This window comes from Polaromonas sp. (genome assembly GCF_029945685.1).
Taxonomy (GTDB): domain Bacteria; phylum Pseudomonadota; class Gammaproteobacteria; order Burkholderiales; family Burkholderiaceae_C; genus Polaromonas.
Genome location: NZ_JAQSDA010000008.1, coordinates 233,654 through 275,381, shown reverse-complemented (window position 1 = coordinate 275,381; position 41,728 = coordinate 233,654). Strand labels below are relative to the sequence as shown.

Below are 41,728 nucleotides of genomic sequence, written 5' to 3'. Positions count from 1 at the left end.
GCTCCCCGCCATCGCCCAGCGGGGCGAGGGAGGGGCGGGGGGAGGGAGTGGGGAGGGAGTGGGGAGGGAGTGGGGAGTTGAAACTACTGTCCCACGCCAGCTACTGCCGCAGCGTGGCGCCGTAATTCAGAGGTCACCCCTTTTGCTGCATTTTCTCAATCCGCTCGCCCATGCGCGACAGCAGGTACCACCACTCGCTGTCGTCGTCGCGGTAGGTGCGCACCGCACCGGCGCGGACCAGGATCTTGCGCAGTTCGTCGTCGTCGAACCCGCCCAGGTGTTTTTTCAGCACCTCGAAGGACCGGTCGGTGAAGCTTTTGTGGCTCAGGAAATGGCGTGCGGTTTCCTCGGCCATGAACTCGGTCCGGTACTGCTGCTGCAGTGCCTGGATCTGGTGCTTGAACTGCTGCCGGTTCACGGCAAAAGTGACCAGGCCGCCTACCAGCGTGCCGAGCAGGGTGAACAGGGGGGTCAGGAGGGTGGGGTCCATGGTGGGCTCGGGATGGGTTGATCAGCGGGCTGGCCGGATTTTGGCAGTCCGCATTATTGCGGTGAATCAAGGCACCGGCAGGTTTCAACCCGTGCGCGGCCTGCGGCTTTCGGATGGGACTAAACTGATCTCGGGCTCACGCGACGCCTGATTTTTTCCACCGTACTTGGGAGCATGCCATGGACACCACCAGCAAAGACAAACTGATCACCGACATGAAAGTGGTCCTCACCGACGTGGAGGACCTGCTCAAGGCCGCCACCGCCGCCACCGGCGAGACGGCGGCAGCGCTGCGTGAAAAAGCTGCGGGCAAGCTCAAGCTTGCCACCGAAAAACTGACCGACCTGCAGGAAACGGCGCTGCTCAAGGGCAAGGAGGCGGCCAAGGTCACGGACGAGTATGTCCATGCCAACCCGTGGAAGGCGGTCGGCATCGCCGCCGCGGCCGGTTTCCTGATCGGCCTGCTGGTCAACCGCAGGTCATGATCGCCATGACGGGATGCGCCGGCGTGCCGGCGACCCTGTTGTTGCCATGAATACCCCCTTTTCCGAACGCCCTGGCAGCGGCCAGCCGCCGCGCCTCTTCGCATCGCTGCGCCAGCTGGGCCTGACCGCGCTGTCCATGGCGCATACGCGCGTGGCGCTGGCCGGCGTCGAGCTCGAGGAAGAGTTGCAGCGGCTGATCGGCCTGTTGCTGAGCCTGCTGGGGCTGCTTGTTTTCGGCCTGGTTGGCGTCCTGGTCTTCACCTTGATGGTGGTGCTGGCCGTGGATCCTGCGCAGCGCGTCGCGGCGCTGGCGCTTTTTGCGGCTTTGTACCTGGGGTTGGCGGGCTGGTTCTGGTGGCGCGTGCAGCGCACGCTGGCCACGCGGCCGCCTTTCCTGCAGGCCACCTTGGCCGAAATGGCGCAGGACCGCGATGCCCTGCAAGCCGCCTCTGCCGGCGCCACGCCGCGGGATGGAGACCCTCATGGCTGACGCCAGCAGCGAGAGCCAGCGGACGTTGAGAAAACAGTTGCTGTTGATGCGCTCGGCGACAGAGCGTGCCGAACTGGTCCAGGCGCTCGGCGCGGCGCGGCAGTCGGTGACGGTGCTCAAAGGCGGTGTGCCGGGGCTGGCCCTGGTCAAAGGCTTGCCGCTGGCGCTGGGCCTGCTCAGGCGTGCGCCCTTGATCACACCGGTGTTGTCGCTGGTGCTGGCCGGCGCGCGCCGGCCTTTGCTGCGGTACGCCGTGCTCGGTGCGGGTTCGGCCCTGCTGGTGTGGAAGGGCTACGAGTGGTTGGCGGAAAAACGTCGACCGGCGACCGACCCGGCGGATGAACGTGATCCGCCAGCTGCCGCCTGATCTTGCGGCTGCGCGGCAGAGTGCACGTTCACATGGTTTCCGAGTGCTCCTGAATAAATAGCTGCTGGCGCACGTGCATATTGGGCTGGAAGCCATTTTTCTTTCAAGAACCGCAGGCTGACCTCAGATCTCCAGGTTGTCGATCAGGCGCGTGGTCCCCAGCCTGGCCGCGCCCAGCACCACCAGCGGCTCCGCTGCCCCGGTGGTTCCGGGCGGCAGCAGGTCGGCGCGGCGGCGCACGGTCAGGTAGTCGGGGGTCCAGCCGCGGGCGCTCAGGACCTGCATGGCCTGGGCTTCCAGGGCTTCGAGTTTGTCCAGGCCCTGTGCCCTGGCGGCCTCACCCAGCGCCTTCAATGCCCTGGACAGCTGCACCGCTTCAGCGCGTTCCAGGGCATGGAGGTAGCCGTTGCGCGAAGACAGCGCCAGGCCGTCCGCAGCGCGCAGGGTTTCACCGGGGACGATGTCAATCGGCAGGGCAAACTGCTGCACCATGCGCCGGATGATCATGACCTGCTGGTAGTCCTTCTTGCCGAACATGGCGGCGCCGGAGGGCTTGCCGGCGAACACGCAGGAAAACAGCTTCATCACGACCGTGCTGACACCGGTAAAAAAGCCGGGACGGAAATGCCCTTCAAGGATATCTGCCAGTTCGGCCGGTGGATGCACCTTGTAGGTCTGCGGCTCGGGGTAGAGATCGGTTTCTCGCGGCGCAAACAGCACATCACAGCCGGCGGCCTGCAGCCGCTCGCAATCGGCCTCCCAGGTGCGGGGGTAGGTGTCGAAGTCTTCGTGCGGCGCGAACTGCAGACGGTTCACAAAAATGCTGGCCACCATCACGTCGCCCAGCGGTTTGGCCTGGTTCACAAGCGCAATGTGGCCGTCGTGCAGGTTGCCCATGGTGGCCACGAAGGCGGGGCGCTGGAACGGCGCGAGCTGGTCGCGCAGGTCGGTGATGGTGTGAACAATTTTCATGCGTGCCATGTGGGATTGCAGTTCAAAAGAGGCGAACTATACAAGCGTGGGGGTTCCGAATTCAGACCAACCGGGGCCGCGGAACCGGCTTCGCCGGGCCGCAGGCGCAGCGGCCCCCTCGGGGGGCAGCGTAGTACACGGAGTGACAAGCGTGGGGGCCATATCTTCACCAGGCATGCAGCGCATCGACCGGGAAGCGGCCTTCCTTGACGGCGCGCACATAGGCCTGCATCGCGCCCTGCACGCTGTGCGCTTCAGCCATGAAGTTGTGCACGAATTTCGGCATCCTGCCCAGGTTCATGCCCAGCATGTCGTGCAACACCAGCACCTGGCCGGCGGTGCCCGCGCCGGCGCCTATGCCTATGGTCGGGCAGTGTGTCAGCTCTTTCGTCAGTGCCGCCGACAGCGCGGCCGGCACCATTTCGAGCACCAGCATGGATGCGCCGGCGTCTTGCAGCGCGTGGGCCTGGCTCGTCAGGGCGGCGGCGGCTTCATCGCCCCGGCCCTGCACGCGGTAACCGCCCAGGGCATGCACGGTTTGCGGCGTCAGGCCCAGATGGGCGCAGACCGGGATGCCGCGTTCGACCAGGAAGCGCACGGTGTCGGTGGTCCAGCCACCGCCTTCGAGCTTGACCATGTGGGCGCCCGCCTGCATCAGCACCACGGCGCTGCGCAGCGCCTGCTCTTTCGACTCGTGGTAGCTGCCAAAGGGCAGGTCGCCAATCAGCCAGGCGGTGGCCTGGGCGCGGCGCAGGCCACGCGCCACACAATCGGTGTGGTGGCGCATGCTCTCCAGCGTCACACCCACCGTGCTGGACAGACCCTGGCAGACCATGCCCAGCGAATCACCGACCAGGATGCACTCGACTCGGGCGGCGTCGGCCACGGCGGCAAAAGTGGCGTCGTAGGCGGTCAGCATGGTGATTTTTTCGCCTTGGGCATGCATCTCGCGCAGGCGCGGCAGGCTGAGGGGCTTGCGCACGGCCGGGCGCGGCGCGGCGGGCGCATGGTCAGGGGCGTGGGTCATGGCAGGGCCTTTGCAAAAGGTCAGGTGGGCAACAGCGTGGGCTGGGGCAGCAACGGTGCCGTCAGGTGCGGCTGGCTGCGACCACGCTGCACGGCCTGCTGCAGCTGCACGATGGCTGCCTCCGGCGAAACTGCCGCGGTGATGGCACTGATCACCGCCACACCCGCGGCGCCGGCCTGCGCAGCCTGTTCACTCCGCACCGCGTCCATGCCGGCAATGCCGACGACAGGCAGGGGCAACAGCGTGCACCAGTAGGCCAGGTTGTTGTTGCCCTGCGGGATCCAGGGCATGGCCTTGGCTTGGGTGGGATGGATGGGCCCGCAGGCGATGTAGCTGGGTCGCAGTGCCCAGGCGCGGCAGACCTCCCAGTAGGCGTGCGTGCTGATGCCCAGCCGCAGGCCGGCGCGAGCGATCGCTGCGAGGTCGGCGACGTGCAGGTCGTCCTGCCCTAGGTGCACGCCGTACGCGCCTTCTTCGATGGCAAGCTGCCAGTGGTCGTTGATGAACAGTTGGGCACCGGCCGTCGCGGCTACGCGGACGCTCTCGCGGATCTGTTCGCGCACCATCGCGCGCTGGTGCTCACCTTCCGCATTCTTGATCCGTAGTTGCACGGTGCGCACACCGGCAGTCACCACGCGCGCCACCCAGTCGGCGCTATCGACCACCGCGTACAGGCCCAGGTCGGCATCCAGGAGCGAGGCGAAGCCGCTCACGTCTGTCGCCTGCGGCAGGCTGAAATGCGGCAAATTGGCAATCCGCTGTGCGAAATCGGGACGCGCTTGCAGCGGTCCGCCGCCGTGTTGGCTCACGGCATCGCTTCTGGCCATCCAGGCCATAACGATGGCTTCCATGGCGACAAAACCGCGCGCGAGCGCCTGCGCGGCAGCGTCGGCGAAGACCGCGCCTGTATCCGGGTGGCTCTGGGTCTGTCCGGGCGTGGCAGAAGGGCTCAGCCAGCCGCTGGCCTGCGGCGTGTCGGCATAGTCGGCCTCGTCGCCGGTGATCACAACCGCTTCGCAAACGGCGGCGCGCAAACGGGCTGCGGCCTGTGCCACGGCTTCGAGGCTGTCCAGCGCGGCCGTGCCGAGCAAGGTGGCTGCTTCGCGGCGGTTCAGGCAGAGCAGGGCGGCACGCGGCAGGTCCTGCGCGCTGCCGGTCAACAGCCTTTGTATGTCCTTGGCGTTGCCGGCAAAGGTCCAGACCGATGGGGTGTTGGCGGGCGCTGTCATAGGATGAAAGGCCGTCCGGTGACCGGGGTCGAGGCGACGGCCATGTCCTGCTGGGCCATGATGCCGGCTTCGTAAGCGAGGCGTCCGGACTCGATGCCGAGCCTGAAGGCGCGTGCCATCCGCACCGGGTCGCGCGCATGGGCCACGGCCGAGTTGAGCAGCACCGCGTCGTAACCGAGTTCCATGGCCTGGACCGCGTCGGCCGGTGAGCCGATGCCGGCATCCACGATCAGCGGCACACCGGGCAGGCGAGCACGCAAGGTGCGCAGCGCGTAGGGGTTGACCAGTCCCTGGCCCGAGCCGATGGGCGCACCCCAGGGCATCAGGATGCGGCAGCCAGCGTCCAGCAGTCGCTGGCAGCTGACCAGGTCGTCCGTGCAGTAGGGAAACACTTCAAAGCCGTCGCGCGCCAGTTCGGCTGCCGCCGTGATCAGTTCAAAAGGGTCCGGCTGCAGCGTGTGTTCGTCGCCGACCACTTCCAGCTTGATCCAGTGGGTGCCGAACAATTCACGCGCCATCTGCGACAGGGTGACGGCTTCGCGCGCGCTGCGGCAGCCGGCGGTGTTGGGCAGCAGGCGGGCGCCGCTGCTCCGGATCATCCTGTAAAAGTCGTTCTGGGTGCCAGCGCCGCCGGCCGCCATCTGGCGCTTGAGCCCGACGGTGACCACTTCGGCGCCGGAGGCGGCAATCGCGTCCTGCAACACCTGCGGTGACGGATAGCTGGCGGTGCCCAGGAAAAAGCGGCTACCCAGTTCAACACCGGCGATAGGAAAAGTCGACGAATTCGGGGGGGTGGTCATGGGTCTAGCCTCCTGTGATGGCCTGGAAGGTGAAAACGGCATCGCCTTCCACGAGCAGGGTTTGCGCGCGCGCATCGCGTGCCACAAACTCGCCGTTGACCGCACTGGCAAACGAGGCGGGCGGCTGCCCGCTGGTCTCCAGCAGGTCGGCCAGTGTGCTGCCGCCCGGCGCCTGCCGGGCTTCGCCGTTGAGGGTGATGGTGATGGTGATGGTTGTCATGTCAGATGTTGCAGCGTTTGCTCGACCAGCGCCGGCGCAATCAGCCAGCCGTGGCGGAACAAGCCGTTGATGCGGACCAGCCGGGGGCCTTGTTCGACGCGCGGCAGATTATCGGGCAGGGCAGGGCGCAGGTTTGTTTCGGTATGAACAATACGCGCTTCGGACAGTTCCGGAATGATGCTGTGCGCCGCGGCCAGCAGTTCGACCGTGCTGCGCAGCGAGATCGGTGAACGGTCCTCGCTTTCAATCTCGCTGGCGCCGACCACGATGTGATCCCCTTCACGCGGCACCAGGTAGACGCGGTGCCGCGGGTGCAGCAGGCGCACCGGCCGCTGCAGCGCCACGCCGGGCGCATGCAGCCAGATGATTTCACCGCGCACGCCACGCACTTCTGGCGTGAAGCCTTCATCCTTTCGGGGGGCGGAGTTTTCCGGTCGCGCGCCGGTGCCGCGCACATCGAACACACAGTCGTATTTCTTCACGTCCTGCGTGAGATGGATTTCACCGGCCTGCAGGCGCTGCACCGCAGAGTTCCAGTGAAAGCGTGCCCCGGCAGAAGCGGCGGCATGGGCCAGCGCCTGCATGGCCTGTACGGTATGGATCTGGCCCTCGTGCGGCAGCAGCCAGGCGTGCGCCACGCCATGGACTTCGGGCTCAAGGTCGCGCAGGGCCGGTGCGTCGAGCCGCTGCGGTGCGTGACCGGCTGGTGCCTTGTGCTGCAGCAGGTCCACCACGCGGTGAGCCGCGCCTTCGTCGCCGCGGTGTGCCAGCAGCAGGCTGCCACGCCTGTGCAGTTCTACCGGCTGGTCCAGCGCAGCGACGATGGCTGGCCAGAGGTCCATTGAACGCAGGCCCAGCGCAAACACCTGTTCATCGGCCGACTCCAGCTCGGCCGTGGGGCTGAGCATGCCGGCGGCCGTCCAGCCGGCGGCGTAGCTGCCAGCGGCCGGGGCCTGCGGCCCGGGTGCCGGGTCAAAAACCTCGACCGAATGGCCGGTCCGGGCCAGCTCGAAAGCCAGCAGCCGCCCCAGCAAGCCTGCGCCTGCGATACCGATGTGCATGGATGTGTCCGCCCTTGTCAGCGTGGTTCAGAGTTTCTGGATGGGGATGTAAATTTCGCTGCCGCCGTCACGGAACTCGGCCGATTTTGCCTGCATTCCCTGCGTCAGTGCCGCAGCCTCGTCAAGACCTTGTTGCGCCGCAAACTCGCGTACTTCGTGGCTGATTTTCATCGAACAGAATTTCGGCCCGCACATGGAGCAGAAATGCGCGACCTTGCTGACTTCCTTGGGCAGAGTTTCGTCGTGGAATTCGCGCGCGGTGTCCGGGTCCAGCGACAGGTTGAACTGGTCGTGCCAGCGGAATTCGAAACGTGCCTTCGACAGCGCCTCGTCGCGTGCACGCGAAGCCGGGTGGCCCTTGGCCACGTCGGCTGCATGCGCGGCAATCTTGTAGGCAATGATGCCCTGCTTCACATCGTTGCGGTCGGGCAGGCCCAGGTGCTCCTTGGGTGTGACGTAACACAGCATGGCGGTGCCGAACCAGCCGATCATGGCCGCGCCTATCGCGCTCGAGATGTGGTCGTAGCCCGGCGCGATGTCGATGGTCAGCGGGCCCAGGGTGTAGAACGGCGCCTCGTGGCAATGCTTGAGCTGCTCGTCCATGTTGGCCTGGATCATGTGCATGGGCACATGGCCGGGTCCTTCGATCATGGTCTGCACATCGTGCTTCCAGGCGATTTTTGTCAGCTCGCCCAGCGTGCGCAGCTCGGCAAACTGCGCTTCGTCGTTGGCGTCGGCGCCCGAGCCGGGGCGCAGGCCGTCGCCCAGAGAGAAACTCACGTCGTAGGCCTTCATGATCTCGCAGATCTCTTCGAAGTGCGTGTACAGGAAGTTTTCCTTGTGATGCGACATGCACCACTTGGCCAGGATGGAGCCACCGCGCGAGACGATGCCGGTGCGGCGATTGGCCGTCATCGGGATGAAGGGCAGGCGCACGCCGGCGTGGATGGTGAAGTAGTCCACACCCTGCTCGGCCTGCTCGATCAGCGTGTCGCGGTAGATCTCCCAGCTCAGGTCTTCGGCGATGCCACCGACTTTTTCCAGCGCTTGGTAAATCGGAACCGTGCCGATCGGCACCGGCGAGTTGCGGATGATCCAGTCGCGCGTGGTGTGGATGTTTTTGCCGGTGGACAAATCCATCACGTTGTCGGCACCCCAGCGGATGGCCCAGACCAGTTTTTCGACTTCTTCCTCGATGCTCGAGGTGACCGCCGAGTTGCCGATGTTGGCGTTGATCTTCACCAGGAAGTTGCGGCCGATGATCATGGGCTCGACTTCCGGGTGGTTGATGTTGGCGGGAATGATGGCGCGACCGCGCGCCACCTCGTCACGCACGAACTCGGGCGTGACGAAGGCGGGGAGCTGCGCACCCATGGGGTTGCCGCGCACGCGGGCCGCGCGTTCGGCATCGCCCAGGTACTCGGCCATCCATTCGCGTTTGGTGTTTTCGCGCAGCGCGATGTACTCCATCTCCGGCGTGATGATGCCGCGGCGCGCATAGTGCATCTGGGTGACGTTGGCGCCGGCCCTGGCGCGGCGCGGTGTGCGCTGCAGGCCGGACGCCTGGGTGCGCAGGGCGGTGACGCGCTTGACTTCCGGGTCCGAGGCATCCGTGCGATCCTCCCGCCGGGTGCCATCGTCCACGGCTTGCGCGGCCCGGCCTGTGTAGCTCTCGGTGTCGCCGCGTGCCTCGATCCAGGGCGTGCGCAGCGCCTCCAGTCCGCGGCGCACGTCGATGTTGGCCGCTGGGTCGGTATAGGGACCGGAGGTGTCGTAGAGCGTGGCGGATTCGCCGTTGCTCAGGCTGACTTCGCGCATCGGCACGCGAAGGCCGGCGTGGAGCTGGCCGGGTACGTAAATTTTGCGCGAGGCAGGAAAAGGCTCGCGGGTGAGGGACAGCAGTTGGGCGAACTTGTCGGGAGCGTTCATCGGGGCATTCCTTGACGTGCGTTGCGGCACAAAATGCTCCGAAGGTGTGGCCAACACCAGCACTGTGGGATTGGTCGTTGACTGGGCAACCGGGGACCGGAGGCAGTCAGCTCTTCTTACGTCGGTACGAACCGATTCAAGTTCACGGGTTTGGATTGGCCATCTCAGCGACCCGACCACCATGGTCGGGCTGCACCCCGGAGCGAATCCATTCTAGCGCAGTGGCATGGGGTTCCCGAGCTTGGCGACATGCAGGGTGGCGGTGATCCGCCCAAGGGGCTATCTCCGGATGGCAGCGGACAAATCCGTCGTGCTGGTGGCCTGTTGCCCGGCCACCTGCAGGGCGCGTTCCTGGACATCGTAGGAGCCGAAGACTTCACGGGCTGAGCGGGTCTCCGGAAGGATGTAGACGACCCCGTTTGTTCCTGTAAAGGCCGGACTAACCAGCTTGTCGTAGAACTTCACCGGCACATTGATGCAGCCGTAGGAAACCCGGTTGTCGTCGGATGTCAGGCTGTCCAGTCGCTGTGCCCGCGCTTCGCCGGGCGTGCCCTTGACGACCCGATGCAGCGCGATGGCCGTTTCGTAGTCCACCCAGAGGACTTCCTGGCCATGGACATCACGAGCGAGGGATGAGACAAAACGTCCGGCAGGCGTGGTCCGCTCCTCGGGAAGAATGGTGGAAAGCTTGCGCTCGCCAATGCCGGGCACCGAGTCGTCACCACGTGCCAGACCGAGCAACGCTGACGCCGCGCCCTGCAAGCGGCCGGCGGCATCGAACATCAGCACCCTGGCGTGAACTTTGTCCACAATCATGAAAGGCATGCCCTGGCTGTCGCCCGAGTCGACGACCCAGTCGGCGATGTGGGAGGCCTCGGGGGAAGCTCTTTCCCGGCCGAACTGGGCGCGTCTGGGATGACCGGTCGCCGGGTCACGCGCGGAGGAACTGGCCATGGCGGGGGCTGATGGTTTGGCGGCACTCGCGGAAACACCGTGCTGCTGCCCGGTGTCGCCGCCCGCAAAAGCCGCAGGACAGGCAAGGCCAGCCGCCAGCAAAGCCAGGCAGAGTCCGGCCCGCTTCAGGCCGGAGCGTTGGTGTGCTTTCGTCAGCGGCATCGGCAGGCCGGGAACCGTTGTTTCACAGGAGATCCGCCGGGTCGGTGGCGATCAGTTACGCGCAGGTCGGGGCGCATAACGTGGCGCGATATAAGGAGGAGGTGGGGTGAAAGGAATCACCGTCGGTGCTGCCACCTCTTCTTCCTTGGTGACGAAAAACACATCGCCCGCGTCGGACAGGTAGGTTGGCATCAGCCCCGACCGATACGCTGCCAACGTTGCGAGTGCCGGCATGGCCAGTTCGATGTAGGGCAGATCGAAACTGCCATCCGGGCTAAAACCCCTGACGGTGGTCGTCGCCGGGAGAATCGCTGGCCTGATGGTTCCGGTTGTTTTCTGGACAATGGTTCCACAGCAATTGGTCGCGAGGGCGAATTGGCTGGCATTGGCACCGCCGAGGGTATAGCCGGTAAAGGTGACGGTCTTGTTCGTTCCTGCGGTCGAATTGTCGAAATTGGCAGTGGCGCCGGGGCCCGCAATCAGGTTCACGCCGGCTGGGTTGCCTTTGAGTGTGGTGAGGACCGCCGCGATGGTGCCGTCGAAGTTTTTGATGACTTCGGGAAAGACCAGCATGCGCTGGGTCAGCGCGCTGTCAACCAGGATGAAGCTCGGCAAGTAATCCGTAGGCGCCGCGTACGAGACCGGGTTGTAGTTGATGGTGACCGGTGCATTGGGTCCCGTGATGCTCGGGCGGTTGGCGCCAGTGACGTTCATGTTCACGGTGCCGCCGGCAACGCCCGGTCCGGTTCCGTCCGTATCGGCGGTCAGGGTCAGGCCGAGTGGCAGGCCCAGGCTTCGCGCGGGAATGCTGGTGCCCCGGGTCAGGGTGATCTTGGAGTTGACGTTCACATCATTTGCGGCACACATCATGAGGTTGCCGTCGGTGACCGTGATGGCCGCGCTCTGGTTCACGTTGCGACCTGCGGCCAACAAAACGCTTCCGCGCGTCGTTGAGATGGCTGCGTTTACATTGATATCGCGGCCGCAACACACGACAAAGTTGCCATCAATGGCCGTCACGGCCGCATTGATGTGCACATCCCGATCGGCGTTCAGGGTCAGGGTTGTCGGGGTTCCGCTGGCTGTCCAGCTGACCGCTTCGTTGACGAAAATATCGCCATTGCCAGGGCCGGGTGCCGTGGTGATGGTGACGTTGTTGGTGACCAGCTGGCCCGACAGCGTGGCGCCGGAAATGTTGCCGCCCGCGCCGATGATGAAGTCCTGCGGGTCGATCAGCCAGGTGCCCATCAGGCCCGATGGCGCGGCAGTGGTGACACGCACGTCGTCGCGGATTCTGACGTTGGCCGCCGAGGTTTCAATAAAACCGCCGTTGCCGCCGTTCGGTGCGCTGGCATCCAGCGTACCGCCCACGCTCATGGTGCCGCTTTGCATGTCGCCCAGCAGCAGGATGGTGCCGTTGCGGTTTCCAATGGTCTGCGCCTGAATCACGCCGCTGTTGTTGACCACGGTGTGCAGCAGGTCGCCGGCAGCCTGGGCCGTCAGCAGCACGCGGCCGCCATCGGCGCGGATCAGCCCACCGTTTTCAACCAGCGCATTGACAGCACCTTGTGCCACCGACATGTTGAGCAGACCGTCGCCGGCCACGTCCATGGTGACGGCATTGCCGGCGGCAAGTGCCACCGAACCCAGCCGCGCTGAAATCACGCCCTGGTTGCTGACGGTTTTGCCCATCAGTGCCACGTAACCGCCGTCGGCCGCGGTGATGTTGCCCTGGTTGACGACCGAGCCGCTTCCTGCACCGGTGAATGCATAAGTGCCGGCCATGAAGTTGGCATCGCTCAAACTCATGGTGGACGCCACCAGCCCGCCGACGTTGACCGATGCGCCGCTGCCGAACAGCACGCCGTTCGGGTTGAGCAGAAAGACCCGGCCGTTGGCCGAGAGGTTGCCCATGATGCTGGATGGATCAGCGCCCAGGACCCGGTTCAGGGCCACCGATGTGCTGCCGGGTTGCACGAACTGCACCGTCTGGCCAGCGGCGATACCGAAGCTCTGCCAGTTGATCGCCGCGTTGGCAGTGGACTGCGTGATGGTGGTGGTGGAGGCGCTGCTGCTGATGCTGGCGCCGCCGGCCGCCACCACACCGCCTGTGGGCAAGGCGTAAGCAGAGGCACCCAGGCCCAGCATGAGGCAGGCTGACAGGGCTTTGATGGTGAAGCTTGCTGCGCCGGGGCGTCCCGTCGTGGAGGATGATTTGGTCTTGCCTGCGCCACCGGCGGCTTCAGACACGGCGACGAAGGTGCCGGAGCTGTCGCTCCAGACGGATTGGTGAATGCGGTTCATGGGTGAGTCCTTGTGTGCTGTCGTGTTGGCGCGGAGGCTGGCAAATGTCAGAAATACTTGATGGCCTGGATCCAGAACCGGCCTGACTTGTCGGGGGCCGAGATCGCCGCTTCGTTGCCGAGCTTGCGGGCGTAATACGTCCTCACCAGGAAGTTGCCGGGTTCGCCCCAACTGGCGCCCACGCCGTAAGCGCCCAGGTTTCTGTGGTTGTTCCCAGTGAACCAGGGGTTTTTGTGAATGGTGACGCTGCCGGCGTCAACGAAGGCGATCAGGTGCACCTGGCCCGGTACGCGTTCCGACAACTTGCCCAGCAGCAGCCGGGCTTCGAGGTTGACCAGGTAACCTTCGTCGCCGGAGGCTTCACCCTGGGGATAGGCGCGTACGCCGGTCATGCCGCCCAGGTCCATCTTCTCCGAGGAATCGAGGTTTTTCGAGGCGACCTGCCCGCTGATGGACCCATAAACCGACACGAGGTCGGTGACGCGCTGCAGTCGCGTGGCCGTGAAGGCGAGCTTGTTGTAGGAACCGTTGGTGCGGGCGCTTGCCGCGTCGGCGGCCAGCGCCGACGGTGTTTGAATGTCGAGGTTGCCGATCGACCAGGTCAGCGAATAGGCGCTGATGCCGCCGCCGCCCAGGTTGTCCCTGTGGTCGCCATAAAGACTGGCCAGCAAGACGTCCGCTTTCCGGTCGGTGACCGATCTCGGGACGGTGCTGTCAATCCTGTCCTGGAAAGTCCGGGCTTCGTAGGTGAGCTGGCCGTACAGGTTGTTGTTGCGCGCACGGATCAGCGGACGGATGGCGTAGATGCTGGCGATCTCCGCCGTGCCGTTGGCCTGCAGGGGCGCGAACTCCTTGCCCAGTTCGTACTCCAGCCGGCTGTAAGCGACGCCTACGGTTGTTTTGCCGAAGGGCACCTGGTAAGACGCACGGCCGTAGTTGAGTCCCGAGCCGGAAGTCACGGCGCGCACGCTGGCCTGGTCGCCCAGCCCCAGCGGATTGTTGAGGTTGACGGTCGCGCCGACACGGTACTCGCCGGTGTAGCGGTTGCCGGCGTTGTCGGCATCAATGCTGCCGCTCACGCTTTTGCCCGGCGTGAGGTCCACAATCAGATCGGACGTACCCGGCGTGGCGCCCGGGACCAGTGTTGATTTGACATTCACGCCCGGCGTGTCCGACAGCAGCAGCAGGCGGCTCTCCAGCGGGTCATTGGTGATGGGGTCGCCGCTGTTCAGGCCGCCGAGTAGTCGATAGGCCTGGTCGTCAGAAAGCCTGGTCTGGTTGCGCAGGATGATCTTGCCGTATTGACCTTCGCTGACCTCGATGGTGACGGTGTTGTCGGTTATTTGCTGCGCGGGCAGGAAGGCGCGGGCCACAAAGTAGCCGTTTTTTGCATAGTGCGTCGTGATTTTTGACGCCATCGCGCGCAGGTCGGTGAGTGTCAGCTCGGTTCCGGGGATGAAGCCGGTGATCGCGAGCAGCTCGGCTTCTGTATAAGCCCTGGCACCGGTGACATGCAGGCTGCGCACCAGGATTTTTGCTTCGTCCGCTGAGGAGGCGACGGGCGCGGCCCCTCGTTCAATGCGGATTTCGGGCGGCGCTTTCTGTGGCGTAGGCGCCGCCGGGAGTTGCTGCAGCTGGCTGCCCGCCGTCGGAGGCTGTTGGGCCAGCACGCCCTGGCTGAGTGCCAGCAAGGCCATGGGAAGTAGTTTTTTCTGCAGCATGAAATTTCCTCGTTATTGATCGGGTTCTGGCACCCGTTTTCTATTTCTGCGCCTATTTCAAGGCTCTTGTGCATTGGGCTCGTGACAGACGCAAGTAGATGTAGGACAAGGGCTCGAAACAGGAAGCCTGGGGTAGCGCACTTGATCTAGGTCAAAGGTGTCAGGGCGTCGGAAACCGGGGCTGGGCTGGCGCGGCGGGCGTGGTTTTTCGCCCCCGCTGGCGTGGCCAGCCCGAAGCGCGCCAAGGGAGCTGCGGAAATAGGGGTGGTTCGCTGCTTTCCGCGCGGCGTCTGCGCAGGCGGAGGCGAACCTGCCCGAGCCGTGCAGGGCAAGGCAAGGCAAGGCAAGGCAAGGCGAAGCGCACCGCCGGCGGCCGCGAAAGAGCGCCGTTCCCGGCGACTTGTGACAAGTGTTACGGCAGGTGTTGAGGCCAGGCCACCAAGGCCATCGCCGTGTTCCCCATCGGAGGCGGGAAGCCCTGGGGTCAGGCCGGCGTGTAGGCCAGGCGCACGTAGATCGGCGCGTAGGCCTCGGCCTGGGTCACGTCAATCAGGCCTTCCTTGGAGAGTTCCAGCAGCGCGATGAAGGTGACCACCAGCACCGGCATGCCGCGGGCCGTTTCAAACAGGTGTTCGAACTCGACGAACTTCTGGCCTTGCAGCTTGCGCAGCACGATGCTCATGTGTTCGCGCACCGACAGCTCCTCGCGGGAGATCACATGGTGCTGCACCAGCCTGGCGCGTTTGACGATGTCGCGCCAGGCCTCCTGAAGGTCGACCACGCTGACATCGGGAAAACGCGGCTGCAGCGCCTGCTCCACATAGACCTGGGCGCGCAGGAAGTCGCGGCCAAACTGGGGTATCTCGTTGAGCTTGTGGGCGGCCAGCTTGATCTGTTCGTATTCCAGCAGCCGGCGCACCAGCTCGGCGCGCGGGTCTTCCGGCTCCTGGCCGTCAGCGACCTTTTTCGGCGGCAGCAGCATGCGCGACTTGATCTCGATCAGCATCGCGGCCATCAGCAGGTACTCGGCGGCCAGCTCCAGGTTGGTGGCGCGGATTTCGTCGACATACACCAGGTACTGGCGCGTCACGGCCGCCATCGGGATGTCGAGGATGTTGAAGTTCTGCTTGCGGATCAGGTACAGCAACAGGTCCAGCGGGCCCTCGAAGGCTTCCAGGAACACCTGCAGCGCATCGGGCGGGATGTACAGGTCCTGCGGCATCGCGAACAAGGGCTCGCCGTACAGGCGGGCCAGCGCGACCTGGTCGATCACCGCGGGCATGCCGGCCAGCGCCAGCGCGTCGGGGGGCGATCCCGGCTCGGAAGGTGAGGGCGGCAGTTCGGTGATCGTGGACATGGGGTGGGGTCCTTGCGTCAGTAGCTACTAAAAAAATAGCTGCCGGCGCTTATCCAGCAAGGGCTGGAGGCCTTTTCGACGTTCTATCTCAGACTTGTTCGCTGTTCGGATGGCCGCTGGTGCCATAGACATAGGGCTGCTGCGGCACGCGTGCATCCTGGTAGTCGGCCTGCTCGGAACGGTCCAGCTTCTTGTCCCACCAGATCGCACGCCCGGCGCGCTGTTCGGCTTCCAGGGTGGGTTTTTTCGCCTTGAGTTCCTCAATGAAGAGGGTCACTTCCGAGGTGTAGTGGGGGCGGGCGAAGATGGACATGGGACTAAACTGCCTGAAATAGTGAATTGGCTGATTTTACCGGGGACCACCATGCGCCTGACTTTTTTCGTTTTCAGGGCAGCCCGCGCAGCGGTTGGCCGGCCGCACACAAGGACCTGGGCTCTCATGGGACTGCTGTCAGTATTGCTGGGGATGGTGGGTTGCGACCCGCAACGCATCGCCGAACTCGAGGAGGGTGTGTCCACCGAAGCCGATGTCCGCGCCCGCTTCGGTGAGCCCGAAAAAATCTGGGAAGCCGCCGACCTGGCCGGCAACCCCTTTCCCGGGGTGGCTGCCCAGCCCGGTGCGCGCACGCTGGAGTACAACCGCCAGCCCGAAGGCCAGGTCAACTACATGATCACCCTAGGCGCTGACGGAAAGATGAGCGCGCTGCGCCAGGTCCTCACGCCGCAGAACTTCGCGCTGGTCCTGCCGGGCATGCCCATGGAGCAGGTGCGCAAGATGCTGGGCAAACCGATGCGGGTCACGCCGTATGCGCTGCAGCGGGAAACCCATTACGACTGGCGTTACCTGTCGGCGCCAAGCACGCCAAGAATTTTCACCGTGGTGTTTGACCGCGATCTGCGCGTCGTGCGCACCGCCTCGGTGGACGCCGAGGTGACCGGGCCGAGCGGCCCCAGCCGCTGAATTTATGTGTCAATTTTGGCGCTAGCCCTTGTGCCATAAGCGTGGGCAGCTATTGATTTCATAGCTCGTTCACCTTCGCCAGAAATCCCGCACGCGCCATGACCGCGCGCGGCTGGGCGTTCAGGCCCGAGATCACCAGCCGGCCGCCGCGCAGCACGACAGCCTTGTGCAGTTGCACCAGCACGTCCAGACCGGAGGCGTCAAGCGACTGCAGCGACTGGGCATCCAGGCGCACCAGCAGAGCCCCGGGCGCGCTTTCAACCACCGACAGCACCGGGTCGATTTTGGCGACCGCGCCGAAAAACAGCGAGCCATAGAGCTGGAAGTGGACCGAATCGGCGGTGCGCTCCGTCTCCACCACCTGGAACAGACTGCTCATGCGCCGTACAAACAGCACGCAGGCCAGCAGCAGGCCGACCTGCAGGGCCACCGTCAGGTCAAATACCACGGTCAGCAGGAAGGTGCCCAGCATCAGCAGGCGGTAGTGGCTGCTGTACTGGCGCAGGCGCGCAAACTCGCGCCACTCGCCCATGTTCCAGGCCACATGCACCAGAAAGCCGGCCAGCACGGCCAGCGGCACATGCATGGCCAGCGGCGCGGCGACCAGCACCACCAGCATCAGCGTCAGGGCATGGGTCAGGCCGGCCACCGGCGAGGTAGCGCCCGCGCGCAGGTTGGTCACGGTGCGGGCCATGGTGCCGGTGGCCGGCATCCCGCCGAAAAAAGGCACGACGAAATTGGCGATGCCCTGCGCCATCAGCTCCTGGTTGGGGTCGTGTTTGGGCAGGCCGGAGAGCTGGTCGGCGACACGCGCGCACAGCAGTGACTCGACTGCGCCCAGCATGGCAATGGTCAGCGTGGGCGGCAGCAGCAGGCGCACGGTGTCCCAGGAAAAAGCCGGCAGCGCAAAGTGGGGCAGGGCCTGTGGAATGCCGCCAAAACGCGAGCCTATGGTGTCCACCGGCAGGTGCAGCAGCCAGGCAAACACCGTCAGCGTGATCAGCGCCACGATGGGGCCGGGCACGCGGGACACGGCACGGGTCGCACGCAGCAGTTGCACACCCTCGACCGCCTGCATCCGGCTGATCAGACGGGCGGTGAAGCCGTTGGTGCCCAGGGAGCGGCTCACAAACAGTTTGGGCCAGAGCACCAGGCCCAGAAAACAGGCCGCGCCCAGGCCCAGGGCACTCGCGTTGAAGGAGTCCATGTGGGCCGCCAGCGCCTTGATCTGCGAAAAAAAATCGGCCGGCATTCTGGCAATCTGCAGGCCCAGCAGGTCCTTGAGCTGCGACAGCGCGATCAGCACCGCAATGCCATTGGTGAAACCGACCACGATGCTGACCGGGACGTAACGCACCAGGGTGCCCATTTTGAGAAACCCGAGCAGGAACAGCAGCACGCCGGCGCAGGCGGTGGAAATAAGGAGGTTGGGCAGGCCGTATTGCTCGACGATGCCGTAGACGATCACGATGAAGGCGCCCGCCGGCCCGCCGATCTGCACGGCCGAACCGCCCAGCAGCGCGATCAGCCCGCCGGCAATGATGGCCGTCCAGATGCCGGCCTGCGGCGACAGCCCCGAGGCGATGGCAAAGGCCATGGCCAGCGGCAGGGCCACCATGCCGACGGTCATGCCGGCCCCCAGGTCCTTGGCGAAGCGCTCGCGCGTGTAGCCGCCCAGCGCTGAAAAGATGCGGGGGCGAAAGGGTGCGAGGTAGGCGGGCAGGTTCATCAGAAGACTCCAGGGTGACATGCCGCCGGGTTCATCCTCCAACTGTGGGATGGTCAGACCGCGAGTCCCTTGCTAAAGTCGGACCGGTCTTTTTTCCTTCATTTTCTGTTTCAAAGACACGCGGTTGCTTATCTTAAGCCGCTCACGCACGCTCCATGTCACTTTTCCCCAGCCCTTGTTGTTTGTCATTCCCTCCCACGCGGTGCTCCGGCCGGGCCGTGCTCGCTTTCGTCGCCCTTTCACTGGTGGCCTGCTGGCTGGCGGCCAGCCCGCCGGTGCTGGCGCAGACCGGCGCCGCCCCGGCCTCCGGATGGCTGGGCCGCCAGGGCGAGGCCCTGGTCCTGGTGGACCCGTCGGGTGAGCAGACGCTAGCGCAGGTCCAGCAGCGTTTTGCCAGCGGCGAGGCGACACCGGCCAGTGCCGACCGCATCATGCCGGCCGGCGGCGCTGCTGCCCTGTGGTACCAGCTGGCCCTGCCCGCCGTCAGTGTGCCGACCCCGCTGGTGCTGGCGCTGCCGCACCCCGGCATGAACCGTGTGGACCTGTACCGGCCCGCTGCCGACGGCGGCTGGCTTGTCCTGCGCTCGGGCGATTCGATCCCGGTGGCCCAGTGGCCCCTGCCTTACCTGCATCCGGCTTTCGAGCTGGTGCAGCAGCCGCAGGAGGCCGGGCCCAGCTACCTGCGGGTGCAGCACAGCCATCCCATCAGCGTGCGCTGGACCGTGTGGCCTGCCCGCGATTTTCAGGAATCGAGCAGGCGCTGGCATTTCCTGCTGGGCGTTTATGCCGGGTTCGTGGCTCTGGTGCTTGTGATCTGCACCGTCAACGCCTATTTCTGGCGCGACTCCATCCATTTTTATTATGCGGCCTATGTGTTGGTGATCGCTCTGGGCCAGCTTTCTCTCACGGGGCTGGCCGGCGAGTATTTCTGGCCCGACAACCCCTGGTGGAATGACGTGGCGTCCAACGTGCTTCCGGTGACAGGCGCGGCGCTGGGCCACTTTTTCATGCGCGAACTGGTGGTCGGGCGCGGCGCCCGCTGGGTCACGCACCTGATGCTGGCGATGGGAGGCCTGGGCGCCGTGCTGGCTGCGTGTTTCCTGTTTGTCGGACGCAACCCGTTTTTTGCAATCACCGGCCCCTACTACCTGGCCAGTTTTGTGGTTTATCTCGGTGTGGCGCTGTGGTACGCCTGGCGCACGCCGCGCGTCGGCTTGTGGGTGCTGGCCGGCGTGCTGGCGGTGCTTGCCGGCGCCGTGTTTCCCGTGCTGCGCAACATGCAGCTGCTGCCGGTGTCCTTCATGACGCAATACGGTGCCCAACTGGGCGTGGCGCTGGAGATTCCGCTGCTGCTGGTGGCCCTGTACCTGCGCACTCAGGAACGGCGCGACAACCGGGCCCGCGTCGAGGCCATCGCCCGGGTTGACCCGCTGACCGGTGCGGTCAACCACCGGGTGATGCTGGAGCGTCTGCAGCGCTTGCTCATTGCCCAGTTGCGCGAACCCGCGTCGGGGGCGGTGCTGCGCGTGCGCATCGGCAACCTCCAGGCGATCCGCGACGAGTACGGCCTGCAGGTGGCGCAGATGGCGCTGGTCCATGCCGGCGCCTGCATCACCCAGGTGGCCCGGGAGGGCGACACCGTGGCGCGCCACCGCGACGGCGATTTTGTGCTGATCCTCAAGGGCCGTGTCACGCGCGACCAGATCTCGGACATGGGGCAGCGCCTGATTGCGCGCGGACTGGCGCCGAGTGAACTGCTGCCGCCCGGCGCGGTGCTGCAGCTCAAGGTGGCCATCGCTGCGGCGCCGTTTCAGGCGGCGGGGGTGGCCCTGTTGCTGCAGGCGCTGGATGCGGCGGTCACCGAGATGGCGGCCCGTCCGGGCAAGGCCCTGCGATTTGTTGCCTGAACGTCCGCCTTGACGGTCGTCCTACCGGACGCGCATGCCGGGCTGCGCGCCGGGCAGCGGTTCCAGCACAAAGATGCCGGGCTGGGCTTTTTCATTGGCGTGGCTGGCGGCCAGCACCATGCCTTCGCTGATGCCGAACTTCATCTTGCGCGGCGCCAGGTTGGCCACCATCACCGTGTGTTTGCCGATCAGGTCTTCGGGCTTGTAGGCGCTGGCGATGCCGCTGAAGACGTTGCGCAGGGTGGCCTCGCCCACGTCGAGGGTCAGGCGTAGCAATTTGGTCGAGCCTTCGACGGCTTCGCAGTTGACGATTTTTGCGACGCGCAGGTCGATCTTGCTGAAGTCGTCGATGGTGATGACCGGTGCCACCTCCTCGCCGCCGGGTGCTATGGATTCAATAGCTGTCGGCGCTTGTTCCGCCTGGGCTGGAGGCTCAAACAGTGCATCAAGTTGCTTGATGTCGACACGTTGCATCAAATGGGCGTAGTCACCGATCAGGTGCCCGTTGCCCAGCAGGACAGCGGCATCGGCAAAGCCGAGCGGTGCGGTTTTCAGGAAGTTCTCGACTTGCGCGCCCAGCGCCGGCAGCACCGGCTTGAGGTAAATCGTCAGCAGGCGGAACGCCTCGATACAGACCGTGCAGACGTCCTGCAGTCGGCTGTCCATGCCCTCTTTTTTGGCCAGTTCCCAGGGTTTGTTCTGGTCCACATAGGCATTGACGCGGTCGGCCAGCAGCATGACTTCTCGCAGGGCCTTGGCGAATTCACGGAATTCATACAGCTGCGTGATGGTGTCGCTCTGGGCGCGCAGCACCGACAGCAACGCATCGCCGTCGGCCGAGACCTCCCCCAGCCGGCCGGCGAAGCGTTTGGCAATGAAGCCGGCCGCGCGGCTGGCGATGTTGATGTATTTGCCCACCAGGTCGCTGTTGACCCGCGCCATGAAATCGTCGGCGTTGAAGTCAATGTCTTCATTGCGCGCATTGAGCTTGGCGGCCAGGTAATAACGCAGCCACTCGGGGTTCATGCCCAGGCTCAGGTACTTGAGCGGGTCCAGCCCGGTGCCGCGGCTCTTGCTCATCTTCTCGCCGTTGTTGACGGTCAGAAAACCATGCACAAACACGTTGTCCGGTGTCTTGCGGCCGCTGAAATGCAGCATGGCCGGCCAGAACAGGGTGTGGAAGGTGACGATGTCCTTGCCGATGAAGTGGTACTGCTCCAGCGCAGGGTCGGCCATGTAGGCCGCGTAGTCCTCGCCCCGCTTGTCCAGCAGGTTTTTCAGCGACGCGAGGTAACCGACGGGCGCATCCAGCCAGACATAGAAATACTTGCCCGGAGCGTCCGGGATCTCGATCCCGAAGTAGGGCGCGTCGCGCGAGATGTCCCAGTCGCCCAGGCCTTCGCTCTGGGTGCCATCGGCGTTGTCACGCACCGAGAACCACTCCTTCACCTTGTTGGCGACTTCGGGCTGCAGTTTTCCGTCCTGCGTCCACTGCTCGAGGAATTCGACGCAGCGCGGGTCGGACAGCCGGAAGAAAAAGTGCTCGGAGCTTTTGAGCACCGGCGTGGCGCCCGACAGGGCTGAATAAGGGTTGATCAGGTCGGTCGGCGCGTACACGGCGCCGCAGACCTCGCAGTTGTCCCCGTACTGGTCTTTCGCACCGCACCTGGGGCACTGGCCCTTGATGAAGCGGTCGGGCAGGAACATGTTCTTTTCGGCGTCGAAGAACTGCTCGATGGTTTTGGTCGAAATCAGACCGGCCTTCTTGAGGTCCCGGTAGATCTGCTGGGCGAGCTGGTGGTTTTCCGGTGCGTCGGTGGAGTGCCAGTTGTCAAAGCTGATGTGAAAACCGTCGAGGTAGGGCTTGCGCCCCGCGGCGATGTCGGCCACAAATTGCTGCGGCGTCTTGCCGGCTTTTTCGGCCGCAATCATGATGGGTGCGCCATGCGCGTCGTCAGCGCCGACAAAATTCACCGCATGGCCCTGCATCCTCTGGAAGCGCACCCAGATGTCGGCCTGGATGTACTCCATGATGTGGCCGATGTGGAAGTTCCCGTTGGCGTAGGGCAGGGCGGTGGTGACGAAAAGGCGGCGCTGGGACATAAAGAGGGCTTTGTGGCTTTGAAGAGGCTGACCGGCGATTTTAAGGCGCGTCCGCGCCTGGGCCCCGGCGCCAATCCCTCACGGCACGCCGGTTTGTTTTGCGGCGTTAGACTTGGCAGCAATTCCGGCGGCCCAGGCTGCCCTGTCAGATTTACCCGGAGACCTATCCCGATGGCTGTAGAACAACAGGCAATTTTGAACGCCCTGCAAGGCGTGCTTGACCCCAATACCGGCAAGGATTTTGTCAGTACCAAGGCCCTGAAAAACCTGCAGATCGCCGGCGGTGACGTGTCCTTTGATGTGGAGCTGGGTTACCCGGCCAAAAGCCAGCTGGCCGGTATCCGCAAGCTGCTGATTGCCGCTGCCAAGGGCGTGGCGGGCGTGACCAACGTATCGGTCAATGTGAGTTTCAAGATTGCCAGCCACAGCGTGCAGCGCGGGGTGCAGCTGCTGCCCAACGTCAAGAACATCGTGGCTGTGGCCTCCGGCAAGGGTGGCGTGGGCAAAAGCACCACCGCCGTCAACCTCGCGCTGGCCCTGGCTGCTGAAGGCGCCAGCGTCGGCCTGCTCGACGCCGACATCTATGGCCCCAGCCAGCCCATGATGATGGGCATCGAGGGCCGGCCCGAAAGCGTGGACGGCAAGAACATGGAGCCGATGGAGAACTACGGCATCCAGGTCATGTCGATTGGTTTCCTGGTCGCGCAGGACGAAGCCATGATCTGGCGCGGCCCGATGGCGACCCAGGCGCTGGAGCAGCTGCTGCGCCAGACCAACTGGAAAGAGCTGGACTACCTGATCGTCGACATGCCGCCCGGCACCGGCGACATCCAGCTCACGCTGAGCCAGCGCGTGCCCATGACGGGAGCGGTGATCGTCACCACGCCGCAGGACATCGCGCTGCTCGACGCCAAAAAAGGCATCAAGATGTTCGAGAAGGTGGGCGTGCCCATTCTGGGCATTGTCGAAAACATGGCGGTGCATATCTGCAGCAAGTGCGGCCATAGCGAGCACATCTTTGGCCAGGACGGCGGCAAGAAGATGGCGGCCGACTACGGCATGAGTTACCTCGGTGCGTTGCCGCTGGACATGCAGATCCGCCTGCAGGCCGACAACGGCCGGCCCACGGTGGTGGCCGACCCGGACGGTGAAGTTGCCGGTATCTACAAGGCCGTGGCTCGCCAGGTGGCCATCACGATTGCCGCCAAGGCGAAAGACTTTTCCGCCAAGTTCCCGACGATCACGGTCTCCAAAAATACCTGAACCCATGAATCTGCTCGCCTCGCTGCGCTACCTGGCTGCATTGGACGAGCACAAGCACTTCGGCCGTGCAGCCCAGGCCTGCCACATCACTCAGCCTGCATTGTCGAACGCGCTGAGAGCGCTGGAGCGGGAATTTGGCACGGTCATTGTCAGGCGCGGACGTAATTTTGAGGGCTTCACGCCGGAGGGCGCACGCGTGCTGCTCAGTGCGCAGCGCATGTTGCAGGAACGCGAGACGCTGCAGCAGGAACTGGACAGCGGCATAGGCAAACCGCAGGGTAATCTTCATATCGGCGCGGTCCCCACGGCCATGCCGATTGCCGCGCGCTTTTGCGCACTGTTGCAGGCGCGTTATCCCGGCATCACCCCAACCGTGCGCTCCATGAGTTCGAACGAGCTCGAGACGGGGCTCGAAAGCCTGTCCCTGGACATGGGGCTGGGCTACATCGACAGGCTGCGGGACAACGGCCCCGGCCTGCGCCAGATCAAGCAGTACACCGAGCATTATTTTTTTGTCCGGCGTGCCGCAAAAGTAAAAAAGGGCGTGCTGCAGCTGGGTCCCAAAATAACCTGGTCCGAGGCAGCGAAACACCCGCTGTGCCTGCTTACGCGCGAGATGCACAACCGCACGATTGTTGAAAACGCATTTCAGGAAGCGGGCGTGATGAGTCAGCCCCGCATTGAGACCAACTCCATCCTCACACTGGCGCTGGCGGTCGTGGAGGGCAGTGTCTGCACCGTGATGCCAGGCGCGCTGGTGGGTGCGTTGCGCGGCTACCAGGAACTGGAGGCGCTACCCCTGGTCAGCCCCGATGTGCGCACGACGATAGGCTTCATGGCGCAGGGCGGCGACCGGCCTTCGCGGACGCTGGAAGCGGCACTTGCATTGGCGCAGGATGCCGGCTGGCTGCGCCACGCCGCCGCGCACAGTGGCTTGCTTTCCGTCTAGCCCAGCTGATCCAGAACCCCGCACAGCGCGGGCTCCACCAACCAGCAGGGGCCGCGGAACCGGCCAGGCCAGGCCGCAGGCGCTGCGGCGCCTCCGGGGGCAGGGCGCTACATGCAGCGAGCAACCATGGGGGCCCTGTTTGATTTAGTTTCTGAATCGGTGCATGTTTCGATTCAATTTGACCGGGTCCCTGATGGCCTCGAAACTCCGTGCACCCAAAGAGGGTGACCACAACAAATAACACGGAGACAACAAGCATGTCAGGAATTCTCGACAAGGAACGCATCATCGCAGGCCCCGGGTTCAATCGCTGGCTGGTACCGCCGGCAGCGCTGGCCATCCATTTGTGTATCGGCATGGCCTACGGCTTCTCGGTGTTCTGGCTGCCCTTGTCAAAGGCGCTGGGCATCAAGGATGCCATCAAGTGCGGGCCCGACGTCGGCTTTTTTGCCGAGCTGTTCACCACCAGCTGTGACTGGAAAATTTCCACGCTGGGATGGATGTACACCCTGTTTTTTGTGTTGCTCGGTACGTCGGCTGCGACCTGGGGCGGCTGGCTGGAACGCGCCGGGCCGCGCAAGGCCGGTGTGGTGTCGGCGGTCTGCTGGTGCGGCGGCATGTTGATCTCGGCGCTTGGCATTTACCTGCACCAGTTCTGGCTGATGATTCTTGGCTCTGGCGTGATTGGCGGCATTGGCCTGGGGCTGGGTTACATCTCGCCAGTCTCGACCCTGATCAAGTGGTTTCCGGACAGACGCGGCATGGCGACCGGCATGGCCATCATGGGCTTTGGCGGCGGCGCCATGATAGGTTCGCCGCTGGCGGCCGACCTCATGAAGTATTTCGCCACGCCGACCAGCGTCGGCGTGATGCAGACCTTCGTCGTGATGGCGCTGGTCTATTTTGTCTTCATGATGGCCGGCGCCTTTGGCTACCGGGTGCCAGAGACCGGCTGGAAGCCTGAAGGCTGGACGCCGCCGCCTGTGCAGGCAGGCAACGGCATGATCACGCAGCGCCACGTGCATGTAAAAAGGGTCTGGGGCATTCCCCAGTTCTGGCTCATCTGGATGGTGCTGACCATGAACGTGAGCGCCGGCATTGGCGTCATTGGCATGGCTTCGCCCATGCTGCAGGAAGTGTTTGGCGGTTCGCTGATTGGCGTGGCAAAGAAGTTTGGCGAGCTCGACAAGACCCAGCTGGCTGCGATTGCCGCGGTGGCCGCAGGCTTTACTGCGTTGCTCAGCCTGTTCAATATCGGCGGCCGTTTTTTCTGGGCCAGCCTGTCCGACAAGCTGGGCCGCAAGGTGACCTATGTGGTTTTCTTCGTGCTCGGCGGCATCCTTTATGCAAGTATTCCTGGCAGCGCAGCGGCCGGCAGCATCGTGCTGTTCGTGGGCGCCTTCTGCGTGATCCTGAGCATGTACGGTGGCGGCTTTGCGACGGTGCCGGCCTACCTGGCCGACATCTTCGGCACGCAGATGGTGGGCGCCATCCACGGCCGCCTGCTGACCGCCTGGGCGACCGCCGGCATCCTGGGGCCAGTTGTTGTCAACTACATGCGGGAATACCAGCTCGGTCTTGGCATTCCGCGCGAGCAGGTCTATAACCAGACCATGTACATCCTGACGGGCATGCTGGTCGTCGGCCTGGTCTGCAACCTGCTGGTGCGGCCGCTCAATCCCAAGTGGTTCATGACGGATGCCGAGCTGGCCGAGGAAAAACGCCTGGCGCACGAAAAGATGGCCGCATCGGAAGTGCATCGCACCAACGGCGGCGCCGATACGGTGAATCCGGCCATGGTGGTGCTGGCGTGGCTGGCGGTCGGCATTCCCCTGGCATGGGGCATTTACCGTACGCTGCAGAGCGTGGCGAAGTTTTTCGCCTGAACTTTCAGTCAGTTATTTTCAAGCAATCCGGCCGTGCATTCCAGAAAATGAACGGCCACAGGTCAAAGCCAACATGAATCATCCGGGTCAGCTGTCTGAAGTCAAGGTTGTGGCGCTTGCCACGGCAGACGACATGCGCGAGCGCATTCGCCGCAAGAGCAAGCTCAAGGGGCGGCAGGCTGACGATGTCTCGATGGAGGAAGTCCGCGCGCTGATTGGCGCCAGGCCCGCAGCCGGCCATCGCCGGGATTTGCTGATCGAACATCTGCACCAACTCAACGATGTTCACCGCTGCCTGCATGACCGCCATCTGGTGGCGCTGGCCAGAGAGATGAATATTCCGATGGCGGAAGTCTATGAAGTCGCCACTTTCTACCACCACTTTGAAGTGATCAGGGGCGACGAAAAAGCCCCGGGCCTGACGGTGCGTGTGTGCGATGGCCTGGCCTGCGAACTGGCCGGTGCGCAGGACTTGCTGGCGCGCCTGCCGGGTTTACTGGGCAGCGACCATGTGCGCATCATCCCTGCGCCCTGCATAGGCCGGTGCGAGCAGGCGCCGGCCGCGGTCGTCCACCAGCGCGCTGTACCCTTTGCCACTCTGGATGCTGTGAAAGCCGCGATTCATGAACAAAATGGGCTTGTGGCCCTTGTCCCGCGAGCGCAACCAGCTATCAATTTTGCAGTGGCCGAGTATGCCGAAAAATCCCTCCCGGTCCTGACCAGCGGCGATGTACCGGCCTACACCGACTACGACACCTACCGCGCCCATGGCGGTTACGCGCTGGCGGCTGCTGTCGTCAATGGCGAGGAAGACGCGGAAGCCATCATCCAGGCGATGGAAGGTTCCGGCCTGCGGGGACTGGGCGGTGCGGGTTTTCCGGCCGGGCGCAAGTGGCGCATTGTGCGCGGCCAGCCGGCGCCGCGCGTCATGGCGGTCAACATCGACGAAGGCGAGCCCGGTACTTTCAAGGACCGCACCTACCTCGAGCGCGATCCGCATCGCTTCCTCGAGGGTCTGCTGGTGGCGGCCCAGGTGGTGGGCATCGGGGCCTGCTACATCTACCTGCGCGACGAGTACCACGATTGCCGCGCCATGCTGCAGAGGGAACTGGCCAGACTGCAGGCGAATCCGCCGTGCCCGCTGCCGCTGATCGAGCTGCGACGCGGTGCAGGTGCGTATATCTGCGGCGAAGAGTCGGCCATGATTGAAAGCATAGAAGGCAAGCGCGGGGAGCCGCGCATGCGGCCGCCGTACATCGCCGAAGTGGGCCTGTTCGGACGGCCCACGCTGGAGCACAACTTTGAAACCCTGTACTGGGTACGCGACATTGTTGAAAGAGGTCCGCAGTGGTTTGGCAGTTTCGGCCGCCATGGCCGCAAGGGCCTGCGATCTTTCAGCGTCAGCGGGCGCGTGAAGCAGCCCGGGGTCAAGCTGGCACCGGCCGGCATCACGGTGCAGGAGCTGATTGATGAATATTGCGGCGGCATGGCCGACGGGCACCAGCTGTACGCCTATCTGCCGGGCGGCGCCTCAGGCGGCATCCTGCCCGCCAGCATGAACAACATCCCGCTTGACTTTGACACGCTGCAGCCTCACGGCTGTTTTATCGGCTCTGCCGCAGTGATGGTGCTGGGTCAGCATGACCGCGCCCGCGATGCGGCGCTCAATGTCATGCGCTTCTTTGAGCATGAAAGCTGCGGCCAGTGCACGCCTTGCCGCGTCGGCACGGCCAAGGCCGCGAAGCTGATGCAGGAACCGGTGTGGGACTCGCAGACGCTGGAAGATCTGGCGCAGGTGATGGGCGACGCGTCCATCTGCGGCCTGGGCCAGGCGGCGCCGAATCCGATACGCAGCATCCAGAAATATTTTTCTGCTGAAGTCGGTGAACCGCCGTGGCAGGGCAAGTTGCCCTCGCCCGGTGAATCCGTGGGTACCGAGCACCGCATCAATGGAGAGACCCCATGAACGCACCCGCCAAACTGGTCGAAGTGCTGCCGCAGACCGTCGAGTTCAAGCTGGACGGCAATACCATCCGCGCCTGGGAGGGCGAGACCATTTTCAAGGCCGCCAAACGCCATGGCGTGGAGATTCCCCATCTTTGCTACAAGGACGGCTATCGGCCCGACGGCAATTGCCGCGCCTGCGTCGTCGAGGTCAAGGGCGAGCGCACGCTGGCGCCCAGCTGCTGCCGCAATGCAACAGCTGGTATGGAAGTGCAGGCCAACAGCGAACGCGCTGTCAAAAGCCGGAAGATGGTGCTGGAGATGCTGCTTTCCGACATGCCTGACACCGGCTACAAGTGGAATGAAAAAGACGAGTCGCAGCAGCACGGCGAGCTGAGCGACTGGGCGGCCCGCATGGACGTCACGGTGCGTCCGGAGCTGAAAGCACTGCGTCGCGAGCAGCCCAAAGCCGACGTGTCGCACCCCGCCATGGCCGTCAACCTCGATGCCTGCATTCAGTGCAAGCGCTGCGTGACCGCCTGCCGTGAGGAGCAGGTCAACGACGTGATCGGCTACGCCATGCGTGGTTCGCACAGCGAGATCGTGTTTGACCTGGACGACCCCATGGGCGACAGCACCTGCGTGGCTTGCGGCGAATGTGTGCAGGCCTGCCCCACCGGGGCACTCATGCCCAAAACCCGGATCGGAAGCCAGATCGTCGATAAAAAGGTTGATTCGGTTTGTCCGTTTTGCGGTGTGGGCTGCCTGATCACCTACAACGTCAGGGACAACGTCATCCTCAGTGTCGATGGCCGCGATGGCCCGGCCAACCACAGCCGCCTGTGCGTGAAGGGGCGTTTCGGGTTTGACTACGCGCACAGCCCGCAGCGCCTGACCAGGCCCCTGATTCGCAAGGCGGGGGTTGGCAAAGACCCGCAAGCATTGGAAAAACTCAATCGCAATACGGCGGACTGGTCCGAAGTGTTCCGCGAAGCGACGTGGGAAGAGGCCTTGGCGTTGAGCGGAGACAGCCTCCGGTCCTTGCGCGACACCCATGGCAAAAAGGCGCTGGCCGGCTTCGGCTCGGCCAAAGGCAGCAACGAGGAGGCCTACCTGTTCCAGAAGCTGGTGAGGACGGGCTTTGGCAGCAACAACGTGGACCACTGCACACGCCTGTGCCACGCGTCCAGTGTGGCGGCTCTGCTCGAAGGGGTGGGCTCGGGCGCGGTGAGCAACCAGGTCAACGACGTTGAGCACGCCGGCATGATTTTTGTGATCGGCTCCAATCCGACTGCCAACCATCCGGTGGCTGCGACCTGGATGAAAAATGCCGCCAAGCGGGGCGCCAAGATCGTGCTGGCCGACCCGCGCATCACCGACATCGGCAAGCACGCCTGGCGCACCCTGCAGTTCAGGGCTGACACCGATGTAGCGATGCTCAATGCGCTGATCCACACCGTGATCGAGGAGGGCCTGACGGACCAGGCGTTCATCCGCGACCGCGTCGGCAACTACGAGGCGCTGCGGGAAAACGTGAAGGCCTACAGCCCCGAGGCGATGGCACCGGTCTGCGGCATTCCGGCAGAAACGCTGCGCGAGGTGGCGCGCGAATTTGCCAAGGCCAAAGGCGCAATGATTTTGTGGGGCATGGGTATCAGCCAGCACGTGCATGGCACCGACAACGCACGCTGCCTGATTGCGTTGAGCACCGTTACCGGTCAGATCGGTAAACCCGGCTCCGGCCTGCACCCCTTGCGCGGCCAGAACAACGTGCAGGGCGCCAGCGACGCGGGCCTGATCCCGATGATGTTCCCCAATTACCAGCGTGTGGACAACACCGCCGCACATCAGTGGTTCGAGAATTTCTGGAACACGAAACTCGATGAGAAACCCGGTTACACCGTGGTTGAAATCATGCACAAGGCACTGGCGCCCGAGAGCGACCCGCACAAGATACGCGGCATGTACATCATGGGCGAAAACCCGGCCATGAGTGATCCGGATTTGAACCATGCGCGGCACGCGCTGGCCAGCCTGTCGCACCTGGTGGTGCAGGACATTTTCATGACCGAAACCGCCTGGCTCGCTGATGTCGTGCTGCCGGCGACCGCGTGGCCTGAAAAAACGGGAACGGTCAGCAATACCGACCGCATGGTGCAGATGGGCAAGCAGGCTATCGAGCCGCCCGGTGAAGCAAAACCCGATCTTTGGATCATCCAGCAACTTGCCAGCCGCATGGGGCTTCACTGGGACTACAAAGGAGAGCACGACGGCGTGGCCGCAGTCTACGAGGAGATGCGCCAGGCCATGCATGCTGCGATCTCCGGCATCACCTGGGAGCGGCTGGAGCGTGAATCCAGCGTGACTTACCCCTGCCTGAGTGCGGACGACCCCGGCGCGCCCACGGTGTTCATCGACCGTTTTGCCACCCAGGACGGACGTGTGCACCTGGTGCCGGCAGACATCATTCCCGCGGACGAGCGGCCTGACGCCGACTACCCGTTTGTGCTCATCACCGGCCGCCAGCTGGAGCACTGGCATACCGGCAGCATGACGCGGCGCGCGACAGTGCTGGACGCGATCGAGCCCATGGCCACGGCGTCCATGTGCGGGGCAGACCTGAGTGCTTTCGGACTGGTGGCGGGCGACGTGATCACGGTGCAGTCGCGCCGCGGCAGCGTGGCCATCCATGTGCGGCGCGATGACGGCACGCCCCAGGGTGCGGTGTTCATTCCCTTTGCCTATTACGAGGCAGCAGCCAACCTGATGACCAATGCCGCCCTGGACCCGTTCGGAAAAATTCCCGAGTTCAAGTATTGCGCTGTGGCGATCCGGCGGGGTGGGCAGCCCGCGTTGATTCCCGGTTATGGCGTCAACGCGATGGACGGCATTCCAAGCGGGGGCAGATAAAAAAGCAGCACGGAAACAGGGAATACAGACCACCGTACACTGCGGGCATGTCTGAATTTGTCCTGCAGCTCCCCGGTGCCGATCCGGCCATTCGCCGCCCCTTCGTGGCGGTGGCCGTGGTCATGCGCCGCGAGCGCATCGACAACCGCTGGCAGCCCTGGCGCTGGTCGCTGGCCGACATCGTGCCGCACGAGGAGAATTTTGGTGACCAGCCGCGCCTGCTGCTCAAGGACGAGCAGGAAGAGCGCTGGCTGCACCCCGGGTTCAAGGTGGAACTGTTCACCGACGACGCCGAAGGTTACTACCTCAATGTCACCACGCCCCAGCCCTGCTTCTGGGTCGTCTGGCGCATGGAGGAAGAGGCGGCGCTGGCCGACGAACCGGTGGCTGTGCCGCAGACCGTGACCCTGAGTTACCACGACGCCGGGCGCTGGCTGGACGCGCAGGAAACCGTGGAGCAGGTGGCTGCGCCGCGCGATGTGGTCGAGTGGGTGCAGGCTTTTGTCGATGCCCACTACGTGCTGGAGGCCAAGCGCCGGCAGCGCCCGCAAAGCTTCAAGCCGCTGCAGGACCGTTTTGGCAACCCGGCGCGCGTGAGCACCGACAAGAAGTTTGGCGGGGGCGGTGGCCATGGCTGACGAAGCCTCCGGATTCCTGGGCCGGTGGGCACGCCGCAAGACGGACGCCCTGCAGGGCAAGCCGCTCGACGAACCGGCGCCTGCCGCCATTACACCTGTAGCAGCAGCCTGGACGGGAGCGCCAGTTCCCCCGGCAGCGGTGCCGCCCCCGGCCGATGCCGCCGCGCCGCCCGAAAAGAAGTTGCTGACACTGGAAGACGCGCAGCTGTTGACGCGGGATTCCGATTTCAAGCCCTTCATGGCCGGTGATGTCGGACCCGAAGTGCGTAATGCCGCGATGAAGAAGCTGTTTGCTGACCCGCACTTCAATGTGATGGACGGCCTGGACATCTACATCGACGACTATTCCAAGTCCGATCCCATTCCCGAGTCCATGCTCCGGCAGATGGCGAGCGCCAAGTTCCTCAATCTGTTTGAGGATGAAGAGAAAGAGGGCGGGAAGGCGGCGCAGGCCACGACACCACGGGAAACTGCGAATAACCCCAAAGATGAAACCGTGGCACAGTCCCAGGAAGGGCTGCCCCTACCCGATCCAGCCATTTCGCCAGAACATTCCAGCCAACCCGAGCCGCAGCCTGGCTCCGGCGCCAGCCAAGAAAACCATGCCCACACTGATCTGCGACTGCAACCAGACCATGCCGCTCCAGCCCCAGACGCTGGGCACGGCACTTGACGAAAAACTGACCCTGCATTCGGCGCTGTGCCGCCGCGAAGCCGGCGCCTTCCAGAAGGCGGTTCAGTCCGGCGACGACGTGGTGGTGGCTTGCACCCAGGAGAGCCGGTTGTTTGCGGAACTGGCCCAGCAGACCGAGGGCGCTACGTCGGTTATCAAGTTCGTCAACATCCGTGAAACCGGCGGCTGGAGCCGGGACGCTGCGCAGGCCAGCCCCAAGATTGCCGCCTTGCTTGCGGTCGCCCATCTGCCGGATGCCGAGCCCGTGGCCACCGTGACCTACAAAAGCGCCGGTCGTGTGCTCATCATCGGTGAGCTCGATGCGGCCGAGCGTGCCGCCGGCTTGCTGTCAGACGCGCTGGACGTGACGCTGTTCAGTCTGGGAACGGGCCGGGACGGCGGTCTGCAGGAGCGGCGTTATCCGGTGCTGGCCGGCAAGATCCAGCGCCTGACCGGCTGGCTGGGCGCTTTCGAGCTCCATTGGCAGCGCAACAACGCGATCGACCTCGACCTGTGCACCCGCTGCAATGCCTGTCTGGCGGCCTGCCCCGAAGGCGCCATCGGTTTCGACTACCAGATCGACAACGCCCTGTGCAAGTCGCACCGGGCCTGCGTGAAAGCGTGCGGTGTGGCCGGGGCAATCGATTTCGGCCGCGCACCCGAGGCTTTGAGCGAAAAATTCGATCTGGTGCTGGACCTGCGTGTCACCCCGGCCTTCACGCAACATGCCTTGCCTCAGGGGTATTTCCGCTGGGATGGCCAGGACACCAGCACGTTGCTGCAACTGCGCTCGCTGGTGGGTGAGTTCGAAAAGCCGAAGTTCTTCAACTACAAGCAAAAACTCTGTGCCCACAGCCGCAATGAAAAAACCGGCTGCACCGCCTGTATCGACGTCTGCTCGGCCTCGGCGATCAGCAGCCAGCGTGACCGACAGCAAATCGTTGTGAATCCCAATCTGTGTGTGGGCTGCGGTGCCTGCACCACGGTGTGTCCGAGCGGGGCACTGACCTTTGCCTACCCGCGTCCCGGGGAGCAGGGCGCGAAGATCAAGACCCTGCTGGGCACGTATGCGCGTGCGGGCGGCAAGCAGGCGGCCCTGCTGCTGCACAGCCAGGAAGCGGGCACCCGGCTGTTGGGTGACCTGGGCCGCATGGCGCGGCTCGATCCGGCCACGCATGGCGTGCCGGCGCGCGTTTTGCCGCTGGCCTTGTGGCACACCGTCTCGGTGGGACTGGAGTTGTGGCTCTCGGCCATCGCCCATGGCGCTTCCCAGGTGTGGGTCCTGATGACGCACGAGGAAGCGCCCCAGTACCGTGAAGCGGTACGCGAGCAGATGGACGTGGCACAGGCCATCCTGGGCGGCCTCGGTTACCAGGGGGAACACTTCCGTATTCTCGACGCCAGGGACGCGCGCGACCTGGCCACGCTCGACGCCCAGCTGCAGGCGGCGCCGGCCCAGGGCGTCGGCCAGGCGGCTGGATTTGCCGTGCAGGCCGACAAACGTGCCACCCTGGAGCTGGCGCTGGATCACCTGATGACGCAGGCCACGGCCAGGCCCGAGGCGATTGCGCTGCCGGCCGCCGGTTCGCCGCTGGGCACCCTGGTCATCAACAGGGATGCCTGCACGCTGTGCCTGAGCTGCGTCAGCGCCTGTCCGGCCAGTGCACTGCAGGACAACCCGGAGCGGCCGCAGCTTAAATTCATCGAGAAAAACTGCGTGCAATGCGGCCTGTGCGCGACAACCTGTCCGGAAAACGCCATCACCCTGCAGCCGCGCCTGCTGCTCACGCCGCAGCGCAAGGAGGCGCGTGTGCTCAATGAGAGCCAGCCCTACCAGTGCATACGCTGCAGCAAGCCCTTCGGCACGCTCAAGGCGATCGAGTCCATGCTGGGCAAGCTGGCCGGACATGCCATGTTCCAGGGAGCGGCAGCTGAACGCCTGAAAATGTGCAGCGACTGCCGCGTGATTGACATCTACTCCGCCGACAACGAAATCAAGATCACCGACATTCGCTAAAACCCATGACCCAGCCCGCCCAACTCGTAGCGTCCACCCTCGACGAAGAAACCGCCCGCGCCGAAGTTTATGGACTGCTGGCAGCGCTGTATTACGCGCCACCGCCGGCTGCCCTGCTCGACAACCTGCGGGTGGCCGTGACCGAAGCGCCTGCTGCCGGTGCCTTGCTGGAAGCCTCGTGGTCTGAACTCGTCGGTGCTGCCCGCCGGTTGCCCGGCGGGGAAATTGCCCGGGAATACGAAGCGCTGTTTGGTGGCGTCGGCAAACCCGAGGTCTACCTGTTCGGATCCCACTACCTCAGTGGGTTCCTCAACGAGAAGCCGCTGGCGGCGCTTCGCACCGATCTGGAAGCTCTGGGTCTGGCGCGTGACGAAACCATGCCCGAAACCGAAGACCATATCGCCTATCTGTGCGAGGTGATGCGTTACCTGATTGCGGGGGACGATGTGGCGGTTGCCAACCTGACGCGTCAGCGCGAGTTTTTCGCACGTCATCTGCAGCCCTGGGCCACCACCCTGTGCGATGTGGTCAGTGCCCATCCGAGGGCGGACTTCTACCGCAGTCTGGCCGGTTTTACACACACTTTTCTCAGCGTTGAAACCCAGGGCTTCGACATGCTGGCCTGAGCAGGCCGGGCCCATGCCAGGCTGGGCCCCACGCGCTCCGCGCAGCAGCTTTTTCTCAAAATGCGACACTTTTTTCTGATTAGTGCAGCCGGGGTAAAAACTAAGATGCCCTATCGTTTTCCCTTGGGTGTTGCATTTGGCCTGACCTGACCGTTGTCGCCTGTTCAGGTCTGGCGTAAAGTAAGTAAATCAGTAAGTATGCAAACCAGTTCATATCAGCAAGCTTCCTTGGAGACCACTATGCAGGACAGCCAGCCAAAACCTTCACGCCGGGGTTTCTTCTTCGGTGCTGCCGCCACCGGCGCCGTTGCCGCCGTGGCGGTCGCCCTGCCCGGGATGCAAGCGCCCGAGGCGGCCCTGCAGGAACCCAAGCCTGCGCCGGAAAAAGGCGGAGGCTACAGCCTGTCTGATCACGTCAAGCGCTACTACCAGACCGCGCGTCTCTGATTCTTCCCGTTCCCCTTCTTACGGAGAGCTCCATGTTGCTCACGAAAAAAACTCACGGTGTCCACGGCGATACAGCGCAGCGCGCCGGATCCGCACGTTTTGTCCAAAGCCTGTCGCGCGGACTGTCGAATGCCCTGCCGACCATGGATCGCCGCGCTTTTCTGCGCCGTTCGGGCCTGGGGGTCGGCGTCGGTCTGGCTGCCACCCAGCTGACGCTGGTCAAGAAAGCCAGGGCGGCCACGCCCGGCGCAGGTGACGGCAGCGGAAAAATCGAGGTCAAGCGCACGGTCTGCACCCACTGCTCGGTGGGTTGTGCCGTCGATGCGGTTGTCGAAAACGGCGTCTGGGTCCGGCAGGAGCCGGTGTTCGATTCGCCGATCAACCTCGGCGCGCATTGCGCCAAGGGTGCGGCACTGCGCGAACACGGTCACGGCGAATACCGCCTTCGTTATCCGATGAAGCTGGTGGGCGGCAAGTACGAGCGCATCAGCTGGGACACGGCGCTCAACGAGATCACCGCGCGCATGATGGATTTGCGCAAGGCCAGCGGCCCTGATTCCGTGTACTGGGTCGGATCGTCCAAGCACAACAACGAGCAGGCCTACCTGATGCGCAAGTTCGTGAGCTTCTGGGGCAGCAACAACTGTGACCACCAGGCGCGCATCTGCCATTCCACCACGGTGGCTGGTGTGGCCAACACGTGGGGCTACGGCGCCATGACCAATTCGTACAACGACATGCAAAACAGCAAGTGCGCGTTGTACATCGGTTCCAACGCTGCGGAGGCTCACCCTGTCAGCCTGCTGCACATGCTGCACTCCAAGGAGTCCGGTTGCAAGATGATTGTGGTGGACCCGCGTTTCACGCGCACGGCCGCCAAGGCAGACGAGTTCATCCGCATCCGCTCCGGTTCGGATATCCCGTTCCTGTTCGGCATGCTGTACCACATCTTCAAGAACGGCTGGGAAGACACCAAATACATCAACGACCGTGTCTACGGCATGGACAAGGTCAAGGAAGACGTGCTCGCGAAGTGGACGCCGGACAAGGTCGAGGAAGCCTGCGGCGTGCCCGAGGCGCGTGTCTACATGGCCGCCGAGATGATGGCCAAGAACCGGCCGTCCACCATCGTCTGGTGCATGGGGCAGACCCAGCACACCATCGGCAATGCCATGGTGCGCGCCTCCTGCATCCTGCAGCTGGCCCTCGGCAACGTCGGCGTCTCCGGCGGCGGCACCAACATTTTCCGTGGTCATGACAACGTGCAGGGTGCGACCGATGTCGGCCCCAACCCGGATTCCCTGCCGGGCTACTACGGTCTGGCCGAAGGTTCGTGGAAACATTTCGCCAGGACCTGGGGGGTGGATTTCGACTGGATCAAGGGACGTTATTCCTCGCCCGCCATGATGGGCAAGCCGGGCATCACGGTGTCGCGCTGGATCGACGGCGTGATGGAGAAGAACGAATTCATCGACCAGGACTCCAACCTTCGCGGCGTGGTGTTCTGGGGTCATGCGCCCAACTCCCAGACGCGCGGTCTGGAGATGAAGCGCGCCATGGACAAGCTGGACCTGCTGGTGGTGATTGATCCCTATCCGTCGGCGACTGCAGCCATGGCGGCCATGCCGGGCAAGGCAGAAGACCTCAACCCCAACCGCGCGGTTTACTTGTTGCCGGCTGCGACCCAGTTCGAGACCAGCGGTTCCGTGACGGCATCCAACCGCTCTCTGCAGTGGCGTGAAAAAGTCATCGAGCCGCTGTGGGAGAGCCGCAGTGATCACATGATCATGCACCAGCTCGCCGAGAAACTCGGCTTTGCCAAGGAACTGTCGAAGAACTACAAGATGCAGAAGGTCAAAGGCATGGACGAGCCCGTGCCGGAAGACATCCTGCGCGAGATCAACAAATGTGTCTGGACCATCGGCTACACCGGTCAAAGCCCGGAGCGCCTGAAGGCCCACATGCGCAACATGCACATGTTTGACGTCAAGACACTGAAGTCCAAGGGCGGCAAAGACAAGGAAACAGGCTACGACACCACCGGTGACTATTTCGGTCTGCCATGGCCTTGTTTCGGAACGCCGGAAATGAAACACCCCGGTTCCCCCAACCTCTACGACACCTCCAAACACGTGATGGACGGTGGTGGCAACTTCCGCGCCAATTTCGGCGTTGAGCGGGAAGGCAAAAACCTGCTGGCTGAAGACGGTTCGCACTCCAAGGGCGCGGATATCCAGACCGGTTACCCCGAACTTGATCATTTGCTGCTCAAGAAACTCGGCTGGTGGGATGAGCTGACGGAGCCGGAGAAGGCCGCTGCTGAAGGCAAGAACTGGAAGACCGACCCTTCGGGCGGAATGATCCGGGTATTCATGCAGGGCCATGGCTGCCATCCGTTTGGCAATGCCAAGGCGCGTGCGGTGGTCTGGAATTTCCCGGACGCAATCCCTCAGCACCGCGAACCGCTGTACGGCAACCGGCCCGACCTCATGGCCAAGTACCCGACGCATGATGACAAGAAGGCCTTCTGGCGTCTGCCGACGCTCTACAAGACCATTCAGCAGAAAAACATTGCCGACAAGGTGCATGAAAAATACCCGCTGATCATGACCTCCGGCCGTCTGGTCGAATACGAAGGTGGCGGCGAGGAAACCCGCTCCAACCCCTGGCTGGCCGAGTTGCAGCAGGAAATGTTCATCGAGATCAATCCCAAGGTGGCCTCAGAGAAGGGCATTCGCAACGGCGAGCGTGCCTGGGTCAGCACACCGACCGGTGCGCGCCTGAATGTCCAGGCGCTTGTCACTGAACGTGTCGGACCCGATACCGTGTTCCTGCCTTTCCACTTTTCGGGGCGCTGGCAAGGCGCCGACATGCTGGCCTACTACCCCAAGGGCGCGGCCCCTGTGGTGCGCGGCGAGGCGGTCAATACGGCGACCACCTACGGTTACGACAGCGTGACGATGATGCAGGAAACCAAGACGACGGTCTGCAACGTCGAGAAGGCATAAGGAGACACCATGGCACGCATGAAATTTGTTTGTGACGCGGAGCGCTGCATCGAGTGCAACGGTTGCGTTACTGCCTGCAAGAACGAAAACGAGGTTCCGTGGGGTGTCAATCGCCGCCGTGTGGTCACGCTCAACGACGGTGTTCCCGGCGAGAAGTCCATTTCGGTGGCCTGCATGCATTGCAGCGACGCGCCGTGCATGGCTGTTTGCCCTGTCAACTGCTTCTACCGCACCGACGAGGGCGTGGTGCTGCACGACAAGGACGTCTGCATTGGTTGTGGCTACTGCTCTTACGCCTGCCCCTTCGGCGCGCCGCAGTTTCCGTCCCAGGGCACTTTCGGCGTGCGCGGCAAGATGGACAAATGCACGTTCTGCGCCGGCGGACCCGAGGCCAACGGCAGCCAGGCTGAATTCGAAAAATACGGCCGGAACCGGCTGGCCGAAGGAAAATTGCCAGCCTGCGCCGAGCAGTGCTCGACCAAGGCGCTGCTTGCCGGTGATGGCGATGTGGTTGCCGACATCTTCCGCACCCGCGTCGTACAGCGCGGCAAGGGCGCCGAGGTGTGGGGTTGGGGAACGGCCTACGGCTCCAGGCAAGCGGGTCAACCACCCGTGAATGGAGCCAAATCATGATGCGTCTTGCACTGCTCACAGCTGCCGTCATGGCGCTTGCCGCTTGCGGCGACAAACCCCAGTCTGCTGGCGGCGTCAAAAGCGATACGGCCGCGTTTCAGGGCACCAACAATGCCTTCAACGCCCCGGGCTGGAAGGCCGGTGACAAGACCGCTTGGGAGCAGCAGCTCAAGACCCGCGCGCAGGCCGGCCAGAACGAATACAACCGCGTGAAATAACAGGGAGTTCACATGCAACGCCCATCGAGATTTCTGGCAGCCCTGTTCTTCGCAGCGTTTGGCTGGTCGACCGCGGTGTTGGCGCAACCCGCCGCCGTCCCGGGTGCTCCAGCGGCGGTGCCAGCCGCAGCGCCCACAGGTGGCATCCAGAGCGCCAACATCTTCGAGGTCAAACCCGATGCGAGCGCCGATCCCAAATACGCCGAGCAGACCAACGGCGAGCGCGCCAGGGTCCAGCCGGGCAACAATGCGCCAATGTGGCGTCAGGTCGGATCGGGCGTCACCGGCTACAGCAGCCTGCCCAAAAGCGAAGCGCCCGAGGCCGGCAACCTGATCCAGCCTTTTGTGCGATACCCCGGCTCACTGCTGACCAATGCCGGAGAGGCCTGGCGGCAGGTACGCAACAACTGGTTGATCCCCTACGGTGGCGCCCTGCTGCTGATCGTGGTGGGCGCGATTGCGCTGTTTTATTTTGGAAAAGGCCGGATCAATCTGCACGGGGCCGAAACCGGGCGCAAGATCGAACGTTTCACGCCGTTTGAGCGTTCAGCGCACTGGGCCAACGCCATTGCGTTCTGTATTCTGGCCATCTCCGGCATTGTCATGGCATTTGGCAAATTCTTCCTGCTGCCGGTCATGGGCCTCACCCTGTTCGGCTGGCTGACCTATCTGCTCAAGAACATGCACAACTTTGCCGGCCCGCTGTTTGCCGTGTCGCTGGTGATCGTGTTTTTCACGTTTGTCCGCGACAACATGCCCAGCCGCGGCGATATCGGCTGGCTGCTCAAGGGCGGCGGCCTGCTGTCGGACAAGGAAGTGCCGTCACATCGCTTTAACGCCGGCGAAAAACTGGTGTTCTGGGGCGGCGTGTTTTTCCTCGGTGTCATCGTGGTGGCATCCGGGCTGGTGCTCGACAAGCTCGTCCCCGGGCTGATCTATGTACGTGACACCATGCAGGTGGCGCACATGGTGCATGCCGTGGCGACGGTGCTGATGATGGCGATGTTCATCGGCCACATCTACATTGGCACCATTGGCATGCAGGGCGCCTATGACGGCATGAAAACCGGCTATGTGGACGAGACCTGGGCCAGGGAACACCACGAATACTGGTATGACGACGTGAAGGCTGGCAAGATTCCGGCGCAGCGCAGCGAGCCTGCGCCACCGAGCCAGACCGTACAGGTATAACAAGGACTATTCCCATGAAGAAACTTCTATTCTCGGGCTTGCTGCTTGCTGTTTCATCGATGGCGCTGGCCAAGCTGCCCCCTGTCAGCGATGAGGCCAAGGCCAAAGCCGCCGAGGCCGCCGCGAAGGCCGCCTGGGCCGGCAAGGTCGATGGCTACCTGTTGTGCAAATCCATGGACAAGGTGGCAGCCGGGTATTTCAAGACGGCCAAGGCGGCCGGCAAGGAGACCAAGCCACCGGTTGCCACGCCGGCCTGCGCAGACCCCGGAGCCTTCACTTATGCGCCTCCGGAAACGGCCAAACCCCTGGAGGCTTCCGGTGCGCACTCTCCGGCGGCTACCGCCACCAGCCCGCCCAGCAGCAAGACCCCCGCGGCAGCCATCGCCCCTGAGAAAAAATCCTGAGTACCCACTCAACGCATAAAGGCCGGCCCCGCAAGGTGCCGGCCTTTTTGTTGTAGTCTCCAACCATGCCTCTCCCCCACCTGACCCAGGCCCGGGCGCCGCTCACCTGCGAGATCGACGCAGTCAACGAATATGGCGAGCCGCTCCAGATTGCCATTCCCGCCGAACGCGCCTTGACGGTGTATGTCGACAAGCGCGAGCTGGTCACCCTGATGACGCTGGGTGCCCATCCCGAGTTGCTGGTGCTGGGTTACCTGCGCAACCAGCGGCTGGTCAGGGATGCCGCAGAGATCGAGTCCATCACCGTGGACTGGGATGTGGGGGCTGCGGCGGTCAAGACGCGTCACGGCATTGCGGACATCGACGAAAAAACCGCGCGCAAGGTGGTGACCACCGGCTGCGGGCAGGGCAGTGTGTTCGGTGGCCTGATGGACGAGGTGGACCAGATCGAACTGCCGGCCGATGCCTGCATCACCCAGGCCCAGCTTTACGGGCTGGTCAACACCATCCGACTCAAGGAGACCACCTACAAATCAGCGGGATCCGTTCACGCCTGCGCATTGTTCTCCCTGGCGGCCGCGGAGCCGGAAATGTTGCTGTTTGTCGAGGACGTGGGGCGGCACAACGCCATCGACACCATTGCCGGCTGGATG

36 protein-coding genes and 1 riboswitch (1 of these 37 only partly in view) are annotated in these 41,728 nt (G+C 64.0%); of the genes, 21 read left to right on the top strand and 15 right to left on the bottom strand.

Annotation, left to right across the window (positions count from 1 at the left end):
- Nucleotides 1-133: 133 nt before the first annotated feature.
- Nucleotides 134-490, bottom strand: a complete 357-nt coding sequence (locus PSV26_RS06735; RefSeq protein ID WP_300569067.1) for a hypothetical protein — start codon at nucleotides 488-490, stop codon at nucleotides 134-136.
- Nucleotides 491-669: 179 nt separating this feature from the next.
- On the opposite strand from PSV26_RS06735, the gene PSV26_RS06730 reads away from it, so the two are divergent.
- The 3 genes from PSV26_RS06730 to PSV26_RS06720 are packed head-to-tail and all read left to right on the top strand — an operon-like array spanning nucleotide 670 to nucleotide 1,832.
- Nucleotides 670-975 (top strand): DUF883 family protein, encoded by a 306-nt coding sequence (locus PSV26_RS06730; protein WP_300569064.1) that lies wholly within the window; start codon nucleotides 670-672, stop codon nucleotides 973-975.
- 46 nt (nucleotides 976-1,021) lie between these two features.
- Nucleotides 1,022-1,465 carry a phage holin family protein gene (locus PSV26_RS06725; protein ID WP_300569061.1) on the top strand — a complete coding sequence of 148 codons (444 nt, stop codon included), beginning with the start codon at nucleotides 1,022-1,024 and terminating at the stop codon, nucleotides 1,463-1,465.
- Entirely contained in the window at nucleotides 1,458-1,832 is a 375-nt protein-coding gene (locus PSV26_RS06720; RefSeq protein ID WP_300511735.1) for a hypothetical protein, read from the top strand. Before PSV26_RS06725 ends, PSV26_RS06720 begins: the two co-directional genes overlap by 8 nt.
- A 123-nt stretch (nucleotides 1,833-1,955) precedes the next feature.
- Here the strand turns inward: PSV26_RS06720 and panC are convergent, their stop codons facing one another.
- The 12 genes from panC to PSV26_RS06660 form a co-directional block, all read right to left on the bottom strand.
- Entirely contained in the window at nucleotides 1,956-2,804 is an 849-nt protein-coding gene (gene panC / locus PSV26_RS06715) for a pantoate--beta-alanine ligase (RefSeq protein ID WP_300511876.1), read from the bottom strand.
- Nucleotides 2,805-2,970: 166 nt separating this feature from the next.
- Nucleotides 2,971-3,831: a 3-methyl-2-oxobutanoate hydroxymethyltransferase gene (panB, locus tag PSV26_RS06710; RefSeq protein ID WP_300569058.1), complete on the bottom strand. Its 861-nt coding sequence runs from the start codon at nucleotides 3,829-3,831 to the stop codon at nucleotides 2,971-2,973.
- 20 nt (nucleotides 3,832-3,851) lie between these two features.
- Nucleotides 3,852-5,060 carry a thiamine phosphate synthase gene (locus PSV26_RS06705; RefSeq protein WP_300569055.1) on the bottom strand — a complete coding sequence of 403 codons (1,209 nt, stop codon included), beginning with the start codon at nucleotides 5,058-5,060 and terminating at the stop codon, nucleotides 3,852-3,854.
- Entirely contained in the window at nucleotides 5,057-5,860 is an 804-nt protein-coding gene (locus tag PSV26_RS06700) for a thiazole synthase (RefSeq protein WP_300569052.1), read from the bottom strand. Before PSV26_RS06700 ends, PSV26_RS06705 begins: the two co-directional genes overlap by 4 nt.
- Nucleotides 5,861-5,864: 4 nt before the next feature.
- Nucleotides 5,865-6,080, bottom strand: a complete 216-nt coding sequence (thiS, locus tag PSV26_RS06695; RefSeq protein WP_300569049.1) for a sulfur carrier protein ThiS — start codon at nucleotides 6,078-6,080, stop codon at nucleotides 5,865-5,867.
- A complete protein-coding gene (gene thiO, locus PSV26_RS06690) occupies nucleotides 6,077-7,141 on the bottom strand; it encodes a glycine oxidase ThiO (RefSeq protein WP_300569046.1) in 1,065 nt (354 codons plus the stop codon). Before thiO ends, thiS begins: the two co-directional genes overlap by 4 nt.
- Nucleotides 7,142-7,168: 27 nt before the next feature.
- Entirely contained in the window at nucleotides 7,169-9,070 is a 1,902-nt protein-coding gene (thiC, locus tag PSV26_RS06685) for a phosphomethylpyrimidine synthase ThiC (RefSeq protein ID WP_300569043.1), read from the bottom strand.
- 96 nt (nucleotides 9,071-9,166) lie between these two features.
- Nucleotides 9,167-9,280, bottom strand: a riboswitch (TPP riboswitch).
- Nucleotides 9,281-9,349: 69 nt separating this feature from the next.
- Nucleotides 9,350-10,024: a hypothetical protein gene (locus PSV26_RS06680; protein WP_300569040.1), complete on the bottom strand. Its 675-nt coding sequence runs from the start codon at nucleotides 10,022-10,024 to the stop codon at nucleotides 9,350-9,352.
- 213 nt (nucleotides 10,025-10,237) lie between these two features.
- On the bottom strand, nucleotides 10,238-12,490 hold the full coding sequence (locus PSV26_RS06675) for a filamentous hemagglutinin N-terminal domain-containing protein (RefSeq protein WP_300569037.1): 2,253 nt from the start codon (nucleotides 12,488-12,490) through the stop codon (nucleotides 10,238-10,240).
- A gap of 47 nt (nucleotides 12,491-12,537) precedes the next feature.
- On the bottom strand, nucleotides 12,538-14,211 hold the full coding sequence (locus PSV26_RS06670) for a ShlB/FhaC/HecB family hemolysin secretion/activation protein (RefSeq protein ID WP_300569034.1): 1,674 nt from the start codon (nucleotides 14,209-14,211) through the stop codon (nucleotides 12,538-12,540).
- 484 nt (nucleotides 14,212-14,695) lie between these two features.
- Complete coding sequence (locus tag PSV26_RS06665; protein ID WP_300569097.1) at nucleotides 14,696-15,493, bottom strand: ScpA family protein; 798 nt, start codon at nucleotides 15,491-15,493, stop codon at nucleotides 14,696-14,698.
- 163 nt (nucleotides 15,494-15,656) lie between these two features.
- Complete coding sequence (locus PSV26_RS06660; RefSeq protein WP_300569031.1) at nucleotides 15,657-15,881, bottom strand: DUF3460 family protein; 225 nt, start codon at nucleotides 15,879-15,881, stop codon at nucleotides 15,657-15,659.
- 126 nt (nucleotides 15,882-16,007) lie between these two features.
- On the opposite strand from PSV26_RS06660, the gene bamE reads away from it, so the two are divergent.
- On the top strand, nucleotides 16,008-16,529 hold the full coding sequence (gene bamE / locus PSV26_RS06655) for an outer membrane protein assembly factor BamE (protein WP_300569028.1): 522 nt from the start codon (nucleotides 16,008-16,010) through the stop codon (nucleotides 16,527-16,529).
- Nucleotides 16,530-16,587: 58 nt separating this feature from the next.
- Here the strand turns inward: bamE and PSV26_RS06650 are convergent, their stop codons facing one another.
- A complete protein-coding gene (locus PSV26_RS06650; RefSeq protein ID WP_300569025.1) occupies nucleotides 16,588-18,258 on the bottom strand; it encodes a SulP family inorganic anion transporter in 1,671 nt (556 codons plus the stop codon).
- Between the two features lie 218 nt (nucleotides 18,259-18,476).
- On the opposite strand from PSV26_RS06650, the gene PSV26_RS06645 reads away from it, so the two are divergent.
- Nucleotides 18,477-20,165 (top strand): 7TM diverse intracellular signaling domain-containing protein, encoded by a 1,689-nt coding sequence (locus PSV26_RS06645; protein WP_300569022.1) that lies wholly within the window; start codon nucleotides 18,477-18,479, stop codon nucleotides 20,163-20,165.
- Between the two features lie 21 nt (nucleotides 20,166-20,186).
- On the opposite strand, the gene metG is transcribed toward PSV26_RS06645, so the two are convergent.
- Entirely contained in the window at nucleotides 20,187-22,268 is a 2,082-nt protein-coding gene (gene metG / locus PSV26_RS06640; RefSeq protein ID WP_300569019.1) for a methionine--tRNA ligase, read from the bottom strand.
- Nucleotides 22,269-22,439: 171 nt separating this feature from the next.
- Here metG and apbC point away from each other — a divergent pair, with 171 nt between their 5' ends.
- The 16 genes from apbC to PSV26_RS06560 form a co-directional block, all read left to right on the top strand.
- Nucleotides 22,440-23,531, top strand: a complete 1,092-nt coding sequence (gene apbC, locus PSV26_RS06635) for an iron-sulfur cluster carrier protein ApbC (protein ID WP_300569016.1) — start codon at nucleotides 22,440-22,442, stop codon at nucleotides 23,529-23,531.
- A 4-nt stretch (nucleotides 23,532-23,535) separates the two neighbouring features.
- Nucleotides 23,536-24,480 carry a LysR family transcriptional regulator gene (locus PSV26_RS06630; protein WP_300569014.1) on the top strand — a complete coding sequence of 315 codons (945 nt, stop codon included), beginning with the start codon at nucleotides 23,536-23,538 and terminating at the stop codon, nucleotides 24,478-24,480.
- A 257-nt stretch (nucleotides 24,481-24,737) separates the two neighbouring features.
- Complete coding sequence (locus tag PSV26_RS06625; protein ID WP_300569011.1) at nucleotides 24,738-26,366, top strand: OFA family MFS transporter; 1,629 nt, start codon at nucleotides 24,738-24,740, stop codon at nucleotides 26,364-26,366.
- A gap of 73 nt (nucleotides 26,367-26,439) precedes the next feature.
- Nucleotides 26,440-28,332, top strand: coding sequence for an NADH-ubiquinone oxidoreductase-F iron-sulfur binding region domain-containing protein (locus PSV26_RS06620; protein ID WP_300569008.1), 1,893 nt, complete (start codon nucleotides 26,440-26,442; stop codon nucleotides 28,330-28,332).
- Nucleotides 28,329-31,220, top strand: a complete 2,892-nt coding sequence (gene fdhF / locus PSV26_RS06615; protein ID WP_300569005.1) for a formate dehydrogenase subunit alpha — start codon at nucleotides 28,329-28,331, stop codon at nucleotides 31,218-31,220. The genes PSV26_RS06620 and fdhF overlap by 4 nt, the downstream gene beginning before the upstream one ends.
- Before the next feature lie 47 nt (nucleotides 31,221-31,267).
- Nucleotides 31,268-31,858, top strand: coding sequence for a DUF3305 domain-containing protein (locus PSV26_RS06610; protein ID WP_300569003.1), 591 nt, complete (start codon nucleotides 31,268-31,270; stop codon nucleotides 31,856-31,858).
- Nucleotides 31,851-32,531: a DUF3306 domain-containing protein gene (locus PSV26_RS06605; RefSeq protein ID WP_300569001.1), complete on the top strand. Its 681-nt coding sequence runs from the start codon at nucleotides 31,851-31,853 to the stop codon at nucleotides 32,529-32,531. The genes PSV26_RS06610 and PSV26_RS06605 overlap by 8 nt, the downstream gene beginning before the upstream one ends.
- Nucleotides 32,461-34,548, top strand: coding sequence for a 4Fe-4S binding protein (locus PSV26_RS06600; protein ID WP_300568998.1), 2,088 nt, complete (start codon nucleotides 32,461-32,463; stop codon nucleotides 34,546-34,548). Before PSV26_RS06605 ends, PSV26_RS06600 begins: the two co-directional genes overlap by 71 nt.
- A 5-nt stretch (nucleotides 34,549-34,553) precedes the next feature.
- Nucleotides 34,554-35,174 carry a molecular chaperone TorD family protein gene (locus PSV26_RS06595; protein ID WP_300568995.1) on the top strand — a complete coding sequence of 207 codons (621 nt, stop codon included), beginning with the start codon at nucleotides 34,554-34,556 and terminating at the stop codon, nucleotides 35,172-35,174.
- 240 nt (nucleotides 35,175-35,414) lie between these two features.
- Nucleotides 35,415-35,621 (top strand): formate dehydrogenase, encoded by a 207-nt coding sequence (locus tag PSV26_RS06590; protein WP_300511701.1) that lies wholly within the window; start codon nucleotides 35,415-35,417, stop codon nucleotides 35,619-35,621.
- A gap of 32 nt (nucleotides 35,622-35,653) precedes the next feature.
- Complete coding sequence (locus PSV26_RS06585) at nucleotides 35,654-38,629, top strand: formate dehydrogenase subunit alpha (protein ID WP_300511700.1); 2,976 nt, start codon at nucleotides 35,654-35,656, stop codon at nucleotides 38,627-38,629.
- Nucleotides 38,630-38,638: 9 nt separating this feature from the next.
- Nucleotides 38,639-39,262 (top strand): formate dehydrogenase FDH3 subunit beta, encoded by a 624-nt coding sequence (gene fdh3B / locus PSV26_RS06580; protein WP_300511699.1) that lies wholly within the window; start codon nucleotides 38,639-38,641, stop codon nucleotides 39,260-39,262.
- Nucleotides 39,259-39,480, top strand: a complete 222-nt coding sequence (locus PSV26_RS06575) for a hypothetical protein (RefSeq protein WP_300511698.1) — start codon at nucleotides 39,259-39,261, stop codon at nucleotides 39,478-39,480. The genes fdh3B and PSV26_RS06575 overlap by 4 nt, the downstream gene beginning before the upstream one ends.
- A gap of 12 nt (nucleotides 39,481-39,492) precedes the next feature.
- Nucleotides 39,493-40,671 (top strand): formate dehydrogenase subunit gamma, encoded by a 1,179-nt coding sequence (locus PSV26_RS06570; protein WP_300511697.1) that lies wholly within the window; start codon nucleotides 39,493-39,495, stop codon nucleotides 40,669-40,671.
- Between the two features lie 14 nt (nucleotides 40,672-40,685).
- Nucleotides 40,686-41,075: a hypothetical protein gene (locus PSV26_RS06565; protein WP_300568992.1), complete on the top strand. Its 390-nt coding sequence runs from the start codon at nucleotides 40,686-40,688 to the stop codon at nucleotides 41,073-41,075.
- 65 nt (nucleotides 41,076-41,140) lie between these two features.
- Nucleotides 41,141-41,728, top strand: the 5' portion of a protein-coding gene (locus tag PSV26_RS06560; RefSeq protein ID WP_300511695.1) for a formate dehydrogenase accessory sulfurtransferase FdhD. Its footprint extends 396 nt past the window's final position; 588 of the gene's 984 nt are visible here — the first part of the coding sequence; it begins with the start codon at nucleotides 41,141-41,143; its stop codon lies off the right edge, out of view.

What these genes read in the sequence shown, in the direction of transcription:
- PSV26_RS06735 (WP_300569067.1), bottom strand. Translation starts at nt 490, where the DNA reads ATGGACCCCACCCTCCTGACCCCCCTGTTCACCCTGCTCGGCACGCTG.
- PSV26_RS06730 (WP_300569064.1), top strand. Translation starts at nt 670, where the DNA reads ATGGACACCACCAGCAAAGACAAACTGATCACCGACATGAAAGTGGTC.
- PSV26_RS06725 (WP_300569061.1), top strand. Translation starts at nt 1,022, where the DNA reads ATGAATACCCCCTTTTCCGAACGCCCTGGCAGCGGCCAGCCGCCGCGC.
- PSV26_RS06720 (WP_300511735.1), top strand. Translation starts at nt 1,458, where the DNA reads ATGGCTGACGCCAGCAGCGAGAGCCAGCGGACGTTGAGAAAACAGTTG.
- panC (WP_300511876.1), bottom strand. Translation starts at nt 2,804, where the DNA reads ATGAAAATTGTTCACACCATCACCGACCTGCGCGACCAGCTCGCGCCG.
- panB (WP_300569058.1), bottom strand. Translation starts at nt 3,831, where the DNA reads ATGACCCACGCCCCTGACCATGCGCCCGCCGCGCCGCGCCCGGCCGTG.
- PSV26_RS06705 (WP_300569055.1), bottom strand. Translation starts at nt 5,060, where the DNA reads ATGACAGCGCCCGCCAACACCCCATCGGTCTGGACCTTTGCCGGCAAC.
- PSV26_RS06700 (WP_300569052.1), bottom strand. Translation starts at nt 5,860, where the DNA reads ATGACCACCCCCCCGAATTCGTCGACTTTTCCTATCGCCGGTGTTGAA.
- thiS (WP_300569049.1), bottom strand. Translation starts at nt 6,080, where the DNA reads ATGACAACCATCACCATCACCATCACCCTCAACGGCGAAGCCCGGCAG.
- thiO (WP_300569046.1), bottom strand. Translation starts at nt 7,141, where the DNA reads ATGCACATCGGTATCGCAGGCGCAGGCTTGCTGGGGCGGCTGCTGGCT.
- thiC (WP_300569043.1), bottom strand. Translation starts at nt 9,070, where the DNA reads ATGAACGCTCCCGACAAGTTCGCCCAACTGCTGTCCCTCACCCGCGAG.
- PSV26_RS06680 (WP_300569040.1), bottom strand. Translation starts at nt 10,024, where the DNA reads ATGGCCAGTTCCTCCGCGCGTGACCCGGCGACCGGTCATCCCAGACGC.
- PSV26_RS06675 (WP_300569037.1), bottom strand. Translation starts at nt 12,490, where the DNA reads ATGAACCGCATTCACCAATCCGTCTGGAGCGACAGCTCCGGCACCTTC.
- PSV26_RS06670 (WP_300569034.1), bottom strand. Translation starts at nt 14,211, where the DNA reads ATGCTGCAGAAAAAACTACTTCCCATGGCCTTGCTGGCACTCAGCCAG.
- PSV26_RS06665 (WP_300569097.1), bottom strand. Translation starts at nt 15,493, where the DNA reads ATGCCCGCGGTGATCGACCAGGTCGCGCTGGCCCGCCTGTACGGCGAG.
- PSV26_RS06660 (WP_300569031.1), bottom strand. Translation starts at nt 15,881, where the DNA reads ATGTCCATCTTCGCCCGCCCCCACTACACCTCGGAAGTGACCCTCTTC.
- bamE (WP_300569028.1), top strand. Translation starts at nt 16,008, where the DNA reads ATGGGACTGCTGTCAGTATTGCTGGGGATGGTGGGTTGCGACCCGCAA.
- PSV26_RS06650 (WP_300569025.1), bottom strand. Translation starts at nt 18,258, where the DNA reads ATGAACCTGCCCGCCTACCTCGCACCCTTTCGCCCCCGCATCTTTTCA.
- metG (WP_300569019.1), bottom strand. Translation starts at nt 22,268, where the DNA reads ATGTCCCAGCGCCGCCTTTTCGTCACCACCGCCCTGCCCTACGCCAAC.
- apbC (WP_300569016.1), top strand. Translation starts at nt 22,440, where the DNA reads ATGGCTGTAGAACAACAGGCAATTTTGAACGCCCTGCAAGGCGTGCTT.
- PSV26_RS06630 (WP_300569014.1), top strand. Translation starts at nt 23,536, where the DNA reads ATGAATCTGCTCGCCTCGCTGCGCTACCTGGCTGCATTGGACGAGCAC.
- PSV26_RS06625 (WP_300569011.1), top strand. Translation starts at nt 24,738, where the DNA reads ATGTCAGGAATTCTCGACAAGGAACGCATCATCGCAGGCCCCGGGTTC.
- PSV26_RS06620 (WP_300569008.1), top strand. Translation starts at nt 26,440, where the DNA reads ATGAATCATCCGGGTCAGCTGTCTGAAGTCAAGGTTGTGGCGCTTGCC.
- fdhF (WP_300569005.1), top strand. Translation starts at nt 28,329, where the DNA reads ATGAACGCACCCGCCAAACTGGTCGAAGTGCTGCCGCAGACCGTCGAG.
- PSV26_RS06610 (WP_300569003.1), top strand. Translation starts at nt 31,268, where the DNA reads ATGTCTGAATTTGTCCTGCAGCTCCCCGGTGCCGATCCGGCCATTCGC.
- PSV26_RS06605 (WP_300569001.1), top strand. Translation starts at nt 31,851, where the DNA reads ATGGCTGACGAAGCCTCCGGATTCCTGGGCCGGTGGGCACGCCGCAAG.
- PSV26_RS06600 (WP_300568998.1), top strand. Translation starts at nt 32,461, where the DNA reads ATGCCCACACTGATCTGCGACTGCAACCAGACCATGCCGCTCCAGCCC.
- PSV26_RS06595 (WP_300568995.1), top strand. Translation starts at nt 34,554, where the DNA reads ATGACCCAGCCCGCCCAACTCGTAGCGTCCACCCTCGACGAAGAAACC.
- PSV26_RS06590 (WP_300511701.1), top strand. Translation starts at nt 35,415, where the DNA reads ATGCAGGACAGCCAGCCAAAACCTTCACGCCGGGGTTTCTTCTTCGGT.
- PSV26_RS06585 (WP_300511700.1), top strand. Translation starts at nt 35,654, where the DNA reads ATGTTGCTCACGAAAAAAACTCACGGTGTCCACGGCGATACAGCGCAG.
- fdh3B (WP_300511699.1), top strand. Translation starts at nt 38,639, where the DNA reads ATGGCACGCATGAAATTTGTTTGTGACGCGGAGCGCTGCATCGAGTGC.
- PSV26_RS06575 (WP_300511698.1), top strand. Translation starts at nt 39,259, where the DNA reads ATGATGCGTCTTGCACTGCTCACAGCTGCCGTCATGGCGCTTGCCGCT.
- PSV26_RS06570 (WP_300511697.1), top strand. Translation starts at nt 39,493, where the DNA reads ATGCAACGCCCATCGAGATTTCTGGCAGCCCTGTTCTTCGCAGCGTTT.
- PSV26_RS06565 (WP_300568992.1), top strand. Translation starts at nt 40,686, where the DNA reads ATGAAGAAACTTCTATTCTCGGGCTTGCTGCTTGCTGTTTCATCGATG.